We start from the raw sequence: 52,078 nt of genomic DNA on the forward strand, positions 1-52,078 counted from the left end.
TTCGGCTGCTCGATGACCTGCTGCAGAGGCAGCAGAATTAGAAACCTTCTGGTCAGAGCGCTACATGTTGCGCGTGTGCAAGGTGGGTATCTGACTGTAACCCATCTCTCTAAACAAGATTGTCGGTCGCCAATCTTCCTCAGATAAGTGGGTTGAGTTAGCGTCAGGGCATGCCCATCGCGCCCGAGTACCTGCACATGGTCTTCCCCAGCGTCACTTTCGACGCGCTCCTCTATGGCCGCGCCTCACGCGACCCGAAGAAGAAGGGCCGCTCCGTCGCTGACCAGATCAGCACCGGCCGCGAAATGTGCGACGACTACAACTGGCCGATCGCCGAGGTCTTCGACCAGGACATCGACCGAAGCGCGAGCCGCCACGCGAAGCGGAAACGCCGGGACTTCGAGGCGCTGATCGACGCCATCGAGGCCGGCCGAGGGAAGATCGTCGTAGCCTTCGAGGCATCCCGCTACTACAGGGACATCGAGGCATACATCAGGCTCCGCAACGCATGCATGGCGAACAACGTCCTGCTCTGCTACAACGGCCAGGTCTACGACCTCAGCAAGCGTGAGGACCGGAAGGCCACCGCGCAGGACGCCATCGCAGCCGAGGATGAGGCCGAAGGCATCCGCGAACGCAACATGCGCACCAGCCGCTTGCAAGCGAAGAAGGGCGCGCCACACGGCAAGTGCCCGTGGGGGTACGCCCGTCGGTACGACCCGGACACCGGCGATCTGGTCGACCAGTACGGCCACCCTGAGCGCGCTCGGGTCGTCGCCGACGTCTTCGATCGGGTCGCGGCCGGAGAGGCGCCGTACAGCGTCATGATGGACCTGCGGTCCTGTGGTGAGCGGGAGCCCGGGCGGCGGTGGGAGATGCACCACGTCCGCGACATGCTCCGGAACCCGGCGTACATCGGGAAGCGCGTCCACCGAGGCGAGATCGTCGGCGATGCGACGTGGAAGGCGCTGGTCGACGAGGACGTTTTCTGGGCGGTGCAGAGGATCCTGGATGACCCGGAGCGTCGGAAGTCGAACGACAACGCGGTGACGCATTGGCTTTCTTGGATCGCGCTGTGCGGGGAATGCGGTGCCGCAGGCGACGGGGACGAGCCGCATCTGAAAGCGCAGCCGTCCCGCGGGGCCATGGCGTACGAATGCAGCGAGCGCCACGACACCGTGATGCGTGAGGCGCTGCTGGATGCGTACGTCGAAGAGGCCCTGATCGAGTGGCTATCCAAGCCTGAGGCTGCCGATGCATTCCGGGACGATGCGCAGCAGAAGAGGGCCTCTGCTGCCAAAGCGCGCATGGAGGTGCTGGAACGGCAGCTGGCGGATGCGCGGTCCAAGGCGGGGGAGCTCGACGCGCAGGGGAATCCGCGGCTGTCCATCTCCTCCCTGGTGGACATCGAGGGGAGGCTGTTGCCGCAGATTGAGGAAGCGCGGGCGGTGACGGCGGTGGCGACGGCTCCGCCGGTCGTGAAGGGGTTGCTGGGGCAGCCGGATATCGAGGACCGGTGGGAGAATCTGACGATGGCCCAACGTCGCGCGGTAGTACGGGCGGTGGTGACGGTGAGGCTGTTCAAGGCCAGGGTCCGCGGGGTGCGCCGTATTGAACCAGGCCGCATTCAGTTGTCGTTCGTCGGTGAGCCGGGCTTCAAACGACGCCGAGTCCTCAGGGCGCCGGCCGCGAAGCAGTCTCCGGATGCGGCGAGCGGTCCGGTAGACGGATGACTTGGGCACCAGGCGCGGCAGGATCGAGCAAGCCGCGCTCGGTGAAGTCGACGCCGGCCTCGAAGCTGGTGCGCATGAGTTCGCCGCGCTGGTCCTCGAATTCTTGCTCCAGCCGGTCGCGCTCTATGCGGAGTTGCTCACTGAGGGCGGCACGGCTGGCAGCGATCTCGGCGCGGACGCGGTCGCGCTCTGCTTGCAGACTGGCCTGGAACGCGACATATCGCCGTCGCTCGTCTTCGAGCTTCGTGCTGACTTGGTCGTAGCGTGCCCTGGCTGCGGTGGTGTCGCAGACCCAGCCGCGCACGTAGACGAGGCCGAGTACGAGAAGCGCGGCGACGGCTGTTGTACCGCCCGCGATAGCGGTGGCTATCTCTCCGGTAGCTGTTGCGTACGCCAGGGTGATCGCGCCCCCGCAGATGCCGAGTGTCGCTCCGATCTTCGCGAGAACCATGTACCGCCCCCGGTGCTAGCCGTCCATTGCTGTGCTCTCCCCGCCTCCCCCGTTCTCGGTGTCGCCATTGCGGCCTGCCGCCCGGCGGGCTCGCATGCGGGCGACCATGCCGAGAAACAGCTCACGGTCGATTGGGTCTGAGAAGCCCAGCTCGTCCGCTGCCCTCTCGGGGGTGATTGGTGATGCTACGCGCGACGACTGAGGTTGCGTTAGGGCTTGGGGGGAAATGATCTCAGCTTCAACGAGTAGGTCGCGCACGGAGAGGTTCACGCACCGGGCGAGTGCTTCGTAGAAGCGGGGGTGCGGGAGGCTTTTGCCGTTGAGCATGCGACCGACGCTGCTGGCGGTCATGCCGGTGTCGCGGGCGAGTGCGGCGCGTCCGCCGCCGCGTTCGCTGTCGATGTCGTATCCGGCTTTGCGTGCAGCGGGGGCGATGATCGCGGCGAACCGCTGCGCGGGTGTGGGGGTGGGCTCGTCTGCTGGCATGTCGAGTCAGGTTAGCGAGCGCTCAAGCCACTAGCCAGTGCTTGCTAGGGAGCAAGATGGCTGGTCACAGCCCTTATGCGCCACTCCAGTGGTTGCACCCCTATCGAACGTGTGCGCGTAACCGAACCGTGACTTTTCTCGGGCGCTAGCTTGCTTGCTCGCAAGCTACTTAGCCCGTAACGTACTTGCTTGTGAGGCAGATAGCTCGCTAGCCAGCAAGAACGGAGGTGACTCATGTACCGCCTGCGCGTCCGCACTCTCCTGTCGGCCGCCGAGAAGCTCGGCGACACCACTGGTTATGCAATTGCACAGCGCAGCGGAGTACCGGAGTCCAGCGTCAGCCGCATCGTGCGCGGCCAGTCTCAGCCTGGCGTGATTTCGCTGCTGCGCCTGTGCCGCACCTATGGCCTCGACATCGATGACCTGATCGAGGAGATCCATCCCGTGGAGCTCGCCTCATGACCCGCGAGCAGCGTCGGGCCCTCCTCGGCGACACCGTGATCGAGCAGATCCGCGCTGACGTCGAGGCCGCGCCGGCACCTCCGGCCGACGTCCTCGACCTGTTGCGTCCGATCTTCGCCCGCCCCCACCGCACGCCGGCCGCGCCCTCGCACGAGGCCGCTGAGGCTGCCTGACTCCAAAACGGGCCGAGGCCGCCCGGACCGGCATCCGGAGCGACCTCGTACGGCCCGCACCACACCAATCCAGAAAGTGAGGCGAGAGCCGATGAGCGCTCAGCCTATCGAACAGCGGCGTGACTGCCGCGCGACGGCGGACAACCGGCTCGCCGTCGAGACCGCCATCGAGTACCTGGCCCTGCCCGCATCGACGCTGACGCCGCGTCCGGACGCCGTCCACGTGACCGTGGTCGACGTCTACGCGCTGAGCGAGTGGATGTACAAGCTCGGCGGCGACATCCCCCCGGCCGTCTCCTCCGGTGACGGCGCGGTGATGGTCACCCTCCGCACGAAGACGCCGGAGCGAGCCGACGGGTCGACGGTCGACATCCGCGTGCATGTGGTCGCCGTCGACGGTGACGACGTGCTGATCGATGTGCGGCGGGGGGTGCCTGCGCATGTCTGAGCGTGAGTGGGCGGCCTCCGGGCCGCACCGGATCTACGTGGAGTCGACGCCGGTCGGCGCGACGTTGGACGTCGAGGCGTTCATGACGTCGGCGGTGCAGGACGTGCTTGAGCTGCTGCTGTCCCCGGAGTTTTTCGACCGGTTCGAGGAGCTGGCGGAAGCGCAGCCGTCGGACCCTCACACGGTGCGGTTGCCGAGCGAGTTGCACATGGAGTCGCTGGTCGCGGATCTGGTGGCGGCGGGGCCGACGCGGATGGCGTTGGACGGCGGGCAGGTGCTGCGGCTGGCTGAGGTGCTGCAGCGGGTAGCGCAGCCGCGTCCGGTGCCGGGTCAGCGTCGCGAGGGTGGTGCTGCCGCGTGAGCGCCGAGCACGAGATCCGCACCGTGGCAAAGGTCCTCCACGCGGTCGCGCTGGGCTCGTCCGTCGTCGTCCGTGAGCCGTACCGGCTGGCTGACGAGATGGCCGAGCGGTTGCACGACGCCGGGCTGATCATGACGCCCGAGAAGGCCGCCGAGCTGGCCGCCGCGCCCCGGACCATCTACCGGGCCGAGCACGACTCGATCGTGATGGGCCTCTACACCAACGTGAAGGCTGCCCGGGCCCATTGCGAGGCCGAGGAGCGCCGCGCGTGGGCCGCGTTCGAGAAGCCCTCCTTCTCCTGGAGTGAGGACGAAGAGGACGGCGTCTTCGAGCTGACCGTTTGGGTCGGCGGCGAGGAGTGCGCGACGGGTTACGTCGTGACGCCGCTGGAGGCCGCTTCCGAGTACGACGAGGGGGCCGACGAGTGAGCACCCACGATGGCCTGACGGCCGAGCAACGCTCAGGGCTGACCACCCTGCTGGGCCCTGGCACGCCAGCATCCCCGGGGCTCGTGCTCGCGCTCGCCGAGGCAGTCCGCGACCGGCGCGAGCACCAGCACGAGCCCCGGGAAGACCTCTACTGCGCCAACCTCACGAGCTGGCTGGGTGAGCGGATGGCGCCGGTCCTGCGCCGTCTGCTCGACGCCGAAGCGGAGGTCGAGCGCCTGCGTCAGCAGCAGGAGCGCATCGCCGAGCTGGAGGCCCGCCCGTCCCGCGCCACCGTGCTGTGGGAGGCCGCGGACCGTATGCGCCGCGAGGCCGACGGCCTGCCGGACGCCGGACAGGTCCATCACAAGCAGGTGTTGTACGGCGGGGCCATCGTCCTGGACAAACAGGCCGACGACGCCGAGCGGGACGAGGCAGGGAAGGACACCCGCGAGGGCGAGTCCACCCGCGAACCGCTGCTCGTCGACCGGTTCGACGTCGCCATGGAATCCGCCCCCGAAGAGGAGCCGGTCCTGACGATCGGCGCCGTCGCCGAGGACGGCCGGCCCGTCGCACTCCAGCTCGACCGGGAGGCCCGCGCGAAGGTCGCGGGGTGGCTGACGCCGTGGTTGCGTGCAGACCTGCTGCGGGAAGCGGCCGACGAGGCGCACGTGTTCCTCGGCTCGTCCGGGCCGAAGGTCGCCGAGTGGCTGAGGGCCCGGGCCGCCGCCTATGAGGCGGGGCAGGGTCAGCCGACGGCGGTTCGTGGCGGGGAGTGGTACGGCCTGCCGTGGGCGGCGTGGCTCAACGGGGATGACCTGTCGGACTTCCTGTCGGACCTGTGTGCGGTGGCGCTCGACTACTACCGCATGGATGGGCCTCAGTTGGAGGAGTTGCTGCGGGCCGTCGAGGGAGTGTGTGGCACCGCGCGGGCTGCGGCTGACGCTGACCGGGGGCAGCTCACCGCTCCCGGCCCGGACGCCGCCGAGCAGTCCGCCGCCAAGCTCCGCAGTCTCCTCGCACCGTCGCCGATGCAGGAGCTTGTGGCCCGGCAGCGCGCGGACGCCGGGCGGAGCGGGGCGCACGTCGTGGTCGACGACTCCGACGCCTGCAAGGCGTGCGGCGAGCCGCCCTCGGCCTGGTGCCCGCACTGCGCCGGATGCGCCTGCCCCGACGGCCGCGCCGAGACCCACGCGCCCGGCGGGACCTGCCCCACGGCGTCCGCTGCCGAGGCGGGTGAGGGCCGTGGCTGACCTCACCGACGCCGAACTCGACCAGCTCATCAACGACCTCGGGCTGCGCCCCGCCAAGGGCCCCGGCGCACGCGCCGCCTGCGGTACGGACTCCGGCTACCGCAGGCACCGGCGCCACGGCGAGACGCCCTGCCAGGAGTGCCTGGACGCGCACCGCGTGCAGCAGGCCGAGCTGGCGCACAGCCCGGTGCGGCGCCCGGCCGCGCTCAAGCCGATCGCGCACGGCACGGTGCGGGGCTACAAGCAGCACTGGTACCGCAAGGAGCAGCCGTGCGCGGCGTGCCGGGAGGCCAACCGGCAGGACTCCATCGAGCGGTCCCGGCGTAAGCGGGGTGAGGGCCAGTGAGCTCCGCCGCACCCACCCCGCCCCGTCACACCGTCGCTGAGGACTGCGCCACTCTCCGCGCGGCCGCCGAACGCACCCATAGCGAGTCCGACCGGCGGGCCTACGTCCTCGACATGGTCCTGGTCACTCACCCGGAGCGGGTCAGCACGGACGCCGACTATCCCGACTGGACGCCGGGAGGTGAGCGGCAGTGACCGCCGTTGACGCCCCGAGCCGGGAGACCCTCGCCGAAGAACTGCCCACCGGCGCTTTCGGCGGCCGGTACGAGACGCACCCGACGGTGGCCCAGCTGCTGCCGCGGCTGACGCCCACCTCACCGGAGGCCGCTGCCGAGCACGCCCGCGTGTTGGAAGAGGCAGCCGCCGACTTCCGGGTCGGTGTGGCGCTGGCCAAGGGCGGTGCGCGCTGATGGGTATCCCCACTCCATCCGGCTGCCAGCACTGCGGCGTCGACCAGCGCTCCCACGCGCAGCGCTGGACCGCGGCGGCCGGTTGGCACCCGTGGACTGCCCCGACACAGGAGCAGATCAAGACGCGCATGCGCGCTCGCAGAGACAAGGTCGCCTTGTTCTTCGGCGGTGCCCGTCAGGGCCGCACGGGTACGGCTCGGGGCGGTGAGCGGTGACCGACCCGAAGCATGCGAAGTCAACCGAGCGGGGCCGGTATTACACCGACCCCGCCGGGGGCCCGGATCTGATCTCCGTCACCAACGCGCTCAACAGCATCCACAAACCGGCCCTGGTGCCATGGGGTGCCGGGCTCGTCGCAGATCACGTGATCGCCGACCCGATCGCCACCGCCCGGCGGGCTCGTACCGAACCGACCGCGCTCCGCAAAGAGCTGGTCGCCTTGCCCTCCGGGGTCAGCGATCGGGCCAAGGACCTCGGGACGCGGGTGCACCACCGGGCGCATGCCATCGTGATCGGCGCCCCGTACCCGGCGGACCCCCAGGTCGAGCCGTACGCGATCCAGCTCGCGAAGTTCTTCCGGCTGTGGCGGGTCGACTTCGATCGGCACGTCGAAGCGGTGGAGACCACCGTGCTCCACCGCCGGCGGGGCTACGCCGGGACCGGTGACGTGTGGCTGTGGCTGCCGACCGGCCCGGGCGGCACGTGGCAGCTCTGGCTGATCGACTACAAGACGTCGGCCTGGAAGCCTTCCACGACCGTCTACGACGAGCAGCCTCTGCAGCTCGCGGCGCTGCGGCACGCCCCGGAGTGGCTGTTGCCGGACGACACGAGCGAGCCCGCGCCGCGGGTGCACCGCACGGCGCTGCTGAATCTGCGGCCTCGCAGCCATCGGCTGATCGAAGTGCCGTCCGGCCGTGAGCAGTTCCGCGGGTTCCTCGGGGCGCTGGCGACTGCCCGCTACCTGCACGCCGCGCCCTCCCCCTCTTCTCTTCCGACGATCCTGCCGCCGTGGGCGCCGGGGTCCGACACGCGAAAGGCAGCCTGATCTATGGGCTCCCGGATCATGACCTTGAAGCGGCAGGCGGCCGAGCTGGGCCGCATCCGCACCGGCACGACCGAGCCGTCGAAGAACGGCAAGACCCGCCCTGCCCGCTCGTCGACGTTCATTCTGACGTCGCACTCCCGCCCGTACATCGAGGCCGCCGCCGCGCTGTACGGCGGCGACGTCGAGGAGTGGACGCCGCAGGGCCAACGTGTCGCGCAGTGGCGCGTCGTCACGCGTACCAGCGAGCTGCGCGCCGTCCTCCCCACCGGAGACCCGCTCAGCCAGTCGTACGAGATGTGGTCGGGCGGCGGCTGCGCCCGCCGCTGCGACGGCCAGACCGAGCAACTCACCCGGCGCCCGTGCCTGTGCCTGGCCGAGTTCGGAGAGGACTGGTACCTGCGCGACCCGGACGAGGTGTGCCGACCGACGACTCGCATCAACGTGATGTTGCCGGACCTGCCGGATGTCGGTGTGTGGCGGCTGGAGACGCACTCGTACTACGCGGCCGATGTGATGGCCGGTGTGGTCGACACCGTGCTGCAGGCCACCGACGGCAAGAGCTTCATGCCGGTGCGGATGTGGATCGAGCAGCGGACCCGTAAGGCGGGCGGGGTAACGAAGAACTTCCCCGTGGTCATGGTGGTGCCGTCGGTGCCGCAGCTCCGTCAGGCGCTCTCCGGCCCGATGTCGACGGCGGCCGCGCTCGGCGCTGCACCCGGCGGTGACCGGCCCGAGTTGGAGGCAGGCTCCGGTGGGAGGCCGGACTACCTCGCCGAGGCGCGGCAATGCCGCACCCGCGAGGCGGTACAGCAGGTGTGGCATCGGGCGAACCGGGCCGGGCACGTCGCGCGGGACGGCTCGGACGACCTGTCCCGGCAGCTCGGCCAGATCGCCGAGGACGTCGCCAACGGCATCGATCCCCGCACCGGTGACATGGGCGAGATGGACGAAGCCGGGCCGGACGAGGACGGCGCCTACCCGGCCGAGGTGATCGAGGAGAGCGGCAGCGAGCCGCCCATGGCTCACCCGTCAGGTGGCTGGCCTGAGGTGGCGCAACCGGGCGGGGGTGTCCGCTGATGTGGGGTCATCGTCGCGAGATCGCCCGCCTGCAGGCCGCGTTGGAAGAGGCGCAGGCCAGCCGCGAGCAGCTCGCCCGCCGTCTGGACGCCGCTGAGGCGGGCGCACGCAAGGCGGCTGACATCGCCGACGCGCGGACGCAGGAACGTAACCGGGCTTGGGTCCGGCTCGACCGGGCGCTGCGTGGCACTGCACGGTGGCGTGCTGAGGCCGCGGGGCTGTCCCGGCTGGTGCGTGACCAGCAGCGGCAGCTCGATTCGCTGCTGGGGCTGGACGCGTCCGAGGTTGCGGCCGGCGTCGGTTGGCAGACGCGGCGGGCCGACAAGCGCCCGGGGGTGACTGGCCCGTGAGCTGGCACCTCGGCCGTATGACGGCCTTCGACCTTGAGACCACCAGCGCGGACCCGACCGAGGCCCGCATCGTCACCGGCACCGTCATCGGCCTGGGCGGCGGACAGGGCACCGAGCCGCGCTCCTGGCTCGCCGACCCCGGCGTCGAGATCCCGGACGAGGCCGCGAAGATCCACGGCATCACCACCGAGGAGGCCCGCGCGAAGGGCCGCCCCGCGGACGAAGTGGTCGGCGAGATCGCCTCGCACCTGTTCGGTTCCATCGCTTTCGGCACACCGATCGTCGGCCACAACTTGAGCTACGACTTCACCGTCCTGGACCGGGAGTGCCGCCGCCATGGCGTGGTGCCGCTGGTCGACCGGTTCGAGGGCACCGACGTGATCCGCCCGGTGCTCGACTCGATGATCCTCGACAAGCAGGTCGACCCGTTCCGCAAGCGGGTCTCCGAGACACAGGGCCCCCGCGTCCTCAAAACGTGCGCGCAGACCTACGACCTGCCATGGGACGACGAGTCCGCGCACGGCTGCGAGTACGACGCGCTGGTCTCGGCGCGGGTGATCTACCGGATCGGTCAGCTCGCGCATATGGAGCGGGAGGAGTGGCCGGAGCGGATCAAGCGGGTCCGTAAGCCCGGGTTCCAGGCTCTGCGGGACCTCGATCTGTTTGCGCTGCACACCGCTCAGGTCACGTGGGCCGCCGAGCAGGCGGCCGGACTCCAGGCCCATTTCAGGAAGTCGGACCCCGAGGCCGTTGTCGACGGCTCGTGGCCGCTGCGCCCCTGGGAGGCGACCTCATGACCATGCAACGGCCCGGCTGCGGGCACCTGCTGCACCTGACCATCGGCCCCGACATGGTCACCGCGATCGGCTCCGACGACTCGGTGTGCGACGCGACCGCCGCCGCGTGGCTGCGGCAGATCGCCGACAAGCTCGACGCCGACCACGGGCCCGGCCCGTGCGACCACACGGCGATGCGGGCCCGGCACGGGCACCTCGACATCGAGCGGCGGGTGTGGACCGACGGGACGGGCCGCTCCTGGGATCTGGCGCTGGACTGGCAGACGCCGGACGGGCACCGGTGGCGGTGGACGGGACGTCTGTCGTCCGGTGCGCCGATGATGCGGCCGGTGACGGGCGCCGCGTCATGGGAGCCGCTGGACATGCTGCACGCGGTGCGGGGTCCGCTGCTCCCGGTGGGCGGTGGTCGGCCGTGACGGGCGAGACGTTGCCGTGGTTCGCGCTGGTGCTGCTGCTGGCGGTGGTGGCGATCGTGTGGGCGCTGCGCCTGACGCCGCCGCGGGTGTCGGCGGTGCCGGCTGACCGTGAGGTGTGCAGGGACGAGCCGTGCGAGATGGCGTGGTGCCGGGAGTGTTCGGCGCATCGGCTGTCGGCGCTGCACGCGGATGGGTCGCACACCTGTCTGACGTGCTTGACCACGACGGCGGGTGATCAGTGATGACCACGATCCCCGGACTGGTCACTCCTTCTACCCACGCCGAGCCCGGCCCGGTGCTCGGGCTGCGGGTCATCGGCCTCGATCTGTCCCTCACCAGCACTGGGGTGGCGCTGCCCGACGGCACCACCTACCGCATCCGCACCCGTGCGAAGGACGGCGACCGGCGTCTGCTGCACATCCGCGGCAGCATCCGCCACGACCTCGCCACCCACCGGCCGCACCTGGCCGTGGTCGAGGACCTCCCCCGCCACGCGATGGGCGCCGGGGTCACCGCGATGGTGCACGGCGTGGTCCGCGCCGAGCTGCTGGCCGCCGAGGTGCCGTACGCGACGGTCGTCCCGGCCACGCTCAAGGCGTTCGCCTGCGACCACGGCCGGGCCGAGAAGGCGCAGTTGGCCGACGCCGCGTACCTCGCCGCCGGAGTGCAGTTCCCGGGCGACCCGGGCGGCGACCAGTGCGACGCGTGGTGGCTGCGCGCCGCCGGCCACGACCACTACGGCAGCCCGCTCTTCCCTCTTCCTCCTGCCCAGCGCCAGCGGCTGTCGAAAGTCGACTGGCCCGACATCGAGAGGCAGTGACATGGGCAGTCACAAGCTCGCTTCTCGCGCCACCCTCCGGCATCAGCTCAGGCACCTCCAAACCGAGCGCGACGACCTGGCCCAGCGACTGGCCACAGTGACCCGCGATTTCGACGTGGCTGCAGTGGAGCTCTCAGGCGCAATCGCAGATCGGCGGGCGGCCGAAGCACGGAACAAGCGGCTCGACGCGCAGCTCTCCGAGGCTGTGGCCGAGATCCATCGACTGCAGGCCCAGCTCGCCGAGCGCGACGCGGTGACCGTGCCGCCGATGTACCCGGACACGAGCAACCCGACGGACGTGGCCACTCACCCCATCCCACTCGCGCACGCCCAGGACTGGCCGACTCTCGGTCTGCGCCTCGCCCCGCCGAAGGGGGTTACGAGGTGAAGGTGCGCAGCGACGTAGCAGCGCTTCTGCGGGAGGGGCTGTCAGACCGCCGTATCGCCGAGCAGCTGCACACGGACGCCAAGGCCGTCGCCGCCGCCCGACGGGCGCTGGGCTTGCCCAAACACCGTCCCGGGAAGGCGCCTGCGGCATCTCTGGAGGATGCGTTCTGGTCGCGCGTGGAACCGGTGGACGGTGGGCACTTGCGGTGGCGCGGCTATCTCGGGGCTGGCGGTGTGCCGATTGTCTGCTTCCGGCGTCGCAAGGTGAGCGCCTACCGGGTGGCCTTCGGGCTCTCTCATTCACGTGAGCCGCAGGGGTATTGCCGACCTGCTTGTGACGTCCCGGGCTGTGTCGCCCCGGAGCACATCGACGACGACGTGGCACGCACCCGCACCCGGGCCATGCTCCACGCCGTCATGGGGCGGCAGACGCAGGGTGATGCCTGTAGGCGCGGTCATGCGGCCGCTGAGCACCGCCGGTACACCTCGGACGGTAAGCCGTATTGCGGGACCTGCTCGCGACTGAAAGCGGGCCGGTCGTGACGTCGGGGCTCGCGCCGACGATCGGCGGCGAACGCCCGGGCAGTGGCCTGCGGATCCGCTTCGATCACCGCAACACCGACCTCGCCTCGGCGGACTTCTCCTGTCGCTGCGGCCACCCCGCCGAGGACGCCATCGGCGCCTCGGCCGTGCAGCAGCTCGTCATCCGCGCCGAACGGCACATGCGCGACGACTGCCCCCTGCCCGACATCCGTAGGGCCGCCGCGGACCGCGACGCGGCCCGCCGTCGATTCCACGAATCCCGAAGGAAGTGACCTCCCCATGGCCATCACCCCGAACGAGATCGCAATCCGGTTCACCCCTCCGAAGACCGACGCCGACCGCGTCGCGATAAAGGCACAGATCAGCGAAGCCGCCGGTGAACTGGCGCACCTGATCCACGCACTGGTGCCGGGCTCCCGCGAGGAGTCCCAGGCGATCAAGGCCGTGGAGATCGCCGTGCACTGGGCGCACGACGGCATCGACCGCCGGTACGTTGCCCGCTCCGAGCGCCGTCCGGCCCCGGACCCGGTGGCAGCGGAGGCCGAGTGCCTCGCGGCCGTGGCCGCCGCCGATGTGGCTGTTCGCCCGGACCGGCTCTGATGGCGCTCCAGTTGACCGGCCTTGGGCCGGGTGACGTCGCTGAGGTCGTCGAGTCGCTGATCGTCGCGGCCGACGCCTGCGAGCCGACCGCCCCGGAGCTGGCCGACGCCCGCCGCGAGTTGGCGCACCGCATCGGTGACGCCCTCGACACCCTGCCCGCCGCAGTACCGCCCAGAGAGGACACCCCCCCCATGAGCGACACCACGACCGAGACGCCGTACACCGACGAGGACCTGCGGACCGAAGCCGCCCGACAGCACTACGAACTGACCACCGATCCCGAGTTCATGTGCGTCGGCGAAGCGATGGAAGACGCCGAGGTCGACAGCCTCGCGCCGCAGCACGCCGGGCAGGACGTCGACGGCCAGCCGAACGACGCCGATGGCGTCACGTGGGCCGGGCTGCTGCCCTTCGAGGCCGATGACGGCGACGCCTACAACGCCGCACAGCGGAAGGTTCACGACCTGATCAGCGGGGCGGCCGACGTCTCCCGCTGGGCCGTCGACCTCGGCGCCGACGGCCTGCAGCCCGAGGACCACGCCATCAGCCTCGACGGAGACGACACCCCGCTGGTCCGGGTGCACATGGCGTTCCACCCCGACATGTCCGACGCCGACCGGCAGCGCTTCGCCATGCGCCTCGGCCAGCTCGTAGCCAACGCCCTCTGAACCCGCCACGGAAGGACCGCCCTATGCCCAAGCTGGACAAAGACGCCGAAGTCGAGATCAAGCTCGACTCCGCCGCCGGACTGCTGCAATCCAGCCTCACCGACGAGCAGCGCCGCGGACTCTTCGAGCACCCCGGTACCGCCGTCGTCGCCATCATGGAGCTCCGCTCGGTCACATACACCGGCCACGCCGAGGGCGAGGAGAAGCCCGCCCAGGTCAAGCTCCGGGTGTTGAGCGCCGAGGCCGCCCGCGACGACCACCAGGCCGACCAGCTGCGCCAGGTCGCCCGCGGCATGTACCGGCGCCGCAAGATGGACCAGACGCTCGACGAGATCGGCCCGGGCCCGCGTGACGCGGAGGACGCTGTCGCCTCCGCGCTCGCCAGCAGCCCCACCGAGGGCGAGTACCGGCAGCACCAGGAGCGCGAGGCCCACCGCCAGCGCCGCACTCGGGTCGAACAGCACGGATGACCAGCCGCACAGAGGCCGGGGCGCGCCGCACCACATGCCGGTGCGGCGCCCCCGTCCTGCGGCAACTCGTCGGCCGCCGCGCCGCGCTGGACGTCACCGCGGACGCGGCCCCGATGCCCGCCCCGGAGGCCGCCGCGCTGCGCGAGGACAACCGCCTCGACTGGTGCCTCCGCTACCCGGCCGGCGGCGGCCCGGATCTGCGGTGGGCCGACTGCCACCGCGCCCGCGATCCATGCCCGTACCCCCACGTGATCGACCACCAATGCACCGGCCCGGCAGCCCCACGCACGCCGCGCACCACCCGCAAGACACCCGCCGTGCCCGACGGGCAGCTCACCCTAGGAGCGCCTCAATGACCTGGTTCGCCGTCGATGACCGCGCCCACTCCCATCCCAAGATCATGGCTGCGAGTAACGCCGCCGTGGGCCTGTGGGTGCGCTGCGGGAGTTACGTCGCCCAGCATCTGACCGACGGCGTGGTGCCTGGGTCTGTGGCTCGGATGTACGGCAGCGCCGTGCAGATCCGCAAGCTCGTCGCGGTCGGCCTGTGGCACGCGCACGGCCACGACTGCGGTTCGTGCCCGCAACCGCCCGAGGGCGACTACGTCATGCACGACTACGCCACCCCCGGATCCGGCAACCAGACGCGGTCGGAGGTGGAGGCGCGGAAGAAGCGCGAGGCCGAGAAGAAGCGCCGGCAGCGCGGCACCAAGCAGGGGCCCCAGGGACCCGGCCCGGGCGCCGCTCCCAGGTCGCAGCCGGACGCGCCGCGGGCCGAGCCGATCCCCGGGGACTGGACGCCGTCGGTGCCTGACCGGGAGACCGCGGCGCAGGACATCGTCCGCCTCGGCCCGGCCGCCTCGCTGGAGGCCACGGAGAAGTTCATCCGCCACCACCAAGCGAAGGGCACCACGGCCGTTGATTTCGGGCCGCTGTGGGTGACGTGGATGGCCGCCGAGCGAAACCCACCCCCACAGACCGGCGGCGGTGTGGTGGTGCCGCTCCGGGGCGCGGGGGCCCCGGTGACGGGCACGGACGCCCGCGTCCAAGAACACGCGCAGCTGATCAAGGAGATGGAACGGAGAGCGAGCCAGTGAACGAGATCGAGGCAGGGAAGCTGCTGGCCCGTGCCGCCGCGTTCGACAACCGGCAACCGAGCGTCGCCGCGTCTGCGGCGTGGGCTGAGGCGCTGCACGATGTGCCGGCCGACGCGGACGCGTACGCGGCGGTGGCCCGTTACTACGGCACCCCTCCCGAGGACGGGCGCCGCCTGTGGCTTGAGCCGCACCACGTGCGCACCATCCGGAAGAAGATCCGCGCCGAGCGGCACGGCGACACCATCGCGGCGTACCAGCCGGCTTATCCGGAGGAGACCCCCATCGAGTTCGTTGAGCGGCGCCGCGCGCAGCTGGCCGCGATCGGCGACGGCCGCCTGGCCCCCACTCCCGTACGGCAACTGACTGGCGGCCCGGCCCGGTCCGTGGCCTGCGACGTCGAGGGGCCGCGCGAGGTCAACGCGGCCGTGGGCGATCCGGGCGGCGAGGAGCGGCCGTACATGCCACCGGAGTTTCGGCGTGCTGCTGGCTTGCCGGAGCGGTCGCCGGAGTTGTCGGTGCCGTGTGAGGAGCCGATGTGTCGTGCGGGCGTGCGTCAGCCGTGTGTGACGCCGCGGGGGAAGCGGCGGGCGTCGGTGCATCAGGTGCGGGCGCGTGCGGCGGCTGTGAAGGAGATGGCGCAGTGACGGATCTGGGCTGGGTCGACCAGGAGTACCTCGACGGGCTGTCGGACGAGGAGCTCGCCGAGCTGCTCGACGAGGAGCCGGTCATGCCGGAGATGCCGTTGCTGGGCTACGCCCGGCCGGCGACGCGCGGTCGTCTGCTGCGCGGTGACTACGTCCGTCCGATCGTCGACGGCCCGGCCGTGGACGACTATCGCCCGACCAATTCACCGGAGGCCACCGATGCCCATTCGGCCTGAGAACCGAGATCGCTACCCGAAGGACTGGCCCACGATCAGCCGCCGCATCCGCCAGGAGCGCGCGGCCGGGCGCTGCGAGTGCTTCGGCGAGTGCGGGCGCGGTACCCACGTCGGCCGCTGCCCCAACGTCAACGGCGGCGCTGCGTACGCAACCGGGTCGCGTGTGGTGCTCACCGTCGCCCATCTCAACCACATGCCCGAAGACTGCCGCGACGAGAATCTGCGCGCGATGTGTCAGGGCTGCCACCTGCACTACGACCGAGACCACCACCGGGAGACGGCGGCGGCTACGCGGCGGGCCGCGCTGGCGGCGGCCGGTCAGCTTGCGCTCGGCGACGACGCGCTGCTGGCTGAGGAGTCCGCCGCGGCCACCCTCGAGGCCGCCTGATGTCCGCCGCCCCGCCGCGCACGCCGCACCCGGTTCCCGACCACATCCCCGCCCACCTCCGCGAGGCGTTCGCCTGGACAAGCGGCCGCGCCATCCCACAGCACTGCCCCTACAAGTCCGGCGACCCCGTCCAGATGCACGGCTTCCCAGGAGAGCAGCCCGGCCACCGCCGTACCGGGTTCCGCGGCTGGGTCGTCGCCACCGTCGGCGCCACGATCCTCACCGGCATCACCCTTGCGGGCGAGGAGTGGTGGGAGGAGTGGGGGCGCCTGGACCGCGACGGCCAACCCGTCAGCCTCTGGCGCTGGTGCACTTGCTGCCGCGAGGAGCGGCTGGCCCTCGACCGCGCCGAGCACGCCCGGGCGCAGGCCCGCGGCCAGCAGCTCGACCTGTTCGCCTCATGAGCCGCCGCTGCCCGCCCCGACACCACCGAGGAGCCGACCCGATGACCGAGCCCCGGCACACCGCCGACACCATCACCGACGACGAACTCGACCGACTGTACGCCGAGAGGGACGAGCTCCTGGCCGAACTCGGCGGCCGCGACGAGGAAGCGCGCGAGCGGTGGGTCCAGAAGCAGCTCGCCGAGACCGGGCTGCGTGCCGCGGACTTCCGCAACGGCATGACCATGGAGATCGAGCCCGCCCGCGACCTGGTCGCCCACTGGGTCGGCGCCGCACGGGCCATGCTCGGCAACGCCCCGAACTACACCGAGACCCCCATCGAGATGGAGGTCAAAGTCGCCGAGGACCCCGAACGGTTCGCGTTCATCCTCCAGCGCGTCGGGTACGGGGCCCTCACCCCGCACCAGGCTCGGCAGCGCGCCGAGGAGGAGCGCGACGGCGCGTACCGCGAGCGCGCCCAGCTCCTCGCGTGGCTCGCCGCCCTCGTACCCGCCGTCCTCGCTCCCGCCCCCGACATCGACGAGGACGGCTGGCAACTGCTGTTCCTCCACACCCCGCAGGGACAGCTCTCGTGGCACATCCACCCGCGCGATGTCCCGCTGTTCGACCACGCCCAGCGCGTCCAGGACGGCGACGCCCGGGCCCGGTGGGACGGGCATACGACCGAGGAGAAGTACGACCGCATCCGGGCCCTGATCAGCTGTCCGGCGTGCCTGGCCGGGGTCGAGCACGTAGCCCCGGGGGTGCACTGCCCGACGCCGGAGACCCACAACGCGGGCTGCGGCTGCCCTACCGCTCAGGCGCCCGGCGCCGTTGAGGCTGAGGCGCGTGCGCGCGCACTGGACGCGGTTTCCCAGCTCGGTGAGGCGTTGGCCTCCGCCAAGGCTGAGAACGCCCGACTCCGCGCCGAGCGTGACCGGGCACGCCGCGACTCGGCCGCTTTGGAGAACCAACTCGCAGCCGCCCGCGACCTGCACCAGCGGCGACAGTTCACCACGAGCGACATCTGCGGCCACTGCTCCGGCTGGGGCGGCGACGGCACCTGGCCCGCGCGCCTCGTGGCCTGGCCCTGCGACACGACCCGCGCCATCGAGGAGCGTCCGTGACCGCCGCCCAGCTCGCCGCTGCGCTCCGCCTCCTCGCCGAAGCAGTACGCCGGGCCGAGAACGCCACCCAGGACGACTACGCCCTGGCCCCTCCGCCTCCAGCCGACAAGGAGCAGCAGTGAAGATCCGCCAACTCACTCCCGACCAAGTCCGCGCCCTCGGTGACGCGTTCGCACACCTTCGGGAACGCCTCGCTCCGATCCTGCGAGCGATCCGCGAGATCGTCCGCCAGGCCGGCGCCGCCCTCCGCCGCCTGGTCGACACCGCGCGTGCCACAGCCCGCGCCGTCCAGGCCGCCACCGTCCCGGACCGGCCCGCCTGGCAATCCCCCTACGGACCATCCCAGAGGAGCCACCGATGACCGCCCCCGTCCCCTACCGCACTATCGCCGAACGCACCCTCGGCCAGGCCGCCGCGAAGCTCAACGAGGTCCCCAGCGGCCGCGTGCGGGCCGACGAGATCGCAGCCCGCTCAGCGCATGCCCAGGCCATCGCGACCGTGGCAGTCGCGCAGGCCCTCCTCGAAATCGGCGACGTCCTACGCGCCGCACTTCCCGCCGAGCCGGAGAGCCCGGCAAACGAGCAACACCCGTAACGACGACGGGGCGCCCCCTCGGCCGGCCAGACCCTGGGGCGCCCCATATGCGGCGGTGATCATCCTACGCCCGACGCACCACCAGGAGCCCGCCATGCACTCCACCGCCGCCCACGACCTGCGCACCATCCGCGACCGCTGGACCGACCTGCGAGCCCTCATCAACACCAGCACCCCGAGCACCTGGCCCCCTGCCACCGGCAAGACCACCTACCTCCGCGCCCTCGAAACCGCCGACTCCACCACGCACGCGCAGCGACTCCTCACCCGCACCGACGAACACGGCCGCCCCCACTACGAATGCGCCCATTGCGACCACACCGGGGACGGACACACCCACCGTGCCCGCGAACACCGCGGCGCGGACCAACTCGCCGAGACCACGGCGCCGCTGCGCCTGCACGTGGTGGACGCCTGCCGCGCCATCGAAGCCGCCCTGGCAGGACTGTGCGACGAGATCGCCGCGGACATTCAGCGCAGCCCCATCACCCGACCCCGCCGCACGACCGCGGGCGACGACGTGGCGCTCAGCCTCGACCTGCTGGCCACCAAGGACGCCGCCGACCCGCACCGGTGGCGATACACCCTCGGCGACCGGTCCGCACCGACCGCCGCCACCTGGCTGCTGGCACGCCTGCACGATGAGGCTGGCCCGTTCCTCCCGCTGGGCGACGCGCACCGTGCACAGATCACACGCGTCGCCCGCGGCGCCGTCGAGCGCATGATGCATGCGCTCGGCGCTGAGCAGCGCAGCGTCGAGATGGGCGAAGACCGGCCGTGCCCCTGGTGCGGCGGGGGCTTGACCATGCACCGCGACGAGGCGAAGAACCGTACCGAGGTGACGTGCGCGGGCGGCTGGGACTGCACGGCGCCGGTACCGGTGCGGGACGGGCGGCGCGAGTGGGCGACACCGCACGAGCTGGCCGAACTACGCGTGGCGTTGGACGCGGCGGAGCGGCGGGCGCGGCGGCGGGACGCCAAGCGCGCCGAGAGGGCGCGCCGCCGGGCAGCGTGACGACGGAAGCCCCGCCTGGAAGTTCCGGGCGGGGCTGCGCTGTTGGCCGCCAGGCCGCTACCGTGCCGGGTATGCCGTTCGTCTACCACTGCAACGCCTGCCGCGAGCACGGCCGCCGCCGCAGCTGGGGAGACGCACGCACCGACCGCCGCACCCACCGCCAGCTCGCGCACCCCACCCTGGAGCCGGACGACACGATCCGGTGGGTACCGGGACTACTGACGATCGCGCTCGTCTGGCTCACCGCCACCCGTACCGGCCGACGACCCGCCGCAGAGCGGCCAAGGATCGGGGATCACCCGGCCGTGCGGCAGGCCGCGCTAGTCCTCGGTGGAGGGGTCATCGTGATCCTGCTGCTCGCCGCTCTCACTCGCTGACGCCCGCTTCCTGATCAGGTCAGTCCGCTGTCCCTGCCGTTTCTCCCGCGTCTCGAAGTAGGGGCGCGCCAGATGCCAGTCGACCACGTTTGACCGACCGACCGGTACGACGGGCGGAAAGCTCGGGTCCTCGCGGCTGAGCTGCGACACGCGTTGGTGGCTGATCGTCTCCACGATCTTCTCGGCGACGAGTCGTCGCGCCAGCTCGCGGAAGGACACCATGTCCGGCCCTCCTTGTTCGTCGGCCATGGGCACCCATTCTCTCTGACTTCCTAGCCATATGGCTAGGAAGTCAGCTACTCTCGAATCGCCAACAGGAAAACCCCTCGGCCCATGCGGAGCGGCAACTCCGGGCCGAGGGGTGGACCTGTCCCAATGCGACAAGAGAGCAGGTCCGCCATGGAGCGTACCCACCAGCCGAAACCCCCGGACACCCCGCGCGAGGACCGCACGGCCACCGAACCGGCCACCCTCGCCCGCTGTCGTGAGGACTACGACGGCGTCACCGACGCTCGCCGTCGCGAAGAGGCGCGCGCCGCCCGGGAAGGGCGGTCCGCCTGATGTTCGGTCGGCAATCCCGCCGAGACCGGGACCTCGGGATCCTCGACGGCAGCCAGCGCGCCACCACCCCCAAGCAGCGGGCCCGTGGCCGCGCCAAGGCGGCCAAGGACGCCTCCGACGCCGAGCAGCGGTTCCTGCGCAAGGACCGCGCGCGCTTCCGCTGACCCCACCAGACAGGCCGGGCCCGTCCCCCCATGCGGGCCCGGCCACCCCACCCATCCGCACCGGCCTTGGGAGCACACTGCCCATGACCACCCCTGCGGCCCACTGGGCCCAGACCCACCCGTGGCCGGCCGCGATCCTCGCGGTCGGTGTGTGCGGGCTGCTCGTGCTCGCCGGGTGGCTCATCGTCCGCGGCCTGCGCGCCGCCGCCCGGCCCTCGGGGTCTGTCGTCGTGGCGGCCATCGGCGCCGCCGCCTGCACCGGCTACACCGCCGACACGAGCTGGCGCTTCGCCGCGCACCGGCTCGGCATGCACAGCCAGAACGAGCGGCTGTTCTTCTTCGCCGCAGGTGAGATCGCGCTCCTCGCCTGCGCGCTGCTCGCCCGAGCCCACAAACGCGCCACCACCACCGACACCACCGCCGGTACCTCGGGGACGCCCGGCGTCCTGGTGTGGGTCATCACCGGCGTGCAGGTCATTCCCGCCCTCGCCGAGTCGGGACTCGTCGGCGGCACGGTCCGCGCCGTCATCGGCCCCGTCATGGCCGGCATCCTGTGGCACCTCGCCATGGGCCTGGAGATCCGCATCGCCCGCCCGCAGGCCCTCGCGTCCGGGCTGCTTGCGGTCGTCGGCCGGGAGCTGCGCGAACGCCTGCTGTCCTACGCAGGGCTCGCGACTCGGGATCGGGACGCAGAGCAGATCACGCGTGACCGGGCCACCGCCCGCGCCGTCCGCCTCGCCTCCCGCAAACACCTCGGTCCGTGGGGACGGGCGCGGCTCGCCGCCGCAGTCGCCCGCGCGCAGGTCGGCACCAACGGCGGCCAGCGGCACCAGCTCATGCAGCTGCTCGCCGCGCGACGTGGCGCCGCCGCTCTGAAGGACGTACCGCTGCCGTCGCTGTGGACCGTCGAGGCCGTACCTGCCCCGTACCTGCGTACCCCGCACGGCATCACCACCGCCGAACTTCAGCGCCTCGACCGGTTCGACGCGGTACGTCGTGTGGCCGCCGCGCACCCGGGCCGTACCCCGGGCGATCTCGCTTCGCTGTGCACCAAGTACGGCGTACCCGTCACCGAGACGCTGGTACGGATGGCCACCGGGGCGGGCAACCCTCCACGCCTCACACCTGCCGTATCCGCCGTACCCGAACCGGCCGACGAGCCCGTACCCGAGGCCGCGCCCGCGCCCGAGGTACAGGCCGTACCCGCCGCCCCACCAGCACAGACATCCGTACCTGACGACGAACCGACCGCCGAGGTACGCCCCGAGGTACAGGACCCGGAGCCCGTACTCGCCGCGGACCGCACCCGTACCCAGGTACACGCCCGGCTGCCCGAGACCGGCGCCCAGGACGCGCCCGTCGAGCACCCCGTCGACGCCTCGGACTCGGCCGCCGAGTACGCGCCCGTACCCGAGCCGAGTACGCCGAGTACGCCCGGAGGTACGGACGACCTCCTGGAGCAGGCCCGCGTACTCGACGCCGAGCACCGCCGTACCCACGGCAAGCCCGCATCCATCCGCGCACTCAAGACCGGCCTCGGCGTCGGCCAGCCCAAAGCCACCGCCATCCGACGCCAACTCGATAGCCAGGAGACCCAGTGATCGCCATGACCACCCCGCCCGCCGCCCCGGGCCGCGACGCAAGGAGGACGCCTTGACGGACATCATCGCCGCCGTCGGGTGCGTGCTGTACCTGGGCTTGGCCGCCCATCTGTACTCGTTGGGCCGCACCGTCGGAGCAACGCTCGTCAGCGGTATGGCCGTTGGGCTCGTCCTGTGCTCGGTCCCCTGGGGGTGGATCGCGTGAGCGATAACAGCCGCGGGCAGCAGCGGCCGATCACGCCGACCCGGATCATCCCCTCCGGCGGGAGCACGCCGCCGCCCGCCCCGCCGCTGCCCCCGGCGCCGGCCGGGACGGATCCGGCGAGCCTGCCCCCGTGGCGCCGCCCCGCACCCGCACCCGCACCGGCACCGCCCGCCGCGCCGCCGCCTCCCCCGCCGGAGAACTGGCACTCCCTCCCGCAGGAACCCCAACCCGGGCCCATCGAGGTGCACGTGACCCTCGTGCCCGTGCCCGTCGAGTCGGCAGACGAGCCCGGGGCATGGGCCCGCGCCTGGACATGGCTGACCGCCCGCATCAGGCCCTGGACAGCCGTCCTTGCCGCGACCGCAGCCCTGGCCCCGATGTGGCCCCTCTCCCCGTACAGCGCCGCCACGACCTGGGCCTACACCATGAGCGAAGCCCGCGATATGCACCTCGCCACCGGGTACGTCCTCGCCTTCGGCACGTTCGGCGTGGCTGCCCTCCGCCTCGCCCGCAGCCGCAAACCCGGCATGCGCGTCCTGTTCGCCGCCATCGTCACCTTCGTCGGCCTCTTCGGCGCCATCGACTGGTACGACCCGATCACCTGGATCACCGGAGTAGTCCGATGAACGTCACCATCACCCTCGGCGGAGTCGCCGTCGCCCTCGGCATCCTGTGGCTCAACATCAGGCCCTGGCTCAAAAGTGGCCGAGACCCGAAGGCGCTGCTCCCCTACGCCTCTGGCGCCGGCCTCGGCTCCCTGGCCACGATCTGCGTAGGCGGCGCGCTCGGGTGGGGAGCCGCAGGCATTGCCGGACTCGCTGGCCGGGCCGGGGACAAGGGCATCGCCACCACGACCGGCACCGGTAGCTCGGCGATGGCCACTGGCCGCATGGGCACTCTCACGCCGGAGGGCGGCGTCGTCACCGTGCTGCTCCTCATCGGCGTGGCCGCCGTGTTCAAGGCGTCTGGGAAGAAGGACAAGCGTCGCATCATCGGTGGCTTCGTCACTTTCGCCATCCTCGGCTTCCTGCCCGGCGTCGCCGCGCTCCTCGGCTGGTGGCCCGACCTGATCAACACCGTCGGCATCAAGGGCCGCGCCATGCTCAACAACCCGGGGAGCTGGCTGTGAGACCCCTCTCCGTGTGGGCGCGCCGCTCGGGCATCGCTGACCGGCTCGCGCGCGGCTCCGCGGCCCTCGCGCGCCGCCACACCACAGCGCTCGCCAACTGGGTCGCCCAGGGGCGCCGCGGCGACCTTGACGGGTGGCGCGCCGCCCTCGGCCCCGTCGCCCGTCTCGCCGCCCTGGCCGCCCTCGCCTGGCTCGCCTACCACCTCGTGCGTGCGCTGCCATGGCTGATGTGGCTGATCACCGCCCGCTGGTGCCTCGCCGCCTGGCGCGCGGGGAAGCCCGCCGCCGAGACCGCCTCCACCGGGACCACCACGGACGCCACTGAGCGCCCCTCCGAGGACGTCTACGACGCCACTCTGGCGTGGATCTGGCAGATGGTCGGCGACCGCCAGGGAGTGCACCTCCGAGACCTCCTCGCCAACGCCCAGCAGAACGGTCTCTTCGAGGGCCTGGACGTGGCCGCCTTTCGCGCCCACCTGGTGGACTGGGACATCCCCGTCCGCAAGCGCGTCCGGGTCCGTGGCAGCGGGGTCAGTGTCGGCATCCACCGGGACGACCTCCCGGCCCTCTCTCAGCCCCTCCCCGCGGACTCAGCCCAGGGTGACCACGATCCCCGACTACACGCGGCGTGACCTGCGGAACTACACCCCAACTACGCCCGAACTACACCCCCAACTACGGGTAAGGAAAGAGAGCCCAATGACCGAGCAGACCGCAACGCTGGTCGTAGGCGAGTGGGACACCGAGTGCAGCAACTGCGGCATTTCCACCAGCCCTCAGGACACCCACCACACCCGCGTGCCCGGGCCCAGCCGGTACCCGCGCACGCCCCGCCCGTGCGGCGCACGGTTCACCGCCATCGCGAAGGCCCCCACTGCCAACGCCATTCGGACGCTGCAGGAGATCCGGCCGGACCTGCCGATCGTGGAGGCCCCTCGGCGGCGTCGCCACTGACACCGCGAGCAGAACCCACCGCGTGGGCACAATTCCTTGACGGGGTCTCCACCTGCGCGCCACCATCCAGCCTTTCAACCACCACGTGGGGGGACCCGTGAACTCGCACCAGCAGCACCCGCAGCCGCCCAGAAAGAAGCGCACCGGCCTCAAGGTCACACTTGGGGTCGTCGGCGCCCTCGCCGTCTTCTGGGGCATCGGCACAGCCGTTGGCGACAACTCCGACGACAGCGACGCCAAGAAGCCCGACAAGCAGGAAGCAGCACCGAAGGACAGCGACAGCCCCACCGAGCCGGCCGCCAGCAGCCCCGCGAACCCGTCCGCCAGCAGCTCGCCGGACAAGCCGCGGCTCACCGCCAAGGCAGCCTCCAACAAGCTCGCGGATGCCACCGGTGTCACCACGCTGGGCGACCCGGCGGACAACACCGGCTTCTGTGAAGGCGACAAGGAATACCCCGGATGCCGGCAGCTCATCACCACCGACACCGTGAGCATCTACGAGTTCCCCAGCGTCAAGGTCGCCGACCATTGGACGGAGACGATGCGGAAGACGAACAAGAGCTGGCGGCAGGTCGACCGCTTCGCGCTGGCATGGAACTCCCGAGACCAGGCGCTGACCTCCAAGGAGCGCCGCGACGAGCTGACGGGCGCGTTGAAGAAGCTCCTCCAGTAGGAAGCTGCGCGGACAGACCGGCAGGAGAGGATGACCAGCATGGCGAAAGAGATCAAGCACGCGGCTGCCGACAAGCGCATGACCCTCGACGAGGTCTCTGCGTTCGTCGCCGACGCCTACAGCGCGGGCGCGACCGGCAGTGAGGAGGTCGCCGCGGCCGTCACCTTCGGCGGCAAGCTGCGGCACGTGGCGGTCAACGTGACGCCGCAGACGGCCGCGACCGAGACGTAGATGGGCCCTGCTGGCATCTGTAACGCTGGCAGGCACTTGGGAGGTCGCAGAGCCCCGCCGAGCACCACGGCGGGGCTCACGCGCGTCCAGGTGTGCACAGCACCCCCGGGGTGCACCACAGCCGGGGCTGGCGCAGGCTGGTGCCATGGCACGGATCATCGTCGAACCACCCGACGCCGAAGGCGCCCGGCGTGTGCGCGCCGACAGCCGCATCCTCGGCCGGGCGACCAACGTGTTCGACGTCCTGGCGCTCGCCGAGACCGTGGGCCTGGACCCCGCCACCGTGCGCCTTGACGACGCCGCCCTGATCGACTGGCGGGGCGGCGGCGCGTACGACTGGCAGCCGCGGGAGCAGTAGCCGATCCGGACAATCGGGTGATCACAGACAACCAGCGAATGTGAATTGCGACACATTTCTACGCGCCGGTAACCAGGATCGGAAAGCCCTCCCGAACGCCCCCACCGCACCGGTCCGTCGATGATCCGCAGACGAATCACACGAGAAACGCAAACGAATCGCGCGCGAAAACGAAACGATTGGTCACACCATCGATACCCCAATTTTTCAGAGCGTCGCAGGTCACAGCCACCTGTCCCCCGGGGAGTCCCCCGTCCCCTCACGCGCGCGCGTATCCCCTACCCTTCCACTACCTCTCCTGTGGCTGAGGTAGGAGAGAGAACTACCGGTAGTAGCGCGCAAACGATCAAGCTCACACCGGCGCCCACCCCCCGACGACGCTTGACTCCGAAGATCCCTTGTCGCAACCTGGACCCACAGACACCCCCTGCCCCGACACCAACAGGGCGGCAGGAACACACACTTCAAGCCCCTCGGCCCCCCGGCCCGAGGGGCTTTCGCATGCCCACCGACTCTCGCCGCGGGCAGGGCGAGACGGGGCGAGCAGGTGATCGAGACCCCGGGGAGGAACGGCCTCTCACCGCTCGCCCCACCCACAACCCCGTGCGGGGCGGACAACACGACGAAACGGCGCGTGCTGCTGGCCCCGCCCCGCACGGCCCCACCACCGCCCGGAGGCTCACCCATGCCCACACGCCGCATGCTCCGACACGGGCTCGTCGTCAGCGACACCCCGACACAGATCACCCTCGACGGCGACCCCGTGCACGTCGCCGCCGCACGCCTAGGCGCCGGCCCCAACGCACAACACATCGTCGAGTTCTGGGCCGAAGGCTCCATCGAAGACACCGGCACCGAACGCACCCGCACCTTCCAGGTCATCGGCACCGGCCACGCCCTACCCGACGGAGCACGCCACTGGGGCACCACCGACCGCACCCCCGAGGGCCTGGTCTGGCACCTGTACGAACTACCCGAGTCGACTGCCAGGTGAAGGGCAGCGGCATGCGCGTACGGCTCACCGACGGAACCCGCGAAGTCGAGATCAGTACCCGCGGCACCACCGACGACACCGCCCTGCTGCGACAGATCGAGCGCACCGCCCGACGCCTGTACGCCGCACTCCCCACCGAACCGAGCTCGGGCCGCAGCCCGTTCGGATTCGGCCGGCACCTCGACGGCATCGCCCTCGACTCCGCCACCGAACGCGCCGACCCCGACACCGACACCCCCCTCGAAGACGAGGACCCCCCGGCCTGACCAACCACCCCGCCCCACCCACCTCCCCCCCCCTCCCAAGCAGAGCCCCCCATGGCCATCACCCTGCCCGTACGCCTGCGCATCGGCACCGCACCCGAGCGCGAGATCGGACAGCTCACCACCGAACCCGCGCGCTACCGGCACGACATGGCCCAACTCCTGCGCGCCGCAGCCGACGCCTTCGAGTTCGGATCCGACGAGGCCGACCAGGACGACGAGACATGACCGGCCGCTGGGCAGGAAGCACCCGCAAGCAGCAGCTGCCCGACGACTGGCCCGAACGCCGCGCCTTCGTCCTCCAACGCGACGGCTACCGATGCCGATGGACCGACGGCGGACCATGCGGTCGACCAGCAACAGACGTTGACCACATCAAGGCAGGCAACGACCACTCATACGCCAACCTGCAAGCACTCTGCCGCGACCACCACGCGATCAAGAGCAGCCGCGAAGGCAGCGCAGCCCGCTGGGCCGTACGTCGGCAACGGCCAGCCGAACGGCATCCAGGGCTGATCTGAGCGACCGAACCGAGCGACCCCACCCCCTGGGGGGTGACTCCCCTCCCCGGCCCGTCTGGGCCCCGGGAGGTGCTGCGGCTCTGATCCTGTACGGGTCTGGCGAAAACGGCCGCGCTGCGGGGCGTGGGCGGCCCGCTGCGGGGCGGGCAGGAGGGCGGCCGACTGATTTGATGGCGCGCGGCAGGGGTGCCGCAGATCGCCTCTCAGTCGGCCGTCCTTCCGATGCAAACTCGATACATGCAGGTCAGCGCACTGTAGCCGTTACACGCGATACGATGGGGGCATGCCCAAGACGCCCCGCTGCGAGCACGAGCCGTGCCGCGGCCCGCTGCCGATCACAGCGCGCGCCGATGCCCGGTACTGCTCGGGGCGCTGCCGCACCGCTGCGTGCCGAGCTCGGCGGTCGGTCCCGAAGGAGCTGGCGGCCCGGCCGCGGTGGGTCCGCCGCTCCTCGCGGAAGGTTCCGCTCACAGTCGACGGGCAGTCGGCGAGCAGCACGGACCCGGCGACCTGGTCGCGGTACCGGGACGCCACGGCGAGCAGCGCGGGCGTGGGGCTCGGGTTCGTTCTCGACGGCGACGGGATCGTCGTGCTCGACCTCGACCACTGCCTCGACGGCGACCAGGTCGAGCCGTGGGCGCAGGGTGTTCTGGATGCGGCTGCGGGCTGCTGGGTTGAGCGGTCGGCGGGCGGCGACGGGCTGCACATCTGGGGCCGCGGTCGGCTGCCGGGGGGCGGGGGGCGCCGGTTGCGGCTCGGTGCGGGCACGGTCGAGCTGTACGGCGACGGACGATACATCGCGGTCACGGGCGAGCCATGGGGCGGCACGCCTCCGCGCCTCGGCGACCTTCAGCACGTCATCAACTCTCTGCTGTAGCGGCCCGACACGGGTCCGCTGCGGCGTACCCGACACGGGAGGTATAGCAATGCCGAAGTTCCGTAAACGGCCTGTCGAGATCGACGCGCACCAGTGGTTCCGGAACGGTGACCACCCCGCCGACGGTCCCGCCGACGGGGAGGGTGACGTTGTGCGCTACTTCCGACACCCCAAGTACAGGGGCACCGAGACGCACGACTTGTGCGGTCGGGTCTGGCACGAGCATGGATGGATCGACACTCTCGAAGGCGGGCACACCGTCTGTCCCGGCGACTGGATCCTCACGGGTGTGCAGGGTGAGCGTTACCCCTGTAAGCCGGACATCTTCGAGGCGACGTACGAGGCGGTGGGCTGATGGCGGGCGTGGGGCCGGCGCCGAAGCCTGAGGGGCGGAAGGCGCGGCGGAACAAGGACACCGTGCCGCAGACCGTGCTGCGTTGGGAGCACGCCGAGCCGCCGGAGCTGCCCGACTTCCGGGTCGAGCGGGACGGTGAGCTGGTCGACTTCGTGTGGCCAGAGCGGACGCGCGAGTGGTGGCGGATGTGGAAGGAGTCCCCGCAGGCCGAGCATTTCGGTTCGTCTGACTGGGAGTTCCTTCTGGACACGGCGCTGATCCATGCGCGTCTGTGGAAGGGCGAGATGTCGGCGGCGCCCGAGCTGCGGCTGCGCGTTGCGGCGTTCGGCGCGACACCGGCGGATCGGGCTCGGCTGCGAATGGTGTTCGCCGAGGCCGACGGCGCCGACCAGGGCCGCGGCAGTTCGGGCGGGCCGTCGGCGAAGGAACGGTACGGACAACTGCGGATGATGCCGGGCGGCAAGGGCCAGAGCGCCGCCGGCGAGTAGGGCGGGGGCACGTCATGCCGTGGCGTGGACCCGAGTACGAGGGTGAGCGGCCGACGCTCGGCTGGTACGTCATCGACTGGATGATCGAGAACCTGGCGCAGCCCGGCCGGGACGATGGCGCCCCGTACATCCCCACTCTGGAGATGGCGGAGTTCCTGCTGCACTTCTACGAGGTGCACCCGGTCACAGGGAAGCGCATCATCCACCGTGCACTGCTGTCCCGCTCGCGTGGTTGGGGCAAGTCGCCTTTCGTCGGCGGGATCGGGCTCGCGGAGGCGTGCGCCGACGTCGTCGGAGACGGGTTCGACGCGAACGGGGAGCCGGTCGGCCGGCCGTGGCACACACTGCGCACGCCGTACGTGCGGCTGGCGGCTGTGACGGAGCAGCAGACCGACAACACGTGGAATCCGCTGCTTGAGATGGCGCGGGGCCGGTCGCTGTCCACGGACTACGGCCTCGAAGTCCTCGACACGGTGATCTACCTACCGCGCGGTGAGATCCGGCCGATCACCTCGTCGGCGGACTCCGTGAAGGGCGACCCGGCCGTGTTCGCGGCGATGGACCAGACGGAGACGTGGAAGGCGTCCAACGGCGGCACCAAGCTGGCGAAGACCATGCGGTTCAACGCCACCAAGTTGGGTGGCAGCGTTATCGAGACGCCGAACGCGTTCACGCCCGGCGAGGGGTCAGTAGCTGAGCAGTCCGCAGCGGACTATCAGGCGATCCTCGACGGCCGGTCGAAGGCGCGCGGCATCTTGGTGGACCACCGGGAGGCGCCGCCCGAGACGGATATGACCGACGAGCGGTCGCTGGTCGCCGGGCTGCGATACGCGTACGGCTGTAGCAGTGACCATCCGGACGGGTGTGTGCTGCACGACCCGCCGTGTGCACCGGGCTGGTCCCCGATCGAGCGCATCACCGCGGACTTCTGGGACACCTCGAACGACCCGCAGGACCTGCGGGCGGACTTCCTCAACCAGATCACCCACGCATCGGATGCGTGGGTGACTGAGCCGGAGGTACGCGCTTCGTCGGACGTCGGCAAGCGCGTCGAGCTGGGCGAGCGAATCGTCCTCGGCTTCGACGGCTCCCGGAAGCGAAACCGGAAGGTGACCGACGCGACGGCCCTGATCGGGTGTCGACTGAGCGACGGGCACGTCTTCGAGGTCGGGGTATGGGAGCAGCCGGACGGCGCGGCCGGGAAGGACTGGCAGGTGCCGGTCGTCGAGGTGCTCGCCACGGTGCAGGAGACGTTTGACCGCTACGACGTGGTCGGGTTCTACGCCGACCCCGCCAAGTGGGAGTCGCACGTCGCCGACTGGGAGGCGGCGTACGGGCCGCGGCTGCAGGTGCAGGCGACGCGGAACCATCCGATCGAGTGGTGGATGACTGGCGGCCGGTCGGTGCTCATTGTCCGGGCCCTGGAGAAGTTTCACACCGCGCTGATCGAGGGCGAGCTGACGCACGACGGCTCCAGCGCGCTGGTGCGGCACCTGTGCAATGCGCGCCGCCGAACAAGCCGGTCGGGGCTGCAGATCGCGAAGGCGCACCCCGACAGTCCGAAGAAGATCGACGCGGCGGTCGCCGCAGTGTTGGCGTGGCAGTGCCGTCTCGACGCGATCGCCAAGGGTGTCGCGGCCGAGCCGGAAGAGATGTTCGGCGGGACATTCTGAGAGGGGGCAGGCCGTGCTCGACGAGACCCCGGAGCTCGACAACCCCGATTACATGCTGCTGCGTCTGGGGCGCCGTATGCGTAAGCGCGCTGGGGTGCTGGACGAGTGGTGGCGCTACTACCGGGGCCGGCCGCCGCTGCCGCAGCTCCCGAAGAAGGCCGAGCAGGCGTTCCTGGACTTTCAGCGGAAGGCGCGGACGAACTTCTGCGGGCTGATCACCAGCGCGAGTGTGCATCGGCTGCTCGCGCTGGGTGTCACCGGGGAGGACGGCACGCCGGATCCGGACGCGGCCCGCTGGTGGCAGGTCAACCGGCTGGACTCGCGGCAGAAACTGGTCTGGCGGGTGGCGCTGTCGCAGTCGGTGGGCTACATGCTCGTCGGCGAACACCCGACCAAGACGGAGCCCAACGGCAGGCCGTCGCCGCTGATCACGGCCGAGTCGCCGCGTGAGTGCATCGTGGAGACGGACCCCGCGACGGGCGAGCCGCGGGTGGGGCTGAAGGCGTTCCACAACGACATGGACGGCTACGGCTATGCGCGGGTCTACTACGACGACACGTCGTTCCCGTACCGGACGAAGGAGCGGTGCAGCCCGCACCGCCTGCCGTGGGGCCCGGACTCGTGGGTGTATGCCGGTGACCGGGAGGATGGCGAGCCGCACGACTGGGGCATGATGCCGCTGGTCGAGTTCGAGCGGATGCCGGATCTGGGCGAGGATCCCGAGCCCGAGTTCGCGTGCGTCACGGACACGCAGGACCGGGTGAACCTTGGCGTGCTCAACCGCATGGCGGCGTCGCGGTACAGCGGATTCCGCCAGAAGTGGGTCAAGGGTCACAAGTTCGCCAAGCAGAAGGATCCGCAGACCGGGCAGATCACGGTAGTGGAACAGCCGTTCGTGCCCGGCCCGAACAGCGTGTGGGTGTCCGAGGGCGAGACCGCCCAGTTCGGCCAGTTGGACGCCACGGACCTGACTGGGTTCCTGCGCGAGCATGAGTCCGATGTGCGGGACATGCTGATCCTCAGCCAGACCCCCGCGTACTACTACGCCAACGACCTGGTGAACATCGGGGCGGACACCGTCAACGCGCTCGACATCCTGCACGTGGCGAAGGTCCGCGAGCACATCGCGGCGTTCAGGGAGGGCTTGGAGGATGTGGTTGCGCTCGCCGCTCGGGTGGCGGGGAGCGAGCGGGACTACACCGAGGCGACGGTGCGGTTCGCGAACCCGCAGCACCTCAATCCGGCGGTGCTCGCCGACGCGGCGACGAAGAAGAAAGCGATCGGCTACCCGCTGGACGTCCTCGCCGAGGAGATGGGCGAGACGCCGGAGCAGGTGCGGCGGATCACCGCGGGCGCCGCGTCGCAGGCGCTGCTCGCTGCGTCACTGCTGCCAGCGAACCCGGCGCCGACTGCGGGCAATGTGCCGGTCGACGAGGGCGGCGGTGACGGTGGCTGACCCGGCGCTGCAGGCGGCTCTCAGCGAGCGCTACGACGCGTTGTCGACGTCGCTGCGGCAGCGGGTGGTGCAGTTCGTCCTCAACGCGTTCGACAGTCTCGGCAGCTACCGCGATGCGGACGCCGCCGGGTTCATCGAGCGTGTCCTGCCGGTGGTCCTCGCCTCGCAACAGCGCATGGGGGAGATCACCGACGCATATCTGTCGGCGATGATCGCGGACATGCTCGGTGGTGCGGCCGCACCGGCGGGTGTCGAGCTGGCCGAGGCGCTGCGCGGCACCCCGCCCGAAGATGTGTACCGCAGGCCGTTCGTCACGGCCTGGACGGCGCTGAGCGATGGCAAACCGTTTCCCCAGGCGGTCGACGAGGGGCGGCAGCGTCTGCTGTCCATCACGGAGACGGATCTGCAGCTCGCGCGGACGCATGCGGCGCGGCAGTCGATGGAGCGGGGCGGGGCGCGGTTCTTTCGGCGGCGGCTGTCGGGGTCGAAGAACTGCGCGCTGTGCACAATCGCGTCGACGCAGCGGTATCGGGTCGAGCGGCTGATGCCGATTCATCCGGGCTGTGACTGCAAGGTCGAGCCGCTGCCCGAGGGGCGCGACCCGGGGCAGATTATCGACGAGGAGCTGCTGCGTGAGGCGCACGCGGCGATCGCCCGGGACGTCGGCTCCTCGGACCGTGGCGGCCGGTCGCCTGACTACCGCAAGGTGATCGTCACGCGGGAGCACGGCGAGATCGGTCCGCTCCTGGCGGTCCGACGCCATGACTTCACGGGGCCCCGCGACATCTGACTGACCAACGGCGGGCGCCGGCACGGCGGCCCGCGTCCTTCTGCTCACCCACCACCCGACACGGGAGATCCATCATGCGTACCTCGACCCTGCCTCGGCACGCCCGCAGTGGTGTGCGTGCTCTCGGCTGGCGCAAGGCCCGCCCTGGGGAGGCGGCCGGGCTGCACCCGGTGTGGCCGATCCTTGGCGGCGCGCCGGACGACGACAGCGACGATGACGACCAGGACGACGGCGACGACGAGGGCGACCAGGGCGACGGCGAGGGCACACAGTCCGACAAGGACGACGACGGCGAATGGTCCGCAGTGCTCAAGCAGTGGCAAGCCGAAGGGCTCAAGCCGAACCAGGTCGCGGAGCGGCTCAAGGCTTCGCGCAAGTGGGAAGAGCGAGCGAAGGCCAACAAGGGCGCTGCAGCGGAACTCGCGAAGCTGAAACGCGAGGGCATGAGCGACGTCGAGAAGAAGGTCGATGAAGCGGTCGCCTCAGCCCGCGCCGAGGAGCGTGTGAAGTCCGGCGTACGGGTCGCACGGTCGGCGTTCATGGCGGCGGCGAAGGGCCGGATCTCCGACCCGAAGGAAGTCGTCGAGGACATCAACCTGAAGAAGTACGTAGACGACGAGGGCGAAGTCGACGACGAGGCGATCGCCAAGCTCGTCGACCGGCTCGCGCCGAAGGGGTCCGACAAGGACGAAGACGAGGACGACGACCGCGAGGACGAGCGCGACACGCGCCGCCGTCGCCGGAGCCTCGATCAGGGTGCCCGCCGTCGCGGCGGGCCCGGAAGCAAGCGCGGCAGCAATGTGGACGGCGATGCGCTGTTCGAGGAGCTGCTCGGCCGGAAGCCGACCACCGCGCAGTCCTAGGAGGGACCACAGTCCATGGAACTCAGTCTGAAGACCACCACGTACGGGGTGGATGACCAGTCGTGGCTCGGTAGCGAGCACGGCACCCAGGCCACGGAGTCCGTCACCATCGACGTGTCGACGCTCACCCAGGCGACGCACTACCCGGAGGGGTACATCAAGTCCGGTATCCCGCTCGGGAAGATCACCGCGAGTGGAAAGTACGGCCTGTACAACGACGCTGCGGTCGATGGCACCGAAACGTTGGTCGGCTTCCTGTTCGCCGCCGTCCCGGCGCCGACCAACACCATCGACGTGGCTGGCGCCATGCTCACGCACGGCAAGGTCCGCACGTCCCGACTCCCGGTCTCCGTCGACGCCGCCGGCCAGGCGGACGTCGCCGGTTCGATCCGGTTCATCTGAGAGGGGGCGGTCTAGATGGCATGGGTGCTGGACACCGAGTACATCGAGCCGGAGGAGCTGACTGCGCTGGTGCGCCGGTCGCTGGCGGAGCGGCAGGTCAACGCGTTCACGCTGGGCCGGTGGCTGCCGAACGTGACCGTGGATGACATCACCTTCGAGTACAACAAGGGCGGTACCGGTGGCCTGGCTCAGGCTTCCGTGTACCGGTCGTGGGATGCGGAGTCCCGCATCGGGCGGCGTGAGGGCGTCGCGAAGGTGATGGGCGAGCTGCCCCCGATCTCCGAGAAGATCCCGCTGAACGAGTACGACCGGCTGCGGATCCGGTCGCTGGACAACAGCGACCCAATGCGGCGTGCCATCGCTCAGGACGCGTACCAGCTCGCAACGAACATCGCGGCTCGGTTCGAGCTGGGCAAGGGCCAGGCGCTGGCGAACGGCCAGTTCACGATCTCCGAGAACGGTGTGGACCTGGCACCGGTCGACTTCGGCCGCGACCCGGCGCACTCCGTGGTGGCCGCTGTGTTGTGGTCGGACCACGTCAACGCCACCCCGCTGGACGACCTGGAGTCGTGGGTGCAGACCTACGTCGACACCAACGGGTCAGAACCGGACCGGATGCTGATGCCGCGCACGGTGCTGTCGAATCTCCGGCAGTGCGACCAGGTGGTGCGGCAGGTGTACCCGCTGGCCCCTTCGGGGTCGTCTCCGATGGTCAGCGGGGAGCAGCTGAACACGGTGCTCTCCAGCCTGGACCTTCCGTCGATCGAGCTGAACGACGCGAAGGTCTCCGTGGACGGCACGGCGACGCGCGTCCTGCCGGACGACAGCCTGATCATGGTTCCGGCACCAGGTGCGACGGACTCTTCGGCGATCACGAACCTGGGCGGATTCCTGCTCGGCACGACCGCCGAGTCGCTGGAGCCCGAATACTCCGGGGTCAACGGGCGCGCCGGTGTCGTCGCGGCGACGTGGAAGACGAAGGACCCGGTGCGTCTGTGGACGCACGCCGCCGCGGTGGGCATGCCGGTGGTGCGTGAGCCGAACCTGACGCTGAAGGCGCAGGTGCTGTGATGGCGCGCAGGCTGAAGGCTCACGTACACGTGGCCGGGAAGGCGTACGGCCCGAGCGACGAGGTGCCGGCGACGGTCGCGAAACGGATCGGCGAGCACGCGTGGGAGGAGGATGCCGAGCAGACGTCCTCCACGCAGGCCTCGCAGGAGGTGGAAAGCGTCGAGGAGCCGCCCCGGTCCGGTCGCGGGTCTGGCGTCGACGCCTGGCGGGCCTTCGCCGAGGCGCATGGCGTCGCTGTCGACGATCAGATGAGCCGCGATGACGTGATCGCCGCATGCGAACAGGCCGGTCTCATCGAGCCCGAACAGACCGAGGGGTGAGGCGAGATGGCGGCGTACGCAACCGTGCCCGACTACGAAGCGCGCGCCGCCGTCTCCCTCCCCGAGGGGAGCCCGCAGCGGGCGCAGGTCGAGGCGTACCTGGACGACGCGTCAGCGCTCATCAAGCGGCACATCCCGACCGGTTACGAGCCGGATGAGGCGATGCTGCGGGCGCTGTGCGTCACGGTGGTCCGCCGTGTGATCGCCAACCCTGGCGGGCGGCGGCAGCGCACGATCGGCATCTACTCGGAGACGTTGGGCGAGAACGGCGGCCTGTATCTGACCGACGAGGAGATCGAGCAGCTACAGCCGGAGACGGCCACCGATCCGGACGCGGACGCGGCGTACTCGGTCAGCCTCGACCTGGGCACGGCAGGCTGGGTGCCGGACCCGGTCGGCAGGTGGCCGCTGTGATCCCCGACGATCTGCTGCCGCACCTCGTGGACGTCGTCACACCCGGCACGAGGACCGACCGGTACGGCAACACCATCGACGACTGGTCACCGGAGGCGGTCACGCGGCAGCAGGCCCGCGCGTGGATGCAGCAGAACACCGGCAGCGAGGACACCGACCAGCGGAACGCGCAGGTTGGCGAGTGGCTGATGGTCGCCAATCCGCGCGCGGTGGACGGGCAGCCCCTTTCGGTTACCGGCAAGTGCCGCATCGAGTGGCCCGACCAGGGCCTGACGTTCGAGGTGGCTGGGCCGCCCGGTCCGGCGTACGAGCCGACAGCCCTGCATCACTACGAGATCCGACTCACAGCAGTGGAGGGGTGATCACGTGCCTCGGCCAGCGTTCCGGCCCAACCGGGCCAACATCGCCACGTTCCTCAAGTCCTCACAGACGCGGGCGATGATCGAGCGGAAGACCCGCGGCGCCGAGCGGGCCGCCGCAGCAGCGTCGGAGGCTGACGGGCAGTTCCGCACGGACGTCGAGACCGGCGACGAGCGGGTGCGCGGCGCGGTGATCGGCGACTACTCGACCAGTGATCCGGACGTCTCCCGGCGCGCGCTGCTGCGCGGCCTGGACGGCGCGCGCAGTCAGGACTGACCGTGCAGCCGATCGCGTTCCCCGACGGTGTCGCATTGGTCGTCGACTACCTGCGCGGCCGTCTGGCAGCCCATGGGTGGGCGGTGCCCGTCGTCACGCATGTCCCTGATCCGCGTCCGCCGTCGTTCGTGCGGCTGGAACGGGTCGGTGGCACGCGGCGCGACCTGGTGACGGACGGTCCGCGGCTGACCGTGGAGTGCTGGGGACCCTCCGAGGAGGACGCCACCGACCTCGCGACCGTCGCACGCGCGCTGGTCTTCGCGCTGCCCGGCTGGCGGGGCGCTGCGGTGTACGCCGTGGCGGACGTGGGCGGCCCGAACACCAGCCCGGACCCGGTCAGTGCCCAGCCGCGGGTCGTGTTCTCCGTCGAGGCCGAGATGCGAGGCGCTGCCCTCACCCCCTGACCGCAGGCTCACCCGCCCCCTTGTCCCGTGCCCCCGGTGCCGCTGAGCGGCCGGGGGCTTTCCCGTGGAGTGGCACATGCCAGTTTTCGACGACATCGCGGAATTCCGCAACGAACTCATCCGCAAGCAGCTCTCCCAGGCGATCTTCGCAGCGGACATGTCCGCGGACCCGATCGAGGATCTGTTCGACCCAGCTACCGGCGAACTGCAGCCGCTGCCAGCGGGCTACCAGGCTGTGGGATTCACCACCGACGACGGGCTCACCTTCCCCAGCGATCTGTCGATGGCTGACGTCGTCTCGTCACAATCGGTCGAGCCCACCCGGTCGGACGTCGAGTCGGACGTGCTCACCGCGCAGTACGCGCCGCAGGAGACGAACGCCGCGACGGTCTCGCTGTACGAGGGGCTGCCGCTGTCTGGTCCCGACGCGCTGCCTGCGGCCGGATCCGCGTGGATGTGGGACCGGCCCAAGACGCCGAAGAACCCCTACCGCCGCATGCTGTTCATCGGCGTGGACTTCGACGACGACGGCGCGGAGATCTACGTCGCCAAGTTCTTCCCGCGGGCGCGGCTGTCCGACAAGGACGACGAGCAGTGGGCCCGGAGCACCGAGACCCAGCGGCCGGTGACACTCACGGCCTACCGTGACAGCACGGTGGGCACGTCGTGCCGGAACTGGGTCGATGGGCCCGGATGGCGGGCCCTCGCCCCGTCTGGCACCAACGAGGTTCAGACCGTGGCCATCACCGGCGCCCCGACGGGCGGTACGTACACGCTGACGTTCCTCGGCCAGACGACCGCCGCTATCTCCTTCGACGCGACGGCCTCCGCCCTTCAGACCGCGTTGGAGGGGCTCTCCAACGTCGAGCCCGGCGACGTCGCATGCACTGGGGGGCCGCACCCGGATACGTCCATTGCCGTCACGTTCGCCGGCCAGTACGCGGCTACCGACGTGGCCCAGATGACCGGCGACGCGACGGGGCTGACCGGCGGCACGACACCGGACGTGACCGTCACCACCACCACACCGGGCGGGCCGTAACCGCTGGCCCCCTCACCAACCGGGCGGGGGGCGGCGGTTCTGGGTGAGCCCCACCGTCCCCCGCTCTCCAAGCTCACCCAGGAAAGGCACGATCATGAGCAAGCCGAACAGGGCCCGCTACAAGCTGTCCGCGGTCAAGGCCAGTTACGCCGATGCGGTCGGCGGCAACCAGGTCGAGGTCGAGACCGACGACGGGAAGGTGTTCACGTTCCCGCATCCGCTGTTCACCGAGGATGACACCGCCCGGCAGATCGACGCGGCCGAGGGCGACGAGGGCAAGGCGAGGGTGCTGCTCGGCGACCAGTGGTCGGACTTCGTGAAGTCCGGCGGTGACGCCAACGGCCTGATGCTGGTGTACGTCGCGGCCCGCTCCGAGATGCAGGACACGCTCGGCCGGCACCGCCCTACGAGGAAGTAGACGGCGACGGCGAAGAGCCGACCGTCTACACCGTTCTCGACGTCCTCGGCGACCACCCCGAGGCAGTCGAAGCGGACTTGGCACACCACTACCCGGGCTACGGGCCAGGGGGCCCGCTGGCCGCGTTCTGGCGCCGCGAGATCACGCTGCGGTGGCTGCGCGTCATGGTCGAGAACCTGCCGCCGGACTCGGCCACCGGTCGCGCGCAGGCCGGGCACCACTGGCAGCACCTCGACTACGCCGCCCAGGACACGGTCGATCTGCTGTCGATGCTGATCACGCAGTTCGCGAACGCGCACCGCGACCCGAAGAAACCTCCCGCGCGCCTGCCCGAGCCCAGCTGGCGCCCAGGCGACCCCCTGCCCAGCCAGACCGAGGCGAGCACGGAAGAGCGCCGCGCGCGGGCGCGTGCCACCTACGACCGCATCACTGCACAGGTGCTCCCCGGGAAGGGGTGATTCGTCGTGCCGGTCGAGGTCGGCGTCGGCTACGTATCGATCGTCCCGGAGATGTCGGGGTTCAGCCGCGAGCTGGATCGGCAGATGAGCCGCCAGCAGGGGGTATTGCAGACGGCTGTCACGCAGCCGCTGGCCGACGCGGGTGGCCCGGCGGGGCAGCAGGCCGGCCGGGGTGTCCTCGCCGGTATCGGCGGCGCGCTCAAGGGCGGTATGGCTGCCGTCGCTGTCGCCGGGGCGGCTTTGTTCTCCAAGGCGTTCTCCAGCGCGTTGGAACAGCAGAAGGCGGGCAGCAAGCTCGCCGCCCAGCTCGGGCTGTCCAAGGACCAGTCTGCCCGCCTGGGCAAGCTGTCCGGCTCGGTGTACGCGAAGGGCTACGGCGAGAGCGTCGGCGAGGTGAACGACGCCTTCCGGGCGCTCGCGCAAAACGGGGTCGCGGCGGTCAACGCGCCGAAGAAGGACCTGGCGGGCCTGTCCAAGGCGGCGCTGACGCTGTCGGAGACGTTCGGCGTCGATGTGTCGGACTCGGCCCGTGCGGCCGGGCAGATGATGCGCACCGGCCTCGCGAAGAACGCGAAAGAGGCGTTCGACATTCTCGCCCGCGGCTACCAGACCGGGGCCGACAAGGCAGGCGATCTCGCCGACACCGTCAATGAGTACAGCACGCAGTTCCGGAAGTTGGGACTCGACGGTAAGCAGTCTCTCGGCCTGGTCTCGCAGGCGATCAGGGCCGGTGCCCGCGACAGCGATGTCGCTGCGGATGCCCTGAAAGAGTTCTCGATCCGGGCCGTCGACGGCAGCAAGACGACCGCCGACGGCTTCAAGATGATCGGGCTGTCGGCTTCCGACATGTCCGCTCGGATCGGCAAGGGCGGCGCCTCAGCGTCGTCCGCGCTCGATCTCACCCTCGACCGGCTGCGCGGCATCGAGGACCCGGTCAAGCGCAGCCAGGCCGCAGTCGCGCTCTTCGGCACTCAGGCGGAAGATCTCGGCGATTCGCTCTTCGCCATGGACCCGAGCAAGGCCACGGCCGCTCTCGGGCAAGTCGGTGGCGCCGCCAAGAAGATGGGCGACACGCTGCACGACAACGCGTCGGCGAGGATCGAGACGTTCAAGCGCACAGCGATGCAGGGCCTGGTCACCGTCGTCGGCAACTACGTGCTGCCGCCGCTGGAGAAGCTGGGCAGCGTCGTCTCCCGCACCGTCGGCCCTGCCCTCCGATCCGCGAAGGACGTGGTCGGCGGGCTGTTCTCCGCCTTCCGCGGCGGCGACGGGGCGCTGGCGCCGCTGTCGCAGTCCCTGGCCGACACTGGGGCGACGGTCCGCAGCACCCTGGGCCCCGCGTTCGCCAAGTTCGGCGGCGCCGTACGCGAGACCATGCCCGCTCTGCGCGGGCTGTGGTCGGTCGTCTCCGAGCGGCTGGCGCCCGCGATGGCTGGCGCGTTCGGGACGTCGCTTCAGTTCACCTACGGGCTGCTGTCGAAGGTCGGCGGCGTGCTGGTCGGCACCGTGTGGCCGGCTGCGATGAAGGTCTACGGCGCCATGGCGGATGCCCTGGGGCCGATCTTCGCGAGCGTCTCGGATTTCATCGAGCAGCGGGCCGCGCCCGCCGTGCAGATGATCGGCGACAAGCTCGGCTCGCTGATCGAGCGGGCCCAGCCTGTCATCTCCGTGATCGCGACGGTGGCGTCCTGGCTGGGCCAGATGGCCGCAAAGATCGTCGGCGTCGTGGTGCCGGTCCTCTTCCGGCTGATCGGCCCCGTGTTCTCGGCCGTGTTCGCCGTGCTCGGCACCGCGATCAGCGTGCTGACCAGCGTCGTTGGTGCCGTCGTCGCCTTCGGCCGCGGTGTCGGCGCTGCGGCGACCGCCGTCGGTACGGCCTTCATGTGGCTGTGGCACAACGCCGTCTCGCCCGCACTGGCGGGCATCCGTGCCGCGGTCTCGTTCGCATGGTCGATCATCAACCCGATCCTTCAGGTCGGCGCCGCCGTGATCCGCAAGAGCGTGGGCCTGGCCTTCTCGTGGCTGTACAACTCGGTGGTCAAGCCGGTCTGGGCGGGCATCCGGGCGGCGATCTCGTTCGCCTGGCACAGCGTGCTGCGGCCCATCTTCGGCGCGCTGTCCTCGTTCCTGCGGGGCACTGTCGGGCCGGTATTCCGCTGGTTCCGGGACAAGGTCGTCACTCCGGTGATGTCGAGCGTGCGTTCGACGATCTCTACCGTCTGGAAGCACGGGATCCGGCCGGTCTTCTCGGCGCTGAAGAGCACGGTCGGCACCATCGGCGACAGCTTCCGCACCGCGAAGGACGCGGTCGCTCGTGCCTGGGCCGGGATCAAGAACGCCACCAAGCGCCCCGTCAACTTCGTGCTAGGGACGGTGTGGAACAACGGGCTGCTCAAAGCCTGGAACTCCATCGCCGGGTGGGTCGGCCTCGACAAGCACAAGCTCAAGAAGGTATCCCTCCTCGCCCGAGGCGGCACGGTGGGCACGCAACCGGCGATCTACAACCGGCCGACGGCGATCGTCGGCGAGGGCGACCCGCGTCATCCTGAGTACGTCATCCCGACCGACCCCAAGTACCGGGGACGGGCCCGCGCCCTGTGGCAGGCCGCTGGCACTCAGCTCATGGAAGACGGCGGTGTGGTCGGCACCCTGAAGGGCTGGGGCAGCGCGGCCGCCGACAAGGCATCCGGGGCGGCCAAGTGGGTCGGCGGGAAGGTCCGGTCAGCGGTGGACTTCATCTCGCACCCGACGAAGGCCATGAACGCGATCTTCAAACCGATCCTCGCGAAACTCGGCGGTATCGGCGGCGGCCGGTGGGGCAAGGCCATCGCCCAGGTGCCGCGCATGGCCGTCGGCGGCATCAAGAAGATGGTCACCAAGTGGCTCGACGACTTCGGGGGCGGCGGAGGCAACATCGGCGGCTCAGGCGTCAAGCGCTGGGCGCCCGTGGTGCTGCAGGCGCTGCGGATGGTCGGCCAGCCCGCGTCCCTGCTCAACACCGTGCTGCGCCGCATGAACCAAGAGAGCGGCGGCAACCCGCGGGCGATCAACAACTGGGACATCAACGCCAAGAACGGCGACCCGTCCCGCGGCCTGATGCAGACCATCGGGGCGACGTTCAACGCCTACGCCGGGCGGCTGCGAAACCGCGGTATCTACGACCCGCTGGCCAACATCTACGCGAGCATGCGCTACGCGCTCAGCAGGTACGGCTCGCTGTCGCGAGCGTACAACCGGCCGGGCGGCTACGCCTCCGGCGGCAGTCCGAGGCCGGGCGAGGTCGCGTGGGTCGGCGAAAACGGGCCCGAACTCTTGAAGTTCGGCGGCGGACAGACCATCTACAGCCACGGAGCCTCGCTGCGCATGGCCCGCGCGGAGGCCGAGCGGCTCGGCGCGGCCCTGGTCGGCGCCATGGCCGACCAGCTGCCGACCGCGGCAGCCGAGGCAGCCCGCACAGTGCAGGCAGTCCCGGTCACCGCCGGCCAACGCCAGGACGCGGCGGTCGCGCTGCGGGACGGTCAGCAGCTCGCGCTGGTGCTCGCCGACGGCACCCAGTTGGACGCCTACGTCGATACCCGCGTGGACGCGGGGATGAGCGCCGCGCGGCAGCGCAGCCGAGCCGGAGTGAGGGGATAAGCCCGTGCCGATGATTGTGGATCCGTCCGCGCCGCAGGTCACCCCGCCAGAGCTGGTCACCTCTCCGGACGGGTGGCTGACCGCCGCAGTGGATGAGCAGTGGGCTGGTGTGGTGCTGACGGTGGACTACACCGCGGGTGGTACGCCGCTGCCGGACGTCGACCAGGTGCGCACGGTGTACATCCAACGGCAGGACCCAGGCGCCGCGGGGCCGGTGCCGGTGCGCGGCGCCGACTATGGATGGGCGATCGAAGGTGCGGGGGCGGCCTATGACCATGAGGCGCCGTTGGGTGTCGCTGTCGTCTACACCGTCACGGTGTTCTACGAGGACGGCAGCCAGGGCCCATCGTCGTCCCTGTCGGTGACGGTGCCGGCGCCGGAGCCTGGTGAGGACCGTGACCTGTGGGTCAAGTCGCTGGATGAGCCGGGCCTGTCGGCCCGCGTGATGATCGTGACGTGGGGGCAGCCGTCCTCAGCCGGGCGGCAAGATGCGGTCGAGGTGGCAGGATCGCCATATCGGGCGGTGGCCTTCGACGTACACGGTGCGGAGACCGTGCAGGTGACCGTGGACGTGCCGCCCGAGCAGGTCGAGCAGGTGCGGCAGCTGCTGCGCAGCGGCGTCCTGCTGGCGCAGACCCGGCGCGGCTACTACTTCGCAGACGCATTCCACGTGCCCGCGGATATCACCGGGCCGACGCCGACCGGCAAGCTCGGCAGCAGCGAGGGCTATCAGTTCACGTGGACGATCGAGCCGCTGACGCGTCCGGACACGCAGGATCAGCCGATGCGGCTGCCGACGTGGTCGTGGGATGCGGTCGCCGAGCAGTTCGCCACATGGGACGCGGTGGCTGCCTCGTACCCGACGTGGGCAGCCCTGTCGACCAACGGGGCCTGACGTGCTGCGCATGTCAGAGGCGGCGCAGCGCGCCATCTACGGCCCGGCCCGGCGGCCGGCGCGGGCCGAGTGGTCCAACGACGGCGGCGCCTCCTGGACCCCAGCACGGGTAGGCAGCGGAAAGGTGACGCCGGACCGCACGGCCGAGTGCCGCTACTCGGCCAGTGCCGAGCTGGTCGATGTCCCGATCGGCCGGGACGGCATCAACACGGTCTCCACACAGATCAGACTGTGGCAGGGCCTGGCCGGAGCGCGCATGGACCCAGTGTGGATCCCGGCCGGCGTGTATGTCGTCGACCGAGTGCGGCGCACCCGCCGCGGCGCCCAGTGCGAACTGCTGGGGCGTGAGGATGCCATCCGCACGGCCGCCTTCCCCAAGGCCCGGCAGATCGGGCCGGATACGGCCGGGGCCCTCGTCCCCCAGCTGGTCGCCGAGGCGTTGCCCAACGCGCCAGTCTCCTGGCAGGACGGTGTCGACCCGGGCACGCTCGTGCCAGCGTTCACGGTGGACGAGGACCGGTGGCAGGCCCTCAGCTCAGGGACCGACAACTCCGGGACCTCCACCGGCATCGCCGCGGCGATCGGCGGTGAGGTCTATGCAGACGCACGCGGTGTCATCACGATGGCGCCGGTGCCAACCCTCACGGACCCGGTGGTGTGGCGGATCCCGCACGGCGTGGCCGTGGTCGGCACCCCGAGCGAGGAACAGACCGCGGAGGGTCTGGCCAATGTGTGGGCGATCTCTGGGGACGGCGGGGACGGCTCCGAGGCCGTCGGCCCGGTGTTCGTATGGGACGACGACCCCAACTCGCTGACGTATGCGGGCCCGGACCCGATCGAGGACCCTCTGGCGCCACAGCGGCTCGGTCTGACGGGAGTGCGGCTGTGGGTCGAGCGCTACTCCTCGCCGCTGATCACCAGCACAGCCCAGGCGTACACCGTCGGCCGGGCGAAGCTCGCCGACTCCCTCGGCGTGCAGTCCTCGCTCTCGTTCGAGGCGGTGTGTCACCCGGGGCTGGAGCCCGGCGACGTCGTCGAGGTCGAGATCCAACCCGGCCGGTGGGAGCGGCACATCATCGACTCCTGCCCCTACGACCTGGGCGCTGCCTCCATGACCTGCACTACCCGCACCACCACCCGGAGGCTGATGTGACCGAGGCGTCCCGGCAACTGGGCGAAGACCTCGCCCGCGCGGCTTCCAGCACCGCGGCGGGCGGCACCGTTTCTGCTCAGGTCATCGATCTGACCGACAACGGCACCGTCAACGTGATGATGGGCGGCAGCCTGCTGCTGGACGTGCCGTGCGCCGACTCCTACCGCAACCGCAAGCGCGACGACTGGGTCGCGGTCCGCCCCGGGGCGCGGCCGGTGGTGATGTGGCGGCTGGGCCCCGACCCGGTCGAGGACTCAGCCGAAATGCGGGACGTCGTCAAAGACGTGCAGACCGTGCGCGCCGTCACCTGGGGCACTTCCGCTCCGTCCGGCAGCGGCTGGCAGGAGGCAGTCACTCCATGGGTGCGGCAAGCCGGTGACGGGCAGGTCGAGATCTACTATCAGGTCGCCTCCACATCGGCTCCCTCTCCGGCCGCGCCAGCTGCCAAGGGATCACGGATCACGGCCACCTCGTCGGGTGTGTGGCGTGGCGGTCGACCGGATGCCTACGCGGACTACCCCACGCAAGGCGACTGGACAGGGCGGGGGGACCGCCGCGGCGGCTGGTTCTACGGCACGAAGATCGCGGATGCGTGCGCGGGCAAGACCGTCGCGCGGATGACCGTGCAGTACACCCGCCGCCGCGGCTCGGGCGTCAACGCGCGCCGCCCGATGCACCTCTACCTGCACGACTACACCTCAGCCCCATCCGGACAACTCTCGCTCAACGAAGGGCCCGAGGAGCTGCTGAGCCTCTCGGCGGGCGGCACCGGCACCGCAACTTTGCCCGCCTCCTGGCGGGACAAGCTCGCGGCCGGCACCCGGCGGGGCCTGGCCATCTACGCACACGGATCCCGGGACTACGCGGCATTCTCCGGCGGCACCGTGACGATCACATTCTCCTGAAGGGGGCCACCTTGGCTACATTCGGCTACGCCGATCTGCCCGTACCCGGCGGCAGCGACGCACCCACAGGACCGGCCGCCCTCGCTGAACTGGCACAGCGGATCGACCGGCACCTGGTGCAGCACGTCGCAGACCAAGCCGAGCGCGATGCCACGTTGGACGACGCGCCGTTGCACACGGTGGCGACGGCGCAGGACGGATCGCTGTGGATCAAGACCGACGGGTTCAGCAACACGTGGGCCACGATCTGGGAGCCACTACCGGACTGGCGGCCCATCGAACCCGCCTCCGGATACCAGGGCGGCGCCTACACCCCGCAGGTACGGCGGGTGGGTAACCAGGTGTGGCTACGCGGCCGTCTCCAACGAGTGGACGAGGCGGTGATCCCCACCAACGGCGTCAAGATCGGTCAAGTCCCCGACGACTGCATCCCGCAAGAGCAGGTCGGCAGCATCGCCGCGAACAGCTCCCTCGCAGACGATGTGGTGATCGGCGTCGGCAAGCTTGAGGTGCTCGACGCGAACACCGCTTCCTCGCTCGGTGATCCCGGGGCGATCACCTGGTGGTCGCAGGACGGATCCGGCACGAGCTGGGTCAACATCTCCGGCTCGTACTGGATCGACTGATAAGGGGGATTACCACGTGGCGCTCTACACCTTCGGCGGCAGCCCCGCCGCCGTGCTGACCGACGACCAGGGCAACGTCGTACCCGACTACCCCGTGATCATCCGCGTCGCCGACACCGGCCAGCAGGTCACCGCCCTGTACGAAGACGACGGCATCACACCCATCGGCGAGCTGCGCAGCAACCCCGCATCCGACCCGCAGCCGGGCGCCATCCGCCCGTTCAAGTGCGCGCAGAAGGCCATCCAATACGAGTACCTCGACGCTGGCAGCAACCCTGTCCGCTGGTACGAGGCCGGCCGCGAACTGGCGACAGAAGCGAACGAAACAGCCGCCACCGCACTCAGCCTTGCCGAAGGCGCACTGCCCACCGCGGGCGGCATCATGACCGGGCCTGCGCAGTGGCAGACCACAGCCTCAGGCGACACCACGGCCTCGGCGCGCGCGACCACGGACGCATACGACCGGTGGCGGCGAGACGCCGAAGGCCGCCACTCCTGGGGACCGGGGAACGCCACACCGGATGTGTCTCTGTACCGCAGCGGCCCGGGGGAACTGACCATCGACGGCGCGCTGGTCGTGTCCGGCGGCCTCGGCGGTTTCCACAACGTCCGCGAGGCAGGGGCGACCGGCGACGGCGTCACCGACGACGCCCCGGCAATCCAGGACGCGCTGATGGCCGCCTACAACGAGGGCGGCGGCTGGGTGATGGTGCCTGCAGGCGACTACCTGCTGGCCACGCTGCCGCTGCGGATCCGCGGCAACACCCGGCTGACCCTCGCGCCCGGCGCGCGGTTCCTCCGGGGCGCCAGCGGCACTCTCCTCATCAACGGCGACGCCGACCAGCTGCTCGGCGGCTACACCGGGCACGGCCACATCCTCATCGAGGGCGGCACCTGGGACATGCGCGCGGTGGACTTCCCCAGTAGCGCGATGTGCATCAGCATCGGCCACGCCCGCAATGTGACCATCCGGGATCTGGAGATCCGCGATGTAGCGGGGTACCACGGCGTCGAACTCAACTCCACCCAGCACGCCCTCGTCGACAACTGCGCCTTCCGCGGCTACCTCGACCCCGACGGCACCCGCGACTTCTCCGAGGCCGTACAGATCGACGGCGCTTTCCGTGCCAGCGTTTTCGGCGGATTCGGCCCGTACGACCACACCGTCTGCCAGGACGTGACCGTGCGCGGCTGCTACGTCGGCGCTTCCGACACCCCGGGCACAGTGGCATGGCCGGCAGGAGTCGGATCGCACTCCACCACGGCCGGGCACCCGCACAAGCGCATCACCGTGGAGGGCAACACGGTGGAGGGAAGTGCCCAGTACGGCGTCAAGCCGTACTGCTGGGACGACTCGTCCGTCATCGGCAACCGCATCATTGGGTGCGGCGCCGGCATCTGGCTGCGCACTCTCGACAGCAGCAAGACGGCGGACAGGACCGACGAGACCGGCGTCGACACCGGCGCGTCCGCGCCGAACAGCGGCTTCGTCATCGCGAGGAATGTCATCCGGAACCTGACCGGCTTCGACGACGCGATCAGGGCCGAGGGGGAGGCAACCGGCCACTGGTCGGACCTGAGCATCCACGGGAACGTCATCGTGAGTACCGCTGGCACGAGGCACGGTGTGCGCTTGTACTACGCCGACCACAGCGTGGTGGAGGGCAACACGTTTCACAGCATCGGTGGCACCGCGCTCTCGACTGCGAACTGCACCTTCGGCAGCCTCGTCGGCAACCGGGCGTACGACTGCGGCGCGAGCTTCGTCACCTGCGACACCGACACGGACATGCTCGTCGCCGACAACCACCTCGCGCTATGTCAGACACACGGAGTTTGGTTGTTCGGCGGCGCCCGCCTCAAGGTCGCCGACAACTACGTCAAGGGCGCCGGCCGCGCCGATGGGACCGGCAACGGCTACCGGATCACGAGCAACCTCGCGCGGCTCACGCTCACCGGCAACACGTACCAGGCGTGGGGCAGCGGCACCGAAGCCACAACGGCGATCTACCTGTCATCGACCGTCACCGGCGTGCGCCGCTTCGGGAACGACGTCCTCGGCCAGGCCGCGACCCCGATCAGCGACAGCTCGGTCTCGCCGAACCTGAGTCCGTACGACGCCGGCACCCCGTAGCCGAACACCGCAACGCTTCGCACGCCCCGCGCCAACTGGCCCGGGGTCTTTTCATGCCCCCGGGAGGACACCATCCATGATCAAGGGCATCGACATCAGCTCGTACCAGCCGTCGGTGTACAGCACGCGCGGGCTGGATTTCGTCATCACCAAGATCACTGAGGGGACGTCGTACACGAACCCGAAGTGGGTACGGCAGAGGCAAACGGCCCGCGATGCAGGGCTGGTCACGGGTTTCTACCACTTCGTGCGGCCCGGCAGCATGACGGCGCAGGCCAACTACTTCCTCTCGAAGATCAACCTTCTGGCGGGTGACATCCTCGTCCTCGACTGGGAAGACCCACGGGTCTCCTCGGCCGACAAGGACGCCTGGATCCGGCACGTGCAGGCCAAGGCCCCCGGGCACCGCGTACTTCTGTACTGCAACGTCGACTACTGGATCAACCGCGACACCTCGTCGTTCGCGGGCGACGGGCTGTGGATCGCCCAGTACAACGGCCGACCAGGCCGACCCTCGATCCAGGCGCCGTGGCTGATCCATCAGTACACCAGCGACCCCATCGACACGAACCTCGCCCAGTTCGACGACCGCGCGGCCATGCGCGCCTGGGCGATGGGCGATTCCAGCAAGGAGGACGGCGTGCAACTCGATGACCGACTCGCCATTGGCGACTGGCTGAAAAACCGGTTCCCCGACGAGGAAGGCCTGCAGGACGGCGAGATCTACGTAAAGACCGCGCTCGCGTCTGGCTACGGCTGGTCGCGGATCGCCGCCGACAACTCGGCGCAGGTCCTTGCCCAACTCGGCGCCCAGCAGGCCACGATCGACAAGCTCGTGGATGCCCTTGGCCAGAAGGGGGGCCTCACCGCTGCCGAGATCAAGGGCGCGGCCGAGGCCGGCGCGCAGGCCGCCCTCGACCGGCTCGGCGACGCGCTCACCAAGGAGGACTGATGCTGACCACCGCTGCTTTCTGGAAGGCCACCGTCGAGCGGATGGTGCGCACCTTCGCCCAGGCCGTACTCGGCATCGTCGGAGCGGACGGACTCGGCGTGCTCGACGTCGACTGGGGCGCCGCCCTGTCCGTCGGCGGCCTGGCCGGCCTCGTTGCGCTCCTGACGGCCGTCGCCACCTCCGGTACCGGTGGCGAGGGGCCTGGGCTCACCGAGAGGGTGACCCGTACCGGCCCGCAGCGGGAGGCCACAGGGAACGGCCCTGCCGCCCTGTAGGTCACGCTGCACATCCGGAGGTAGCCCGTGGACCCCGCCACCCTCGGCACGCTCCTCGTCGGCATCGGTGCCGTAGTCGGTGCCTTGGTGACATGGGCTGGGAAGCGCGGCGAAAACGCGCTCACGGGCTACACCACATTGACCGACCAGCTCCAAGAGGAGCGGGACCGGCTGGAACGGCAACTCGCCGAGCGGTCGGCGGCGCTCGCCGAGCTCCACGCACTACGCGCTGCGGATCAGGCCGAGATAGCACGCCTACGCGGCATCATCACCCGGTACGGAGGGGATCCGTCGTGACCCGCACCCAGCGAGTGCTTGCCCACCGCTGGCGCCCGCTGCTGCTGGCGTGCGTCCTGGTGGCCCTGGCCGGCGCCGTGGTGCTGATCTGGGGGCGCATTTCACACGAGGCGGAACGCGCCGAGCAGCTGGCCGCCGAGGCTGATCGCCGCGGGGAAGCTGTCAGCACCTTGGCCGGTGACGTGCGTGTGCTGCGCGCGCAGATCAGGGCTGAGGGCGGGAAGCCGAAGGCGCCGGATCCCAAGCGTGCGGTCAAAGACCTCCGGGACCGGGCGGAGGTTCCGGTATCGATCCCAGGCCCTCGAGGGCCGGCCGGGAAACCGGGGCGGCCAGGGGCTGCGGGCAGCGACGGCGACGACGGGCAGCGCGGCCCGACGGGGAAGGCTGGGCCGGAGGGCAAGCAGGGAGAGCCCGGCGCGACGGGTCCGCCTGGGGAGCCGGGGAAGGACGGGGCCGACGGAAAGGACGGCGCCCAGGGGCCGCAGGGCGAGCGAGGGCCTGCGGGTGAGCGCGGCCCGCAGGGTCCTCCCGGTCCGGCCTGTCCGGACGGTTTCTCGCTGCAGGCGCCGCGGTGGGACCCGGATGCGCTGGTGTGCAGACGAGACGACGCCCCGCAGCCAGGCCCACGTGGGCAGACACCGCAGAACGCCGCAGTATTCGACCGTAAGCGCTGGTAACTGAGCCCCGCTCTCCTTCGGGAGGGCGGGGCGCTTTCGCATGGTTACTCAGGCCGTCGTCCAACAGCAAGCAGGTGAGAACTGGCGGCCAACAACTCCGGATAGGGCTCGGCCATCCTCGCCGCCGTCAACGCCGACTCGAACAGTCCCGACCCGATCACTGACTCCTTGGTGTACTGCTCAGTGGCCTTGAGCATGGCCCAGGTCGGGCCCTCGATCCCGAACACCTCGGCGTCCTCGAACCCGGCCTCGGCGACCTCGTCGCGCAGCTCGGCGCCGCTGTGGAAGTAGGCCGCGGTGAACGACTTCTTCCCGTCGTGAATGCGGCTGGCGAGGATGCTCTCGATGCTGCGGCGGACGCCGTCCTTGTAGAGGTGCGCGAAGGCCGAGTGCTCGAACAACGAGGCGTAACGGTTGATGCCTGCGGCAGCTATCAGGCCGCCCGGCCGCACTACCCGGTACGCCTCGGCGAGCGCCTGATCCCGATCGCTGCGCTCAAGCAGGTGGTAAAGGGGCCCCAGGACCAGGACGGCGTCGTACTTCGCGTCCGGCTCGTGCAGGTCGCGAGCGTCACCCAGCTCCGCGGTTGTGGCCACTTGCCGCGCGGCATCGACGTGGCGCGGCACGGGATCGACGACGTGCACCGCGTAGCCGTCCTTGACCAGCCACCGGGCATGGGCTCCTGGCCCTCCGCCCACGTCGAGCACACTGGCCGGCGCAGGTGGCAGGTGACGGCGCAGCAGCTCTTGGGTGCGCAGCATCTCCAGACGGCCGTCCGCCGAGGCCGACAGGCGCACGGACTCATCGACGGTGGAGGCGTAGAAGTTCATGACCTCGGGTGCAAGCTCTGCGGGCATGCTCGGCATTCTGTCCCCCGCTTGGCGATCACGTAAGACCGCAAGGGGTAGAAACCTAACCGGTTAACCTGTCAGCTATGCCTCAGCTGAAGTACGAGCAGATCGCGGACCACCTGCGAGCGCGCATCACCGAGGGTGAATTCGGTCCCGGAGATCTGCTGCCATCTGGCCGTGACCTGTGCGAACAGTGGGGCGTGTCTCGCGCCACCGTGGTCAAGGCCATGGACGTTCTCCGTAACGACGGCGTGGTCGTCGCACGACAGGGCTCGGGCTTCACCGTGGTGGAGACGCCAGTCGCCCGGCCTGCTGGGCGTCGCGGCGTGGGGCCTCGTGTCTCCGGCGGGCGCCCGTTCAAGCGTCTGGGTACGCCCTGCAAGGAAGTCCCGCCGGACCGCATCCGAGACGCGCTGCACCTGGGACCCGAGACGTGTGCGCTGCGCCGTGACCGCATGGTGCTCCTCGATGAGGGTGAGCCGTACACGCTGGTCAGTGCCTGGTTCCCGGCGGATATCGCGGATGCATGCCCGCGTCTTGCTCAGGAGGGTCCCATCGCCGAGGGCACGACGCGGTACGTGACGCGTGAGACTGGCCGTGCACCGGCTCGGGCGACAGACATCTACACGACGCGTCTGGCTACCTCGGATGAGTGCAAGCAGTTGGGCTTGCCGCATCCGGCTGCCGTAGCTGTCACCCTCCATACCGCCTACGACCAGGGCGGTCGGCCTCTGGTTTGCGAGGAGGGAGTGACGGGCGGGGAGTTGTGGGAGCTG

The 52,078-nt window shown here is 70.5% G+C and carries 79 protein-coding genes (1 of these 79 cut by a window edge); 75 read left to right on the plus strand and 4 right to left on the minus strand.

The window, feature by feature from the left end; genetic code table 11:
• Window positions 1–170 precede the first annotated feature (170 nt).
• Complete coding sequence (locus KBY19_RS21075; RefSeq protein WP_210966401.1) at window positions 171–1,733, plus strand: recombinase family protein; 1,563 nt, start codon at window positions 171–173, stop codon at window positions 1,731–1,733.
• Here KBY19_RS21075 and KBY19_RS21080 read toward each other — a convergent pair.
• Together KBY19_RS21080 and KBY19_RS21085 are read right to left on the minus strand one after the other, a co-directional pair.
• Complete coding sequence (locus KBY19_RS21080; RefSeq protein WP_210966402.1) at window positions 1,675–2,184, minus strand: hypothetical protein; 510 nt, start codon at window positions 2,182–2,184, stop codon at window positions 1,675–1,677. The two genes, KBY19_RS21075 and KBY19_RS21080, sit on opposite strands and share 59 nt — an antisense overlap.
• Before the next feature lie 15 nt (window positions 2,185–2,199).
• Window positions 2,200–2,670: a helix-turn-helix transcriptional regulator gene (locus KBY19_RS21085; protein ID WP_210966403.1), complete on the minus strand. Its 471-nt coding sequence runs from the start codon at window positions 2,668–2,670 to the stop codon at window positions 2,200–2,202.
• A 234-nt stretch (window positions 2,671–2,904) separates the two neighbouring features.
• Here KBY19_RS21085 and KBY19_RS21090 point away from each other — a divergent pair, with 234 nt between their 5' ends.
• From KBY19_RS21090 to KBY19_RS21245, 33 genes are all read left to right on the plus strand, one after another.
• Window positions 2,905–3,132, plus strand: a complete 228-nt coding sequence (locus KBY19_RS21090; protein ID WP_210966404.1) for a helix-turn-helix domain-containing protein — start codon at window positions 2,905–2,907, stop codon at window positions 3,130–3,132.
• Complete coding sequence (locus KBY19_RS21095; protein WP_210966405.1) at window positions 3,129–3,305, plus strand: hypothetical protein; 177 nt, start codon at window positions 3,129–3,131, stop codon at window positions 3,303–3,305. The genes KBY19_RS21090 and KBY19_RS21095 overlap by 4 nt, the downstream gene beginning before the upstream one ends.
• A gap of 91 nt (window positions 3,306–3,396) precedes the next feature.
• Window positions 3,397–3,753: a hypothetical protein gene (locus KBY19_RS21100; RefSeq protein ID WP_210966406.1), complete on the plus strand. Its 357-nt coding sequence runs from the start codon at window positions 3,397–3,399 to the stop codon at window positions 3,751–3,753.
• Entirely contained in the window at window positions 3,746–4,114 is a 369-nt protein-coding gene (locus KBY19_RS21105) for a hypothetical protein (protein ID WP_210966407.1), read from the plus strand. The genes KBY19_RS21100 and KBY19_RS21105 overlap by 8 nt, the downstream gene beginning before the upstream one ends.
• Window positions 4,111–4,542 (plus strand): hypothetical protein, encoded by a 432-nt coding sequence (locus tag KBY19_RS21110; protein WP_210966408.1) that lies wholly within the window; start codon window positions 4,111–4,113, stop codon window positions 4,540–4,542. Before KBY19_RS21105 ends, KBY19_RS21110 begins: the two co-directional genes overlap by 4 nt.
• The gene (locus tag KBY19_RS21115) at window positions 4,539–5,792 is read left to right on the plus strand and encodes a hypothetical protein (protein WP_210966409.1); all 1,254 of its coding nucleotides are present in this window, start codon (window positions 4,539–4,541) and stop codon (window positions 5,790–5,792) included. The genes KBY19_RS21110 and KBY19_RS21115 overlap by 4 nt, the downstream gene beginning before the upstream one ends.
• Complete coding sequence (locus KBY19_RS21120; RefSeq protein WP_210966410.1) at window positions 5,785–6,138, plus strand: hypothetical protein; 354 nt, start codon at window positions 5,785–5,787, stop codon at window positions 6,136–6,138. The genes KBY19_RS21115 and KBY19_RS21120 overlap by 8 nt, the downstream gene beginning before the upstream one ends.
• Window positions 6,135–6,332 (plus strand): hypothetical protein, encoded by a 198-nt coding sequence (locus KBY19_RS21125; protein WP_210966411.1) that lies wholly within the window; start codon window positions 6,135–6,137, stop codon window positions 6,330–6,332. The genes KBY19_RS21120 and KBY19_RS21125 overlap by 4 nt, the downstream gene beginning before the upstream one ends.
• Window positions 6,329–6,547 carry a hypothetical protein gene (locus KBY19_RS21130; RefSeq protein WP_210966412.1) on the plus strand — a complete coding sequence of 73 codons (219 nt, stop codon included), beginning with the start codon at window positions 6,329–6,331 and terminating at the stop codon, window positions 6,545–6,547. Before KBY19_RS21125 ends, KBY19_RS21130 begins: the two co-directional genes overlap by 4 nt.
• Window positions 6,548–6,758: 211 nt before the next feature.
• The gene (locus tag KBY19_RS21135) at window positions 6,759–7,592 is read left to right on the plus strand and encodes a hypothetical protein (RefSeq protein ID WP_210966413.1); all 834 of its coding nucleotides are present in this window, start codon (window positions 6,759–6,761) and stop codon (window positions 7,590–7,592) included.
• A gap of 18 nt (window positions 7,593–7,610) precedes the next feature.
• Window positions 7,611–8,669, plus strand: coding sequence for a hypothetical protein (locus tag KBY19_RS21140; protein WP_247691236.1), 1,059 nt, complete (start codon window positions 7,611–7,613; stop codon window positions 8,667–8,669).
• On the plus strand, window positions 8,669–9,019 hold the full coding sequence (locus KBY19_RS21145) for a hypothetical protein (protein ID WP_210966414.1): 351 nt from the start codon (window positions 8,669–8,671) through the stop codon (window positions 9,017–9,019). Before KBY19_RS21140 ends, KBY19_RS21145 begins: the two co-directional genes overlap by 1 nt.
• Window positions 9,016–9,816, plus strand: a complete 801-nt coding sequence (locus KBY19_RS21150) for an exonuclease domain-containing protein (protein ID WP_210966415.1) — start codon at window positions 9,016–9,018, stop codon at window positions 9,814–9,816. The genes KBY19_RS21145 and KBY19_RS21150 overlap by 4 nt, the downstream gene beginning before the upstream one ends.
• Window positions 9,813–10,232: a phiSA1p31-related protein gene (locus tag KBY19_RS21155; RefSeq protein ID WP_210966416.1), complete on the plus strand. Its 420-nt coding sequence runs from the start codon at window positions 9,813–9,815 to the stop codon at window positions 10,230–10,232. Before KBY19_RS21150 ends, KBY19_RS21155 begins: the two co-directional genes overlap by 4 nt.
• Window positions 10,229–10,474, plus strand: a complete 246-nt coding sequence (locus KBY19_RS21160) for a hypothetical protein (RefSeq protein ID WP_210966417.1) — start codon at window positions 10,229–10,231, stop codon at window positions 10,472–10,474. The genes KBY19_RS21155 and KBY19_RS21160 overlap by 4 nt, the downstream gene beginning before the upstream one ends.
• Window positions 10,474–11,052 (plus strand): hypothetical protein, encoded by a 579-nt coding sequence (locus KBY19_RS21165; protein ID WP_210966418.1) that lies wholly within the window; start codon window positions 10,474–10,476, stop codon window positions 11,050–11,052. The genes KBY19_RS21160 and KBY19_RS21165 overlap by 1 nt, the downstream gene beginning before the upstream one ends.
• 1 nt (window position 11,053) lies before the next feature.
• Window positions 11,054–11,440 carry a hypothetical protein gene (locus KBY19_RS21170; RefSeq protein ID WP_210966419.1) on the plus strand — a complete coding sequence of 129 codons (387 nt, stop codon included), beginning with the start codon at window positions 11,054–11,056 and terminating at the stop codon, window positions 11,438–11,440.
• Between the two features lie 538 nt (window positions 11,441–11,978).
• Entirely contained in the window at window positions 11,979–12,254 is a 276-nt protein-coding gene (locus tag KBY19_RS21175; protein ID WP_210966420.1) for a hypothetical protein, read from the plus strand.
• A 7-nt stretch (window positions 12,255–12,261) separates the two neighbouring features.
• Entirely contained in the window at window positions 12,262–12,582 is a 321-nt protein-coding gene (locus tag KBY19_RS21180) for a hypothetical protein (protein WP_210966421.1), read from the plus strand.
• Window positions 12,582–13,250, plus strand: coding sequence for a hypothetical protein (locus KBY19_RS21185; RefSeq protein WP_210966422.1), 669 nt, complete (start codon window positions 12,582–12,584; stop codon window positions 13,248–13,250). The genes KBY19_RS21180 and KBY19_RS21185 overlap by 1 nt, the downstream gene beginning before the upstream one ends.
• Before the next feature lie 23 nt (window positions 13,251–13,273).
• On the plus strand, window positions 13,274–13,720 hold the full coding sequence (locus KBY19_RS21190; RefSeq protein WP_210966423.1) for a hypothetical protein: 447 nt from the start codon (window positions 13,274–13,276) through the stop codon (window positions 13,718–13,720).
• A complete protein-coding gene (locus KBY19_RS21195) occupies window positions 13,717–14,076 on the plus strand; it encodes a hypothetical protein (RefSeq protein WP_210966424.1) in 360 nt (119 codons plus the stop codon). The genes KBY19_RS21190 and KBY19_RS21195 overlap by 4 nt, the downstream gene beginning before the upstream one ends.
• Entirely contained in the window at window positions 14,073–14,816 is a 744-nt protein-coding gene (locus tag KBY19_RS21200; protein WP_210966425.1) for a hypothetical protein, read from the plus strand. Before KBY19_RS21195 ends, KBY19_RS21200 begins: the two co-directional genes overlap by 4 nt.
• Entirely contained in the window at window positions 14,813–15,460 is a 648-nt protein-coding gene (locus tag KBY19_RS21205; protein ID WP_210966426.1) for a hypothetical protein, read from the plus strand. Before KBY19_RS21200 ends, KBY19_RS21205 begins: the two co-directional genes overlap by 4 nt.
• A complete protein-coding gene (locus tag KBY19_RS21210; protein ID WP_210966427.1) occupies window positions 15,457–15,696 on the plus strand; it encodes a hypothetical protein in 240 nt (79 codons plus the stop codon). The genes KBY19_RS21205 and KBY19_RS21210 overlap by 4 nt, the downstream gene beginning before the upstream one ends.
• The gene (locus KBY19_RS21215) at window positions 15,680–16,084 is read left to right on the plus strand and encodes a hypothetical protein (protein ID WP_210966428.1); all 405 of its coding nucleotides are present in this window, start codon (window positions 15,680–15,682) and stop codon (window positions 16,082–16,084) included. Before KBY19_RS21210 ends, KBY19_RS21215 begins: the two co-directional genes overlap by 17 nt.
• Complete coding sequence (locus KBY19_RS21220; protein ID WP_210966429.1) at window positions 16,084–16,488, plus strand: hypothetical protein; 405 nt, start codon at window positions 16,084–16,086, stop codon at window positions 16,486–16,488. Before KBY19_RS21215 ends, KBY19_RS21220 begins: the two co-directional genes overlap by 1 nt.
• A gap of 41 nt (window positions 16,489–16,529) precedes the next feature.
• The gene (locus KBY19_RS21225) at window positions 16,530–17,594 is read left to right on the plus strand and encodes a hypothetical protein (protein WP_210966430.1); all 1,065 of its coding nucleotides are present in this window, start codon (window positions 16,530–16,532) and stop codon (window positions 17,592–17,594) included.
• A complete protein-coding gene (locus tag KBY19_RS37280) occupies window positions 17,591–17,716 on the plus strand; it encodes a hypothetical protein (RefSeq protein WP_282107104.1) in 126 nt (41 codons plus the stop codon). The genes KBY19_RS21225 and KBY19_RS37280 overlap by 4 nt, the downstream gene beginning before the upstream one ends.
• Entirely contained in the window at window positions 17,713–17,955 is a 243-nt protein-coding gene (locus KBY19_RS21230) for a hypothetical protein (protein ID WP_210966431.1), read from the plus strand. Before KBY19_RS37280 ends, KBY19_RS21230 begins: the two co-directional genes overlap by 4 nt.
• Window positions 17,952–18,188, plus strand: coding sequence for a hypothetical protein (locus KBY19_RS21235; protein ID WP_210966432.1), 237 nt, complete (start codon window positions 17,952–17,954; stop codon window positions 18,186–18,188). Before KBY19_RS21230 ends, KBY19_RS21235 begins: the two co-directional genes overlap by 4 nt.
• Window positions 18,189–18,282: 94 nt before the next feature.
• Window positions 18,283–19,203 (plus strand): hypothetical protein, encoded by a 921-nt coding sequence (locus KBY19_RS21240; protein WP_247691238.1) that lies wholly within the window; start codon window positions 18,283–18,285, stop codon window positions 19,201–19,203.
• Window positions 19,204–19,274: 71 nt separating this feature from the next.
• Window positions 19,275–19,580 carry a hypothetical protein gene (locus KBY19_RS21245; protein ID WP_210966433.1) on the plus strand — a complete coding sequence of 102 codons (306 nt, stop codon included), beginning with the start codon at window positions 19,275–19,277 and terminating at the stop codon, window positions 19,578–19,580.
• Here KBY19_RS21245 and KBY19_RS21250 read toward each other — a convergent pair.
• Window positions 19,524–19,829, minus strand: a complete 306-nt coding sequence (locus KBY19_RS21250) for a hypothetical protein (RefSeq protein ID WP_247691239.1) — start codon at window positions 19,827–19,829, stop codon at window positions 19,524–19,526. The genes KBY19_RS21245 and KBY19_RS21250 overlap by 57 nt on opposite strands.
• A 150-nt stretch (window positions 19,830–19,979) precedes the next feature.
• Between KBY19_RS21250 and KBY19_RS21255 the strand changes: the two genes are divergently transcribed.
• From KBY19_RS21255 to KBY19_RS21450, 40 genes are all read left to right on the plus strand, one after another.
• Window positions 19,980–20,141 (plus strand): hypothetical protein, encoded by a 162-nt coding sequence (locus tag KBY19_RS21255; RefSeq protein WP_210966434.1) that lies wholly within the window; start codon window positions 19,980–19,982, stop codon window positions 20,139–20,141.
• A complete protein-coding gene (locus KBY19_RS21260; protein ID WP_210966435.1) occupies window positions 20,141–20,305 on the plus strand; it encodes a hypothetical protein in 165 nt (54 codons plus the stop codon). The genes KBY19_RS21255 and KBY19_RS21260 overlap by 1 nt, the downstream gene beginning before the upstream one ends.
• 83 nt (window positions 20,306–20,388) lie before the next feature.
• Window positions 20,389–21,906: a hypothetical protein gene (locus KBY19_RS21265; RefSeq protein ID WP_210966436.1), complete on the plus strand. Its 1,518-nt coding sequence runs from the start codon at window positions 20,389–20,391 to the stop codon at window positions 21,904–21,906.
• 52 nt (window positions 21,907–21,958) lie between these two features.
• Window positions 21,959–22,111 (plus strand): hypothetical protein, encoded by a 153-nt coding sequence (locus tag KBY19_RS21270; protein ID WP_210966437.1) that lies wholly within the window; start codon window positions 21,959–21,961, stop codon window positions 22,109–22,111.
• Window positions 22,108–22,737 carry a hypothetical protein gene (locus KBY19_RS21275; RefSeq protein ID WP_210966438.1) on the plus strand — a complete coding sequence of 210 codons (630 nt, stop codon included), beginning with the start codon at window positions 22,108–22,110 and terminating at the stop codon, window positions 22,735–22,737. Before KBY19_RS21270 ends, KBY19_RS21275 begins: the two co-directional genes overlap by 4 nt.
• Window positions 22,734–23,240, plus strand: coding sequence for a hypothetical protein (locus tag KBY19_RS21280; RefSeq protein ID WP_210966439.1), 507 nt, complete (start codon window positions 22,734–22,736; stop codon window positions 23,238–23,240). The genes KBY19_RS21275 and KBY19_RS21280 overlap by 4 nt, the downstream gene beginning before the upstream one ends.
• Window positions 23,237–23,872: a hypothetical protein gene (locus KBY19_RS21285; protein WP_210966440.1), complete on the plus strand. Its 636-nt coding sequence runs from the start codon at window positions 23,237–23,239 to the stop codon at window positions 23,870–23,872. The genes KBY19_RS21280 and KBY19_RS21285 overlap by 4 nt, the downstream gene beginning before the upstream one ends.
• Window positions 23,873–23,939: 67 nt before the next feature.
• Entirely contained in the window at window positions 23,940–24,194 is a 255-nt protein-coding gene (locus KBY19_RS21290; RefSeq protein ID WP_210966441.1) for a hypothetical protein, read from the plus strand.
• Between the two features lie 85 nt (window positions 24,195–24,279).
• Complete coding sequence (locus KBY19_RS21295) at window positions 24,280–24,867, plus strand: hypothetical protein (RefSeq protein WP_210966442.1); 588 nt, start codon at window positions 24,280–24,282, stop codon at window positions 24,865–24,867.
• Between the two features lie 39 nt (window positions 24,868–24,906).
• Window positions 24,907–25,098 (plus strand): hypothetical protein, encoded by a 192-nt coding sequence (locus KBY19_RS21300; protein ID WP_210966443.1) that lies wholly within the window; start codon window positions 24,907–24,909, stop codon window positions 25,096–25,098.
• 145 nt (window positions 25,099–25,243) lie between these two features.
• Window positions 25,244–25,456 (plus strand): hypothetical protein, encoded by a 213-nt coding sequence (locus KBY19_RS21305; protein ID WP_210966444.1) that lies wholly within the window; start codon window positions 25,244–25,246, stop codon window positions 25,454–25,456.
• A 685-nt stretch (window positions 25,457–26,141) separates the two neighbouring features.
• Window positions 26,142–26,450, plus strand: coding sequence for a hypothetical protein (locus tag KBY19_RS21310; protein ID WP_210966445.1), 309 nt, complete (start codon window positions 26,142–26,144; stop codon window positions 26,448–26,450).
• Between the two features lie 11 nt (window positions 26,451–26,461).
• The gene (locus KBY19_RS21315; protein ID WP_210966446.1) at window positions 26,462–26,716 is read left to right on the plus strand and encodes a hypothetical protein; all 255 of its coding nucleotides are present in this window, start codon (window positions 26,462–26,464) and stop codon (window positions 26,714–26,716) included.
• A gap of 51 nt (window positions 26,717–26,767) precedes the next feature.
• Window positions 26,768–26,941 (plus strand): hypothetical protein, encoded by a 174-nt coding sequence (locus tag KBY19_RS21320; protein ID WP_210966447.1) that lies wholly within the window; start codon window positions 26,768–26,770, stop codon window positions 26,939–26,941.
• Window positions 26,942–27,517: 576 nt separating this feature from the next.
• A complete protein-coding gene (locus KBY19_RS21325; protein ID WP_210966448.1) occupies window positions 27,518–28,111 on the plus strand; it encodes a bifunctional DNA primase/polymerase in 594 nt (197 codons plus the stop codon).
• Window positions 28,112–28,160: 49 nt separating this feature from the next.
• Window positions 28,161–28,466, plus strand: a complete 306-nt coding sequence (locus KBY19_RS21330; protein ID WP_210966484.1) for a hypothetical protein — start codon at window positions 28,161–28,163, stop codon at window positions 28,464–28,466.
• Between the two features lie 62 nt (window positions 28,467–28,528).
• A complete protein-coding gene (locus tag KBY19_RS21335; protein WP_307843574.1) occupies window positions 28,529–28,954 on the plus strand; it encodes a hypothetical protein in 426 nt (141 codons plus the stop codon).
• Between the two features lie 14 nt (window positions 28,955–28,968).
• Entirely contained in the window at window positions 28,969–30,627 is a 1,659-nt protein-coding gene (locus tag KBY19_RS21340; RefSeq protein WP_210966450.1) for a terminase, read from the plus strand.
• A 13-nt stretch (window positions 30,628–30,640) separates the two neighbouring features.
• Complete coding sequence (locus KBY19_RS21345) at window positions 30,641–32,083, plus strand: phage portal protein (protein WP_210966451.1); 1,443 nt, start codon at window positions 30,641–30,643, stop codon at window positions 32,081–32,083.
• Window positions 32,070–32,873: a hypothetical protein gene (locus KBY19_RS21350; RefSeq protein ID WP_307843575.1), complete on the plus strand. Its 804-nt coding sequence runs from the start codon at window positions 32,070–32,072 to the stop codon at window positions 32,871–32,873. The genes KBY19_RS21345 and KBY19_RS21350 overlap by 14 nt, the downstream gene beginning before the upstream one ends.
• A gap of 74 nt (window positions 32,874–32,947) precedes the next feature.
• Entirely contained in the window at window positions 32,948–33,736 is a 789-nt protein-coding gene (locus KBY19_RS21355) for a hypothetical protein (protein WP_210966453.1), read from the plus strand.
• A 15-nt stretch (window positions 33,737–33,751) separates the two neighbouring features.
• Window positions 33,752–34,138 (plus strand): head decoration protein, encoded by a 387-nt coding sequence (locus KBY19_RS21360; RefSeq protein WP_210966454.1) that lies wholly within the window; start codon window positions 33,752–33,754, stop codon window positions 34,136–34,138.
• Between the two features lie 15 nt (window positions 34,139–34,153).
• Complete coding sequence (locus KBY19_RS21365) at window positions 34,154–35,209, plus strand: major capsid protein (RefSeq protein ID WP_210966455.1); 1,056 nt, start codon at window positions 34,154–34,156, stop codon at window positions 35,207–35,209.
• Window positions 35,209–35,529, plus strand: coding sequence for a hypothetical protein (locus tag KBY19_RS21370; protein WP_210966456.1), 321 nt, complete (start codon window positions 35,209–35,211; stop codon window positions 35,527–35,529). The genes KBY19_RS21365 and KBY19_RS21370 overlap by 1 nt, the downstream gene beginning before the upstream one ends.
• A gap of 6 nt (window positions 35,530–35,535) precedes the next feature.
• Window positions 35,536–35,943 (plus strand): hypothetical protein, encoded by a 408-nt coding sequence (locus KBY19_RS21375; protein WP_210966457.1) that lies wholly within the window; start codon window positions 35,536–35,538, stop codon window positions 35,941–35,943.
• A complete protein-coding gene (locus KBY19_RS21380; protein ID WP_210966458.1) occupies window positions 35,940–36,305 on the plus strand; it encodes a hypothetical protein in 366 nt (121 codons plus the stop codon). The genes KBY19_RS21375 and KBY19_RS21380 overlap by 4 nt, the downstream gene beginning before the upstream one ends.
• Before the next feature lie 4 nt (window positions 36,306–36,309).
• On the plus strand, window positions 36,310–36,579 hold the full coding sequence (locus tag KBY19_RS21385; protein ID WP_210966459.1) for a hypothetical protein: 270 nt from the start codon (window positions 36,310–36,312) through the stop codon (window positions 36,577–36,579).
• Window positions 36,580–36,581: 2 nt separating this feature from the next.
• Window positions 36,582–36,983, plus strand: a complete 402-nt coding sequence (locus KBY19_RS21390; protein ID WP_210966460.1) for a hypothetical protein — start codon at window positions 36,582–36,584, stop codon at window positions 36,981–36,983.
• Between the two features lie 76 nt (window positions 36,984–37,059).
• A complete protein-coding gene (locus KBY19_RS21395; RefSeq protein WP_247691241.1) occupies window positions 37,060–38,025 on the plus strand; it encodes a hypothetical protein in 966 nt (321 codons plus the stop codon).
• A gap of 94 nt (window positions 38,026–38,119) precedes the next feature.
• Complete coding sequence (locus KBY19_RS21400; RefSeq protein WP_210966461.1) at window positions 38,120–38,443, plus strand: hypothetical protein; 324 nt, start codon at window positions 38,120–38,122, stop codon at window positions 38,441–38,443.
• A 77-nt stretch (window positions 38,444–38,520) separates the two neighbouring features.
• The gene (locus KBY19_RS21405) at window positions 38,521–38,901 is read left to right on the plus strand and encodes a hypothetical protein (RefSeq protein ID WP_210966462.1); all 381 of its coding nucleotides are present in this window, start codon (window positions 38,521–38,523) and stop codon (window positions 38,899–38,901) included.
• A 6-nt stretch (window positions 38,902–38,907) separates the two neighbouring features.
• On the plus strand, window positions 38,908–42,537 hold the full coding sequence (locus KBY19_RS21410; RefSeq protein WP_210966463.1) for a phage tail tape measure protein: 3,630 nt from the start codon (window positions 38,908–38,910) through the stop codon (window positions 42,535–42,537).
• 10 nt (window positions 42,538–42,547) lie between these two features.
• A complete protein-coding gene (locus tag KBY19_RS21415) occupies window positions 42,548–43,432 on the plus strand; it encodes a hypothetical protein (RefSeq protein ID WP_247691251.1) in 885 nt (294 codons plus the stop codon).
• Window positions 43,433–43,442: 10 nt separating this feature from the next.
• Window positions 43,443–44,585: a phage tail protein gene (locus KBY19_RS21420; protein WP_247691252.1), complete on the plus strand. Its 1,143-nt coding sequence runs from the start codon at window positions 43,443–43,445 to the stop codon at window positions 44,583–44,585.
• Window positions 44,582–45,490: a hypothetical protein gene (locus tag KBY19_RS21425; RefSeq protein ID WP_210966466.1), complete on the plus strand. Its 909-nt coding sequence runs from the start codon at window positions 44,582–44,584 to the stop codon at window positions 45,488–45,490. Before KBY19_RS21420 ends, KBY19_RS21425 begins: the two co-directional genes overlap by 4 nt.
• An 11-nt stretch (window positions 45,491–45,501) precedes the next feature.
• The gene (locus tag KBY19_RS21430) at window positions 45,502–46,116 is read left to right on the plus strand and encodes a hypothetical protein (protein ID WP_210966467.1); all 615 of its coding nucleotides are present in this window, start codon (window positions 45,502–45,504) and stop codon (window positions 46,114–46,116) included.
• Between the two features lie 16 nt (window positions 46,117–46,132).
• On the plus strand, window positions 46,133–48,250 hold the full coding sequence (locus tag KBY19_RS21435; protein ID WP_210966468.1) for a right-handed parallel beta-helix repeat-containing protein: 2,118 nt from the start codon (window positions 46,133–46,135) through the stop codon (window positions 48,248–48,250).
• A 76-nt stretch (window positions 48,251–48,326) separates the two neighbouring features.
• Entirely contained in the window at window positions 48,327–49,202 is an 876-nt protein-coding gene (locus KBY19_RS21440) for a glycoside hydrolase family 25 protein (protein ID WP_210966469.1), read from the plus strand.
• Window positions 49,202–49,477, plus strand: coding sequence for a holin (locus KBY19_RS21445; RefSeq protein WP_210966470.1), 276 nt, complete (start codon window positions 49,202–49,204; stop codon window positions 49,475–49,477). Before KBY19_RS21440 ends, KBY19_RS21445 begins: the two co-directional genes overlap by 1 nt.
• A 27-nt stretch (window positions 49,478–49,504) precedes the next feature.
• Window positions 49,505–49,774, plus strand: coding sequence for a hypothetical protein (locus KBY19_RS21450; protein WP_210966471.1), 270 nt, complete (start codon window positions 49,505–49,507; stop codon window positions 49,772–49,774).
• A 721-nt stretch (window positions 49,775–50,495) separates the two neighbouring features.
• On the opposite strand, the gene KBY19_RS21460 is transcribed toward KBY19_RS21450, so the two are convergent.
• On the minus strand, window positions 50,496–51,308 hold the full coding sequence (locus KBY19_RS21460; RefSeq protein ID WP_210966473.1) for a class I SAM-dependent methyltransferase: 813 nt from the start codon (window positions 51,306–51,308) through the stop codon (window positions 50,496–50,498).
• A gap of 77 nt (window positions 51,309–51,385) precedes the next feature.
• Between KBY19_RS21460 and KBY19_RS21465 the strand changes: the two genes are divergently transcribed.
• Window positions 51,386–52,078: the 5' portion of a GntR family transcriptional regulator gene (locus KBY19_RS21465; protein ID WP_210966474.1), read on the plus strand. The gene runs 27 nt beyond the window's last position; the window shows 693 of its 720 coding nt (coding positions 1–693); its start codon is at window positions 51,386–51,388; the stop codon falls past the right edge of the window.

The sequence above is a fragment of the Streptomyces sp. B15 genome (assembly GCF_018070605.1).
GTDB lineage: Bacteria > Actinomycetota > Actinomycetes > Streptomycetales > Streptomycetaceae > Streptomyces > Streptomyces smyrnaeus.

What these genes read in the sequence shown, in the direction of transcription:
- KBY19_RS21305 (WP_210966444.1), top strand. Translation starts at nt 25,244, where the DNA reads ATGGCACGGATCATCGTCGAACCACCCGACGCCGAAGGCGCCCGGCGT.
- KBY19_RS21075 (WP_210966401.1), top strand. Translation starts at nt 171, where the DNA reads ATGCCCATCGCGCCCGAGTACCTGCACATGGTCTTCCCCAGCGTCACT.
- KBY19_RS21360 (WP_210966454.1), top strand. Translation starts at nt 33,752, where the DNA reads ATGGAACTCAGTCTGAAGACCACCACGTACGGGGTGGATGACCAGTCG.
- KBY19_RS21375 (WP_210966457.1), top strand. Translation starts at nt 35,536, where the DNA reads ATGGCGGCGTACGCAACCGTGCCCGACTACGAAGCGCGCGCCGCCGTC.
- KBY19_RS21400 (WP_210966461.1), top strand. Translation starts at nt 38,120, where the DNA reads ATGAGCAAGCCGAACAGGGCCCGCTACAAGCTGTCCGCGGTCAAGGCC.
- KBY19_RS21220 (WP_210966429.1), top strand. Translation starts at nt 16,084, where the DNA reads ATGTCCGCCGCCCCGCCGCGCACGCCGCACCCGGTTCCCGACCACATC.
- KBY19_RS21460 (WP_210966473.1), bottom strand. Translation starts at nt 51,308, where the DNA reads ATGCCCGCAGAGCTTGCACCCGAGGTCATGAACTTCTACGCCTCCACC.
- KBY19_RS21325 (WP_210966448.1), top strand. Translation starts at nt 27,518, where the DNA reads ATGCCCAAGACGCCCCGCTGCGAGCACGAGCCGTGCCGCGGCCCGCTG.
- KBY19_RS21180 (WP_210966421.1), top strand. Translation starts at nt 12,262, where the DNA reads ATGGCCATCACCCCGAACGAGATCGCAATCCGGTTCACCCCTCCGAAG.
- KBY19_RS21195 (WP_210966424.1), top strand. Translation starts at nt 13,717, where the DNA reads ATGACCAGCCGCACAGAGGCCGGGGCGCGCCGCACCACATGCCGGTGC.
- KBY19_RS21265 (WP_210966436.1), top strand. Translation starts at nt 20,389, where the DNA reads ATGACCACCCCTGCGGCCCACTGGGCCCAGACCCACCCGTGGCCGGCC.
- KBY19_RS21145 (WP_210966414.1), top strand. Translation starts at nt 8,669, where the DNA reads ATGTGGGGTCATCGTCGCGAGATCGCCCGCCTGCAGGCCGCGTTGGAA.
- KBY19_RS21330 (WP_210966484.1), top strand. Translation starts at nt 28,161, where the DNA reads ATGCCGAAGTTCCGTAAACGGCCTGTCGAGATCGACGCGCACCAGTGG.
- KBY19_RS21415 (WP_247691251.1), top strand. Translation starts at nt 42,548, where the DNA reads ATGATTGTGGATCCGTCCGCGCCGCAGGTCACCCCGCCAGAGCTGGTC.
- KBY19_RS21255 (WP_210966434.1), top strand. Translation starts at nt 19,980, where the DNA reads ATGGAGCGTACCCACCAGCCGAAACCCCCGGACACCCCGCGCGAGGAC.
- KBY19_RS21225 (WP_210966430.1), top strand. Translation starts at nt 16,530, where the DNA reads ATGACCGAGCCCCGGCACACCGCCGACACCATCACCGACGACGAACTC.
- KBY19_RS21320 (WP_210966447.1), top strand. Translation starts at nt 26,768, where the DNA reads ATGGCCATCACCCTGCCCGTACGCCTGCGCATCGGCACCGCACCCGAG.
- KBY19_RS21085 (WP_210966403.1), bottom strand. Translation starts at nt 2,670, where the DNA reads ATGCCAGCAGACGAGCCCACCCCCACACCCGCGCAGCGGTTCGCCGCG.
- KBY19_RS21245 (WP_210966433.1), top strand. Translation starts at nt 19,275, where the DNA reads ATGCCGTTCGTCTACCACTGCAACGCCTGCCGCGAGCACGGCCGCCGC.
- KBY19_RS21310 (WP_210966445.1), top strand. Translation starts at nt 26,142, where the DNA reads ATGCCCACACGCCGCATGCTCCGACACGGGCTCGTCGTCAGCGACACC.
- KBY19_RS21140 (WP_247691236.1), top strand. Translation starts at nt 7,611, where the DNA reads ATGACCTTGAAGCGGCAGGCGGCCGAGCTGGGCCGCATCCGCACCGGC.
- KBY19_RS21250 (WP_247691239.1), bottom strand. Translation starts at nt 19,829, where the DNA reads ATGGCCGACGAACAAGGAGGGCCGGACATGGTGTCCTTCCGCGAGCTG.
- KBY19_RS21355 (WP_210966453.1), top strand. Translation starts at nt 32,948, where the DNA reads ATGCGTACCTCGACCCTGCCTCGGCACGCCCGCAGTGGTGTGCGTGCT.
- KBY19_RS21290 (WP_210966441.1), top strand. Translation starts at nt 23,940, where the DNA reads ATGACCGAGCAGACCGCAACGCTGGTCGTAGGCGAGTGGGACACCGAG.
- KBY19_RS21100 (WP_210966406.1), top strand. Translation starts at nt 3,397, where the DNA reads ATGAGCGCTCAGCCTATCGAACAGCGGCGTGACTGCCGCGCGACGGCG.
- KBY19_RS21095 (WP_210966405.1), top strand. Translation starts at nt 3,129, where the DNA reads ATGACCCGCGAGCAGCGTCGGGCCCTCCTCGGCGACACCGTGATCGAG.
- KBY19_RS21170 (WP_210966419.1), top strand. Translation starts at nt 11,054, where the DNA reads ATGGGCAGTCACAAGCTCGCTTCTCGCGCCACCCTCCGGCATCAGCTC.
- KBY19_RS21235 (WP_210966432.1), top strand. Translation starts at nt 17,952, where the DNA reads ATGACCGCCCCCGTCCCCTACCGCACTATCGCCGAACGCACCCTCGGC.
- KBY19_RS21260 (WP_210966435.1), top strand. Translation starts at nt 20,141, where the DNA reads ATGTTCGGTCGGCAATCCCGCCGAGACCGGGACCTCGGGATCCTCGAC.
- KBY19_RS21215 (WP_210966428.1), top strand. Translation starts at nt 15,680, where the DNA reads ATGCCCATTCGGCCTGAGAACCGAGATCGCTACCCGAAGGACTGGCCC.
- KBY19_RS21370 (WP_210966456.1), top strand. Translation starts at nt 35,209, where the DNA reads ATGGCGCGCAGGCTGAAGGCTCACGTACACGTGGCCGGGAAGGCGTAC.
- KBY19_RS21185 (WP_210966422.1), top strand. Translation starts at nt 12,582, where the DNA reads ATGGCGCTCCAGTTGACCGGCCTTGGGCCGGGTGACGTCGCTGAGGTC.
- KBY19_RS21445 (WP_210966470.1), top strand. Translation starts at nt 49,202, where the DNA reads ATGCTGACCACCGCTGCTTTCTGGAAGGCCACCGTCGAGCGGATGGTG.
- KBY19_RS21315 (WP_210966446.1), top strand. Translation starts at nt 26,462, where the DNA reads ATGCGCGTACGGCTCACCGACGGAACCCGCGAAGTCGAGATCAGTACC.
- KBY19_RS21090 (WP_210966404.1), top strand. Translation starts at nt 2,905, where the DNA reads ATGTACCGCCTGCGCGTCCGCACTCTCCTGTCGGCCGCCGAGAAGCTC.
- KBY19_RS21365 (WP_210966455.1), top strand. Translation starts at nt 34,154, where the DNA reads ATGGCATGGGTGCTGGACACCGAGTACATCGAGCCGGAGGAGCTGACT.
- KBY19_RS21080 (WP_210966402.1), bottom strand. Translation starts at nt 2,184, where the DNA reads ATGGTTCTCGCGAAGATCGGAGCGACACTCGGCATCTGCGGGGGCGCG.
- KBY19_RS21190 (WP_210966423.1), top strand. Translation starts at nt 13,274, where the DNA reads ATGCCCAAGCTGGACAAAGACGCCGAAGTCGAGATCAAGCTCGACTCC.
- KBY19_RS21200 (WP_210966425.1), top strand. Translation starts at nt 14,073, where the DNA reads ATGACCTGGTTCGCCGTCGATGACCGCGCCCACTCCCATCCCAAGATC.
- KBY19_RS21395 (WP_247691241.1), top strand. Translation starts at nt 37,060, where the DNA reads ATGCCAGTTTTCGACGACATCGCGGAATTCCGCAACGAACTCATCCGC.
- KBY19_RS21105 (WP_210966407.1), top strand. Translation starts at nt 3,746, where the DNA reads ATGTCTGAGCGTGAGTGGGCGGCCTCCGGGCCGCACCGGATCTACGTG.
- KBY19_RS21420 (WP_247691252.1), top strand. Translation starts at nt 43,443, where the DNA reads ATGTCAGAGGCGGCGCAGCGCGCCATCTACGGCCCGGCCCGGCGGCCG.
- KBY19_RS21300 (WP_210966443.1), top strand. Translation starts at nt 24,907, where the DNA reads ATGGCGAAAGAGATCAAGCACGCGGCTGCCGACAAGCGCATGACCCTC.
- KBY19_RS21280 (WP_210966439.1), top strand. Translation starts at nt 22,734, where the DNA reads ATGAACGTCACCATCACCCTCGGCGGAGTCGCCGTCGCCCTCGGCATC.
- KBY19_RS21340 (WP_210966450.1), top strand. Translation starts at nt 28,969, where the DNA reads ATGCCGTGGCGTGGACCCGAGTACGAGGGTGAGCGGCCGACGCTCGGC.
- KBY19_RS21240 (WP_247691238.1), top strand. Translation starts at nt 18,283, where the DNA reads ATGCACTCCACCGCCGCCCACGACCTGCGCACCATCCGCGACCGCTGG.
- KBY19_RS21165 (WP_210966418.1), top strand. Translation starts at nt 10,474, where the DNA reads ATGACCACGATCCCCGGACTGGTCACTCCTTCTACCCACGCCGAGCCC.
- KBY19_RS21155 (WP_210966416.1), top strand. Translation starts at nt 9,813, where the DNA reads ATGACCATGCAACGGCCCGGCTGCGGGCACCTGCTGCACCTGACCATC.
- KBY19_RS21440 (WP_210966469.1), top strand. Translation starts at nt 48,327, where the DNA reads ATGATCAAGGGCATCGACATCAGCTCGTACCAGCCGTCGGTGTACAGC.